Origin of the sequence: Colwellia ponticola (assembly GCF_005885605.1) — a bacterium.
GTDB lineage: Bacteria > Pseudomonadota > Gammaproteobacteria > Enterobacterales > Alteromonadaceae > Colwellia > Colwellia ponticola.
Window position 1 is genome coordinate 1 of sequence record NZ_SZVP01000005.1, and the last position, 57671, is coordinate 57671.

47 protein-coding genes and 1 pseudogene (1 of these 48 running past the window's edge) are annotated in these 57671 nt (G+C 37.6%); 16 read left to right on the forward strand and 32 right to left on the reverse strand.

The features are described 5' to 3' along the window. The first annotated feature begins 560 nt into the window (after positions 1-560). Together FCS21_RS07210 and trmA are read left to right on the forward strand one after the other, a co-directional pair. Positions 561-1052 (forward strand): RNA recognition motif domain-containing protein, encoded by a 492-nt coding sequence (locus FCS21_RS07210; protein ID WP_118056086.1) that lies wholly within the window; start codon positions 561-563, stop codon positions 1050-1052. A gap of 336 nt (positions 1053-1388) precedes the next feature. Beyond that, a complete protein-coding gene (gene trmA, locus FCS21_RS07215; RefSeq protein ID WP_138621906.1) occupies positions 1389-2483 on the forward strand; it encodes a tRNA (uridine(54)-C5)-methyltransferase TrmA in 1095 nt (364 codons plus the stop codon). A 1-nt stretch (position 2484) separates the two neighbouring features. Here trmA and fabR read toward each other — a convergent pair whose 3' ends face one another. Further along, positions 2485-3117, reverse strand: coding sequence for an HTH-type transcriptional repressor FabR (gene fabR / locus FCS21_RS07220; protein WP_138621908.1), 633 nt, complete (start codon positions 3115-3117; stop codon positions 2485-2487). 132 nt (positions 3118-3249) lie between these two features. Here fabR and sthA point away from each other — a divergent pair, with 132 nt between their 5' ends. After that, positions 3250-4677, forward strand: a complete 1428-nt coding sequence (gene sthA / locus FCS21_RS07225; RefSeq protein ID WP_138621910.1) for a Si-specific NAD(P)(+) transhydrogenase — start codon at positions 3250-3252, stop codon at positions 4675-4677. Between the two features lie 192 nt (positions 4678-4869). Here the strand turns inward: sthA and FCS21_RS07230 are convergent, their stop codons facing one another. From FCS21_RS07230 to FCS21_RS07280, 11 genes are all read right to left on the reverse strand, one after another. Continuing rightward, complete coding sequence (locus FCS21_RS07230) at positions 4870-6165, reverse strand: adenylosuccinate synthase (RefSeq protein WP_138621912.1); 1296 nt, start codon at positions 6163-6165, stop codon at positions 4870-4872. A gap of 138 nt (positions 6166-6303) precedes the next feature. Beyond that, the gene (locus tag FCS21_RS07235; protein ID WP_138621914.1) at positions 6304-6942 is read right to left on the reverse strand and encodes a hypothetical protein; all 639 of its coding nucleotides are present in this window, start codon (positions 6940-6942) and stop codon (positions 6304-6306) included. Positions 6943-7098: 156 nt separating this feature from the next. Beyond that, complete coding sequence (hflC, locus tag FCS21_RS07240) at positions 7099-7986, reverse strand: protease modulator HflC (protein ID WP_138621916.1); 888 nt, start codon at positions 7984-7986, stop codon at positions 7099-7101. Between the two features lie 3 nt (positions 7987-7989). After that, positions 7990-9141 (reverse strand): FtsH protease activity modulator HflK, encoded by a 1152-nt coding sequence (gene hflK, locus FCS21_RS07245; RefSeq protein ID WP_138621918.1) that lies wholly within the window; start codon positions 9139-9141, stop codon positions 7990-7992. An 84-nt stretch (positions 9142-9225) separates the two neighbouring features. After that, positions 9226-10527: a ribosome rescue GTPase HflX gene (hflX, locus tag FCS21_RS07250; RefSeq protein WP_138621920.1), complete on the reverse strand. Its 1302-nt coding sequence runs from the start codon at positions 10525-10527 to the stop codon at positions 9226-9228. Between the two features lie 53 nt (positions 10528-10580). After that, positions 10581-10832 carry an RNA chaperone Hfq gene (hfq, locus tag FCS21_RS07255; RefSeq protein WP_138621921.1) on the reverse strand — a complete coding sequence of 84 codons (252 nt, stop codon included), beginning with the start codon at positions 10830-10832 and terminating at the stop codon, positions 10581-10583. A 189-nt stretch (positions 10833-11021) separates the two neighbouring features. After that, on the reverse strand, positions 11022-11957 hold the full coding sequence (gene miaA / locus FCS21_RS07260; RefSeq protein WP_371287222.1) for a tRNA (adenosine(37)-N6)-dimethylallyltransferase MiaA: 936 nt from the start codon (positions 11955-11957) through the stop codon (positions 11022-11024). Between the two features lie 47 nt (positions 11958-12004). Continuing rightward, positions 12005-13993 (reverse strand): DNA mismatch repair endonuclease MutL, encoded by a 1989-nt coding sequence (gene mutL / locus FCS21_RS07265; protein ID WP_138621924.1) that lies wholly within the window; start codon positions 13991-13993, stop codon positions 12005-12007. Positions 13994-14002: 9 nt separating this feature from the next. After that, complete coding sequence (locus FCS21_RS07270; RefSeq protein ID WP_138621926.1) at positions 14003-15337, reverse strand: N-acetylmuramoyl-L-alanine amidase; 1335 nt, start codon at positions 15335-15337, stop codon at positions 14003-14005. 15 nt (positions 15338-15352) lie between these two features. Further along, positions 15353-15841, reverse strand: a complete 489-nt coding sequence (gene tsaE / locus FCS21_RS07275; protein ID WP_138621928.1) for a tRNA (adenosine(37)-N6)-threonylcarbamoyltransferase complex ATPase subunit type 1 TsaE — start codon at positions 15839-15841, stop codon at positions 15353-15355. A 115-nt stretch (positions 15842-15956) separates the two neighbouring features. Further along, entirely contained in the window at positions 15957-17528 is a 1572-nt protein-coding gene (locus FCS21_RS07280; RefSeq protein ID WP_138621930.1) for an NAD(P)H-hydrate dehydratase, read from the reverse strand. Between the two features lie 228 nt (positions 17529-17756). Here FCS21_RS07280 and queG point away from each other — a divergent pair, with 228 nt between their 5' ends. Further along, positions 17757-18953, forward strand: a complete 1197-nt coding sequence (gene queG, locus FCS21_RS07285; protein WP_138621932.1) for a tRNA epoxyqueuosine(34) reductase QueG — start codon at positions 17757-17759, stop codon at positions 18951-18953. Here the strand turns inward: queG and FCS21_RS07290 are convergent. From FCS21_RS07290 to FCS21_RS07310, 5 genes are all read right to left on the reverse strand, one after another. After that, positions 18950-19156: a DUF1289 domain-containing protein gene (locus FCS21_RS07290; protein ID WP_138621934.1), complete on the reverse strand. Its 207-nt coding sequence runs from the start codon at positions 19154-19156 to the stop codon at positions 18950-18952. The two genes, queG and FCS21_RS07290, sit on opposite strands and share 4 nt — an antisense overlap. Before the next feature lie 53 nt (positions 19157-19209). Further along, positions 19210-22137, reverse strand: a complete 2928-nt coding sequence (locus FCS21_RS07295; protein ID WP_138621936.1) for a hypothetical protein — start codon at positions 22135-22137, stop codon at positions 19210-19212. A 72-nt stretch (positions 22138-22209) separates the two neighbouring features. Continuing rightward, positions 22210-22707, reverse strand: coding sequence for a DUF4442 domain-containing protein (locus FCS21_RS07300; protein WP_138621938.1), 498 nt, complete (start codon positions 22705-22707; stop codon positions 22210-22212). A gap of 51 nt (positions 22708-22758) precedes the next feature. Next, the gene (locus FCS21_RS07305; protein WP_222927957.1) at positions 22759-23232 is read right to left on the reverse strand and encodes a 2-thiouracil desulfurase family protein; all 474 of its coding nucleotides are present in this window, start codon (positions 23230-23232) and stop codon (positions 22759-22761) included. Between the two features lie 13 nt (positions 23233-23245). Continuing rightward, complete coding sequence (locus FCS21_RS07310) at positions 23246-23563, reverse strand: DUF3630 family protein (protein ID WP_138621941.1); 318 nt, start codon at positions 23561-23563, stop codon at positions 23246-23248. Between the two features lie 221 nt (positions 23564-23784). On the opposite strand from FCS21_RS07310, the gene FCS21_RS07315 reads away from it, so the two are divergent. Then, entirely contained in the window at positions 23785-24087 is a 303-nt protein-coding gene (locus tag FCS21_RS07315) for a c-type cytochrome (RefSeq protein ID WP_138621943.1), read from the forward strand. Positions 24088-24308: 221 nt separating this feature from the next. Here FCS21_RS07315 and FCS21_RS07320 read toward each other — a convergent pair whose 3' ends face one another. The 10 genes from FCS21_RS07320 to ubiK form a co-directional block, all read right to left on the reverse strand. Continuing rightward, the gene (locus FCS21_RS07320; RefSeq protein ID WP_171035654.1) at positions 24309-25085 is read right to left on the reverse strand and encodes a PEP-CTERM sorting domain-containing protein; all 777 of its coding nucleotides are present in this window, start codon (positions 25083-25085) and stop codon (positions 24309-24311) included. A gap of 221 nt (positions 25086-25306) precedes the next feature. Then, positions 25307-27967, reverse strand: coding sequence for an XrtA/PEP-CTERM system TPR-repeat protein PrsT (prsT, locus tag FCS21_RS07325; RefSeq protein ID WP_171035655.1), 2661 nt, complete (start codon positions 27965-27967; stop codon positions 25307-25309). Positions 27968-28078: 111 nt separating this feature from the next. Continuing rightward, the gene (gene prsT, locus FCS21_RS07330; protein WP_138621949.1) at positions 28079-30823 is read right to left on the reverse strand and encodes an XrtA/PEP-CTERM system TPR-repeat protein PrsT; all 2745 of its coding nucleotides are present in this window, start codon (positions 30821-30823) and stop codon (positions 28079-28081) included. Between the two features lie 109 nt (positions 30824-30932). Then, positions 30933-33212: a non-hydrolyzing UDP-N-acetylglucosamine 2-epimerase gene (gene wecB / locus FCS21_RS07335; RefSeq protein WP_138621951.1), complete on the reverse strand. Its 2280-nt coding sequence runs from the start codon at positions 33210-33212 to the stop codon at positions 30933-30935. A 104-nt stretch (positions 33213-33316) separates the two neighbouring features. Continuing rightward, positions 33317-34198: a hydrolase 1, exosortase A system-associated gene (locus FCS21_RS07340; RefSeq protein ID WP_171035656.1), complete on the reverse strand. Its 882-nt coding sequence runs from the start codon at positions 34196-34198 to the stop codon at positions 33317-33319. Then, positions 34198-35058 (reverse strand): hydrolase 2, exosortase A system-associated, encoded by an 861-nt coding sequence (locus FCS21_RS07345; protein ID WP_171035657.1) that lies wholly within the window; start codon positions 35056-35058, stop codon positions 34198-34200. Before FCS21_RS07345 ends, FCS21_RS07340 begins: the two co-directional genes overlap by 1 nt. Positions 35059-35063: 5 nt before the next feature. Next, positions 35064-35327: an acyl carrier protein gene (locus FCS21_RS07350; RefSeq protein ID WP_138621957.1), complete on the reverse strand. Its 264-nt coding sequence runs from the start codon at positions 35325-35327 to the stop codon at positions 35064-35066. A 24-nt stretch (positions 35328-35351) separates the two neighbouring features. Continuing rightward, positions 35352-36599, reverse strand: a complete 1248-nt coding sequence (locus FCS21_RS07355; protein ID WP_138621959.1) for a GNAT family N-acetyltransferase — start codon at positions 36597-36599, stop codon at positions 35352-35354. A gap of 123 nt (positions 36600-36722) precedes the next feature. Then, on the reverse strand, positions 36723-38165 hold the full coding sequence (locus FCS21_RS07360; RefSeq protein WP_138621961.1) for a phosphohexomutase domain-containing protein: 1443 nt from the start codon (positions 38163-38165) through the stop codon (positions 36723-36725). 76 nt (positions 38166-38241) lie between these two features. Beyond that, positions 38242-38496 carry a ubiquinone biosynthesis accessory factor UbiK gene (gene ubiK, locus FCS21_RS07365; RefSeq protein WP_138621963.1) on the reverse strand — a complete coding sequence of 85 codons (255 nt, stop codon included), beginning with the start codon at positions 38494-38496 and terminating at the stop codon, positions 38242-38244. 122 nt (positions 38497-38618) lie between these two features. Between ubiK and rep the strand changes: the two genes are divergently transcribed. Beyond that, positions 38619-40652, forward strand: coding sequence for a DNA helicase Rep (gene rep, locus FCS21_RS07370; protein WP_138621965.1), 2034 nt, complete (start codon positions 38619-38621; stop codon positions 40650-40652). 42 nt (positions 40653-40694) lie between these two features. On the opposite strand, the gene ubiB is transcribed toward rep, so the two are convergent. The 3 genes from ubiB to ubiE form a co-directional block, all read right to left on the reverse strand. Next, complete coding sequence (ubiB, locus tag FCS21_RS07375; protein WP_138621967.1) at positions 40695-42263, reverse strand: ubiquinone biosynthesis regulatory protein kinase UbiB; 1569 nt, start codon at positions 42261-42263, stop codon at positions 40695-40697. A gap of 70 nt (positions 42264-42333) precedes the next feature. Beyond that, positions 42334-43050, reverse strand: coding sequence for a ubiquinone biosynthesis accessory factor UbiJ (locus FCS21_RS07380; RefSeq protein ID WP_138621969.1), 717 nt, complete (start codon positions 43048-43050; stop codon positions 42334-42336). 2 nt (positions 43051-43052) lie between these two features. Continuing rightward, positions 43053-43868, reverse strand: coding sequence for a bifunctional demethylmenaquinone methyltransferase/2-methoxy-6-polyprenyl-1,4-benzoquinol methylase UbiE (ubiE, locus tag FCS21_RS07385; protein WP_138621971.1), 816 nt, complete (start codon positions 43866-43868; stop codon positions 43053-43055). A gap of 524 nt (positions 43869-44392) precedes the next feature. Between ubiE and FCS21_RS07390 the strand changes: the two genes are divergently transcribed. From FCS21_RS07390 to FCS21_RS07400, 3 genes are all read left to right on the forward strand, one after another. Next, positions 44393-46372, forward strand: a complete 1980-nt coding sequence (locus FCS21_RS07390) for a methyl-accepting chemotaxis protein (RefSeq protein WP_138621973.1) — start codon at positions 44393-44395, stop codon at positions 46370-46372. Between the two features lie 129 nt (positions 46373-46501). Further along, entirely contained in the window at positions 46502-46888 is a 387-nt protein-coding gene (locus tag FCS21_RS07395) for a DUF2750 domain-containing protein (protein ID WP_138621975.1), read from the forward strand. A gap of 85 nt (positions 46889-46973) precedes the next feature. After that, positions 46974-47651, forward strand: coding sequence for a flagellar brake domain-containing protein (locus tag FCS21_RS07400; protein ID WP_138621977.1), 678 nt, complete (start codon positions 46974-46976; stop codon positions 47649-47651). Between the two features lie 50 nt (positions 47652-47701). On the opposite strand, the gene FCS21_RS07405 is transcribed toward FCS21_RS07400, so the two are convergent. After that, positions 47702-48817, reverse strand: a complete 1116-nt coding sequence (locus tag FCS21_RS07405) for an HDOD domain-containing protein (RefSeq protein WP_138621979.1) — start codon at positions 48815-48817, stop codon at positions 47702-47704. A 139-nt stretch (positions 48818-48956) separates the two neighbouring features. On the opposite strand from FCS21_RS07405, the gene FCS21_RS07410 reads away from it, so the two are divergent. Both FCS21_RS07410 and FCS21_RS07415 read left to right on the forward strand, forming a co-directional pair. Further along, a complete protein-coding gene (locus tag FCS21_RS07410; RefSeq protein WP_138621981.1) occupies positions 48957-49703 on the forward strand; it encodes an MBL fold metallo-hydrolase in 747 nt (248 codons plus the stop codon). Positions 49704-50270: 567 nt separating this feature from the next. After that, positions 50271-52088 carry an ABC transporter ATP-binding protein/permease gene (locus FCS21_RS07415; RefSeq protein ID WP_138621983.1) on the forward strand — a complete coding sequence of 606 codons (1818 nt, stop codon included), beginning with the start codon at positions 50271-50273 and terminating at the stop codon, positions 52086-52088. Between the two features lie 159 nt (positions 52089-52247). Here FCS21_RS07415 and yihA read toward each other — a convergent pair whose 3' ends face one another. Further along, on the reverse strand, positions 52248-52922 hold the full coding sequence (gene yihA, locus FCS21_RS07420) for a ribosome biogenesis GTP-binding protein YihA/YsxC (protein ID WP_138621985.1): 675 nt from the start codon (positions 52920-52922) through the stop codon (positions 52248-52250). Positions 52923-53177: 255 nt separating this feature from the next. On the opposite strand from yihA, the pseudogene FCS21_RS17580 reads away from it, so the two are divergent. The 5 genes and pseudogenes from FCS21_RS17580 to FCS21_RS07440 form a co-directional block, all read left to right on the forward strand. Further along, positions 53178-53459 (forward strand): annotated as a pseudogene (locus FCS21_RS17580) (c-type cytochrome); the annotation flags it as partial. A gap of 96 nt (positions 53460-53555) precedes the next feature. Continuing rightward, positions 53556-54125 carry a c-type cytochrome gene (locus FCS21_RS17585; RefSeq protein ID WP_503328494.1) on the forward strand — a complete coding sequence of 190 codons (570 nt, stop codon included), beginning with the start codon at positions 53556-53558 and terminating at the stop codon, positions 54123-54125. A gap of 108 nt (positions 54126-54233) precedes the next feature. Then, positions 54234-54863, forward strand: coding sequence for a paraquat-inducible protein A (locus FCS21_RS07430; RefSeq protein WP_171035658.1), 630 nt, complete (start codon positions 54234-54236; stop codon positions 54861-54863). A gap of 8 nt (positions 54864-54871) precedes the next feature. Then, positions 54872-55489 carry a paraquat-inducible protein A gene (locus tag FCS21_RS07435; RefSeq protein ID WP_138621991.1) on the forward strand — a complete coding sequence of 206 codons (618 nt, stop codon included), beginning with the start codon at positions 54872-54874 and terminating at the stop codon, positions 55487-55489. A gap of 37 nt (positions 55490-55526) precedes the next feature. Then, on the forward strand, positions 55527-57671 hold the 5' portion of the coding sequence (locus FCS21_RS07440; RefSeq protein ID WP_138621993.1) for a PqiB family protein. 990 nt of this gene lie beyond the right edge of the window; 2145 of the gene's 3135 nt are visible here — the first part of the coding sequence; it begins with the start codon at positions 55527-55529; the stop codon falls past the right edge of the window.

Sequence of the window (57671 nt, forward strand, 5' to 3'; positions counted from 1 at the left end):
TGTGAGTGTTCACACAAATTGCATGATAACTAATTGTTAAAGAATCTTACTATTAAGTAGTAAGGAGCAACTAATCACATTCGTTAGTTGCTTGGCTTCGTTGCTGTTGCTCCGAAGCAGGATGCGTATCATACGCTTCCGAGTTTTGATGTCAACGTTTATTTTAAAGTATTTTAAAAACATTTTAAAAGTTAACGTTAAGTTAACGGATTTACCTTAAAAGGTAAGAGATAACCTATCAAAACAGTTCGTTGATGGTTCATTTTGCGTGAACCCCTTGGAACTGGAGCGCATTATAGAGAGCTTTGAATTCTGGTCAAGTGTTTATAGTAATAAATCATACTTTATTTAATCGTTTGCTTATTTAAGTGACAACACGCTTATTTAAACACCTACATTAAAGAATAAATAGTAAAGTTTCTTTGTAATTACTGATTAATCGCATAAAATTTGCTCTTGATAGTTGCACATTATAAAAAGCTGCGTAACATAGAAATGCTGTCAGCATATATTCAAGCAGTTAAAATTAGTTTATTAAAATAATAATTAGGTATCTTTATATGAAGTCTCCAACGTTACAAACAGTCGTCATCGCTATTGTTTTTACCATTATCGCTTATATTGTCACTTTTGTCGTAGCCGTTAACTCTGTCACTATTGCCAGCTTAGTATTTATTAGTGCATTTCTTGCACCTTTATTTACAGGTAATGCATCAGTTAACACTCTTTCATCAACTTCTACATCTTCTGCTAGTAAAGCTACTGCTTCAGATGAAGAAGTAAGAACTCTCTATGTAGGTAACTTACCTTATAGAGCTAATGAAACCTCAGTAAGAGAACTTTTTGCTGAATATGGTTCTGTTCATTCTGTGCGTTTAATGAAAGATAAACATACAGGTAAACGCAGAGGCTTTGGCTTTGTCGAAATGGCAGCTACTGATTTAGATAAAGCTATTGTTGCATTAAACGACACTGAGTTTCAGCAACGTACGCTAAAAGTAAGAGAAGCCAAAGAGCGCCCAGAACGCCCTGAAGAAAGCACTCAAGACTAATCACTATAATGAATAAAAAGGCCGCTAAGCGGCCTTTTTATTGCGTGTAATTAAATAGGGTCACTTACTGAACGCTATTTAGCACAATACTCTTGCTAGTATTTCAATAGTTGGCTGTTTTTTACAGCTTAAAAAACGTATCAAAATATAATATTAACGTTAATTAATTGTCTTAGTTAATAAATATATAATGAAATAGTGAGTTTTTAAATCGATAGAACTAAGCAAGATAATTACTGATATGTGTATAAAACGAATAAAGGCTAGACAAACGCTAAGTCGATAGTAAAATTCGGGCTGTTATTCTTATCTCATTTATTTATACAAGGCATTTTTATGTTTAGTCACATTCATCCCGATAATTACGTTGCTCAATTATCAGAAAAACAACAAAGTATGGCTAAGCTATTTAGTGATTTCAATTTACCTACTGCTGACTTATATCAATCGACACCATTAAACTATCGCCAAAGAGCTGAGTTTAGAGTTTGGCATGAAGGTGATGATCTTTATTACATCATGTTTGATAGTAAGACAAAGCAAAAATTTAGAGTAGATGATTTTCCTGTTGCCAGTGAATTAATTAACAGCGCTATGAAAGGTTTAATTACAGCAATTAGACATAACGCAACGTTACGATTCAAACTTTTTCAAGTTGATTTTTTATCAACGTTAAGTGGTCAGTTATTAATTAGTATGCTGTACCACAAACCTTTAGAAGATAACTGGCAACTTGAGGCTGAAAAGTTAAAAGCGCAATTATCGACAATAGCGCCTGTAGATATTATTGGTAGAGCAAAAAAACAGAAAGTCATTGTTGATAAAGACTATGTAATGGAGTCTTTGCAAGTAGGAAATAAGAAATATATTTATCAGCAAGTTGAAAATAGTTTCACCCAACCGAACGCTGGTGTTAATGAACAAATGCTATTGTGGGCTCAACAAGCAACACAAAATGCAGGTGGTGATCTTATTGAACTTTACTGTGGTAACGGTAATTTCAGTATTGCACTTGCTGAAAATTTTACACGAGTACTCGGTACTGAGATATCTAAAACATCTGTTCGCTCTGCACAAATTAATATTAATGAAAATGGTATTAAGAATATTGATATTGTGCGTATGTCGAGTGAAGAGTTTAGCCAGGCGATGAATGGTGAGCGTAAATTTAGACGTTTAGAGGATTTTGACTTAACGACGTATAACTACGATACCGTACTCGTTGATCCACCTCGCGCAGGATTAGACCTAGATAGTGTTGAGCTAGTAAGGCGCTTTAATAAAATTATTTATATTTCGTGTAACCCCGAAACATTAAAAGAAAACTTAGCGCTATTAGTAGCAACACATAACATTGATAAGTTTGCTTTGTTTGACCAATTTCCTTATACCGATCATATTGAAACAGGGGTAATCCTAACAAGAAAGTAAACTAGCTAGACTTTTTAGATACTTTACGACGGTTACTTAACTCAAGCGCCCCTCGTGCAATAAAACGTAATTGTTGGATGGTTTGTTGCGCTAATTGATCTCGCTCTATTTGATCTTCGATATCCAGCGCATCAGAGCCGGCACTAAAAACAATAGTAACGGCTGCATTTGCCTGCATATAAGCAATGTCACTTTCAAGTTGGTTCGCTTTTTGAAGGTAATCACAAAGCTCCATAGTAAAATAACGTATTTCTCGAATAACTGCGGCACGAAACGCCGCTGAAGTCCCTGAGCGCTCACGTAGCAATAACCTAAAAACATTAGCATTACTTTCAATTAATTCCATAAAGGTTTGAACCGATATTTGAATAACGGATCCCCCTTTAGCGATACGCTGCCTTGCTTGGCGCATTAACTGTCTTAATGTTAAGCCTGCTTCATCAACAAGCGTTAACCCTAATTCATCCATATCAGAAAAATGGCGATAAAAAGAGGTGGGTGCTAAGCCCGCCTCTTTGGCCACTTCACGTAAGCTTAAGTTCGAAAAGCTGCGCTCTGCGCTAAGTTGATTTAACGCGGCATTAATGATTTGACGACGGGTCTTTTCTTTCTGTTGTGCTCTTACACCACTCATCTAAAAGGCTCTTTGTGATAGTAAATTCGTTATTATCATTATAATACTGAATTAGCATAATATTGTCAGTTTTAGTTCTGCTAATATAGTAAACGCTATTATACTTTAGAGAAATAAAACGAGGGTTTACTGTTGACTAAATTAAAGATAAATCAAGCGGTAAAAAAGGATTTTGATTATGATGTACTCATTATAGGCACAGGTCCAGGCGGCGAAGGGGCAGCAATGAACCTCGCTAAACATCATAAAAAAGTTGCTATTATTGAACGTTATCATCAAGTCGGTGGTGGTTGTACCCATTGGGGGACTATTCCATCAAAAGCCTTACGCCAATCAGTAAGGCGTTTAATTGAATTCAATTTAAATCCGTTATTTAATCAAAATAATCAAGTAAAGCAACTGACCTTTCAAGATATATTAAGTCACGCTTCGGACGTTATTAATAAACAAGTAAATTTGCGTGCTGGATTTTATAAACGTAATGGGGTTGAGCAGATACTTGGTGAAGCCTCTTTCATTGATGCTAACACTTTACATGTTTTACACTCAGATGGCTCAGTAGAAGAGCTTAGTGCTAAACAAATAGTGATTGCGACCGGCTCTAGACCTTATCAACCAGATATTATTGATTTTAATCATCCCCGTATTTATGATTCCGACAGTATTTTAAGTCTTAAACATGCACCTAGACATGTCATTATTTATGGTGCCGGCGTTATTGGTTGTGAATACGCGTCTATTTTTAGGGGGCTTGGAGTAAAAGTTGACTTAATTAATACGCGTGAGCGCTTATTATCTTTCTTAGATACGGAAATATCAGATTCGCTTAGTTATCACTTATGGAATAATGGTGTTGTTATACGACATGGTGAAGAGATAGATCGTGTAGAAGCCAATGACGATAATGTTATTGTTTACTTAAAATCAGGTAAAAAGATGCGTGCTGACTGTTTACTCTTTGCTAATGGTCGAACAGGTAATACTGCAGATTTAAATCTTAGTGCTGCCGGTTTACCTGCAGATAGCCGTGGTCAGCTAAAAGTGAACAGGCATTATCAAACTGAAATAGATAATATTTTTGCGGTTGGTGATGTTATTGGTTATCCAAGTTTGGCTAGTGCCGCCTTTGATCAAGGGAGAATTTCCGCTTTAGCAATGGTTGATAGTAGCAGTGAAGCTAAGTTAATTGTGGATATACCTACCGGTATCTATACTATTCCTGAAATTAGTTCCGTAGGAAAAACTGAACAAGAGCTAACGCAAGCAAAAGTACCTTATGAAGTCGGTCGCGCGCAATTTAAGCACCTTGCTAGAGCACAAATATCTAATAATTTAGTAGGATCTTTAAAGATACTCTTTCATCGCGAAACGAAAGAAATTTTAGGTATTCATTGTTTTGGTGAAAATGCAGCGGAAATCATTCATATTGGTCAGGCAATTATGCAACAAAAAAATGGCGGTAATACTATAGAATACTTTGTTGAAACAACATTCAATTACCCTACCATGGCAGAAGCATTTCGAGTAGCAGCTTTAAACGGACTTAATCGTTTATTTTAATCAGTGATTGGGTTTGTATAGCTAAATCATAATGATGGTACCATTAATTTTTTCATAAATAATCAAGGCTTTATTACAACCCTTTGCACAATACTATTGAAAAATTTTCAAAAAAAATCCAGCGATAGCTGGATTTTTTATTAAGAAATTAACTCGCCTTACCTGGTAAAGATTAAAGGCTAAAGTCACCCTTTACATAAAAGGATTAACTTTAATAATCGTTTCAACACGATCTGGACCCGTAGAAATAATATCTACTGGGATACCCGTAATTTCTTCAATGCGCTTAATATAAGCAAGTGCATTTTCAGGTAAAGCATCAATAGTGGTTGCACCAACAGTGCTTTCACTCCAGCCTGGCATTTCTTCATACACTGGTGTTATTTTATCGTAACCCTCAGCTGCCGTTGGTGGTACTGTAATGATGTCACCCGCTTCAGTTTTGTAACCAGTACAAATTTTTAACGTTTCTAAGCCATCTAATACATCAAGTTTAGTTAGACAGAAGCCTGTAACACTATTAACTTGAATAGCACGGTGCATTGCAACGGCATCAAACCAACCACAACGACGCTCGCGTCCTGTCGTTGCGCCAAATTCATGACCAACTGTACCTAAGTGATTACCTATTTCATCATCTAACTCTGTAGGGAATGGACCTGAGCCAACACGGGTAGTGTAAGCTTTAGTTATACCTAAGATATAATCTAAATGACGAGGGCCAACACCACAACCTGTAGCAACGCCACCAGCGGTTGTGTTTGAAGAAGTTACGTAAGGGTACGTACCATGGTCGATATCAAGTAACGTACCTTGAGCACCTTCAAACATGATTGACTCGCCTTTTTTACGAGCTTGGTCTAATATTTCAGAAATATCAGCAGTCATGTTTTTAATAGTATCAGCTACAGCTAACGCATCAGCTAAAACTTCTTCATAATTTACTGGTTCAACTTTATAGTAGTTAACCAATGAAAAGTTATGATACTCAACAATTTCTTTTAATTTAGTCGCAAAGGTTTCTGCACAGAACAAATCACCAACGCGTAAACCACGTCGTGCAACTTTATCTTCATATGCAGGACCAATACCACGACCTGTAGTACCAATAGCTTTATTACCACGCGCAACTTCGCGTGCCGCATCTAAGGCGTTATGATAAGGAAGTATTAGAGGACATGCGTCACTAATAAGTAGGCGTTCACGTACTGGAACCCCTTTAGCTTCTAACATGGTAATTTCTGTCATTAAAGCTTTAGGACATAACACTACACCATTACCAATAAGACATTTTACGTTATCACGTAATACGCCAGATGGAATAAGATGTAATACGGTTTTTTCACCGTTAATCACTAAAGTATGGCCAGCATTGTGACCGCCTTGATAACGAACTACATATTTAGCTCTATCAGTGAGTAAGTCTACGATCTTACCTTTACCTTCGTCACCCCATTGAGTGCCGAGAACAACTACATTTTTGCCCATTTTGTTACTATTTCATAAGAGAATTAGGCGGGAATTTTATCAAGAAAGATCAGTGTAGTACAAGTTAAAAGAAATATATTTATGATGATTTTAACTTGGAATTAAAATAGTTAATTAAGTTAACAAGTTAGCTAGTTTTTATTTGTATCCCCAAGGAGTAATAGGGGTATTAATAGGCTTTGTTAAATCAAAGTCGACTCTAAATTCGCGTCCCTGGCGGATCAAACGGTAGCTAAATTTTTTAGGATAAATATACATTTGCCATATATTATCAATAGATTGTGGTATGCCTTGGTTAATAAACAACTCTTTAGAATATTGATCACTAGGAAAAGATTGTACTTCTGCCCAACCTGCATCTAGGGTATGACCACCGTACATAGTGGATGTATCATGGCTACCATCTTTTTGTCGATGATCATGCTTTAATGATAAGCCTGATCCTGTTTTAGTAATAATCCAGGTACGTGAAGCATCATTGCCAACATGAAAAGGTATTTGTAATTGATTGTCAGTACATTTACGTACATGCATGATTAATGTTTTATTATCAAAGCTGCTGCCTACCGCATTATCAACAGTAACCTTACCTTGATAAGCTTTACCGCAGTGTTTAGCTATATTATTAAAGAAATCATCATGAGTTTTTATTGAGGCTAAAGGCGCTTCTGCTACAGTTACTGTACCCGCCACTGCTAATGATGTTGCTGTTGCTAGGCTTAGTGAAATTTTTATGAGCAATGCTAATGTTGCCTGTACAGACTTACTTATTGCCATGCTTTACCTGTTAATTGATGCATTAAATTTTAACTCTTATATTACACTGTATTAAGCCCTAACTGTTACATTTCATGATGAGATAACTTGGTAAAAAAAAAGCCAGCATAATAGCTGGCTTTTATATAAGTAACACAAGATCAATATTAATGTTGGCTATTTTTTAGCGTTACTACCATCTTTTAAAAAACGGAAGAATTCACTATCTGGTTTCACTACCATGATATCGTTTTTACTATTAAAGCTATTTTCGTAAGCCTCAAGGCTACGGTAAAAACCATAAAAGTCGGCATCTTTGGCATAAGCATCTGCATATACTTTTGCTGCCAATGCATCACCCTCACCACGGATAGTAAAAGAGTTCTTTTGTGCTTCAGCTAACATAATAGTTACTTTAGCATCAATAGTTGCACGAATGATTTCTGCTTGCTCTTGTCCTTTAGAGCGATGTTCTTTAGCAACCGCAGTTCGCTCAGCACGCATACGATCATAAATAGACTGACTTATCTCTGTTGGCAAGTTAATCGCTTTAATACGTACATCAACCACTTCAATACCTAAGTCTTCACGGCTACTTTTTGCACTTGCTAATGCTTGCGCCATAATAGTGTCGCGATCGCCAGAAACAATTTCTTTAATAGTGCGATTACCAAACTCTGTTCGTAAACCGTTGTTTATTTTTTGCTTTAATAATGCACGCGCATTTTCAACAGAACCAGAAGTACGTAAATAATAAGTAGAAAAATCAACAATGCGCCATTTTGCAAAAGAATCAACGATAAGATCTTTTTTCTCTGAAGTAACAAAACGGTCTGCTACTTCATCTAATGTCTGAATTCGTGCGTCTAATTTTTTTACTGTTTCAATAAATGGAATTTTGAAGTGTAAACCAGGTTCAAACACCATCATTTCATTAGTAGCACTATCACGTTTAATTTTTGAAAATTGAAATACGATGCCGCGTTGACCTTCGTAAATAACAAAAACTGACGAGACAACAAAAATAAATAGTAGTGCTATTATAGCAATGAAAAAATTCTTCATTTATTAATTACTCCCATTACTAAATCTATCAGAGCGATCTGATGATGAGGTAGGTGATGTATTTACACTCGGCTCATTTGCTGGTGTATAGGTAGCTTTATTGTTACGAGGGCTGGTATTTTGTTGTTGAATAATTTTATCCAAAGGTAAGTACATCATATTATTACCTCCTTCAACATCAATCATTACTTTACTGGTATTGCTGTAAACTTTTTCCATCGTCGCAATATATAAACGTTCGCGTGTTACTTTTGGAGCAGCTTGATACTCAGGTAAAATTTTCTCAAAACGTGCTACTTCACCTTGTGCATCTAAGACAATCTCACTTTTATAAGCAAGCGCTTCTTGTTCCATACGTTTAACACGACCACGGGCACGCGGCTCAATGCCTCGAGCATAAGCTTCAGCTTCTCGTAAAAAACGCACTTCATCTTCTTGTGCTGAGATAGCATCATCAAAGGCATCTTTAACTTCATTAGGTGGACGCGCATCTTTAAAGTTAACGTCAACAATGATCAAACCTAAGTTGTAAGGTTCAATTATTCCCTCTAACTCTTGCCAAACCGCTTGACGGATAGTTTCGCGACCACTAGTTAAAATATCATCCATTTTAGCGTGACCAACCACATAACGCAGCGCGCTATCTAGTGATTGATTTAAACTATCATCAGCATTAGTAACACTAAAGATGTAGTTACGCGCATCTACAACACGATATTGTATTTGCATTTCAACGTTCACAACGTTTTCATCTTGTGTCAGCATAAAGCCTGAAGACGGCATTTCACGGGTACTTTGCATATCGACTGGAATAATGCGATCAATAAAGGTCCATTTCCAGTTAATGCCGGGTTCAACAGTACCTGAATATTCTCCAAATCTTAATACAATACCTTGCTCAGCTTCTTTAATGGTATAAAAACCACTAAATGCATAAACCACAGTAGCAACGATAAGCAGTAGAGATATACCTATACTGGAAAAATTCTTACCTGATCCTGAGCTACCTTTAGTGGTTTTACCACCAAAAATACCGGTAACTTTTTTACCAAGATCATTAAGTAGTTCATCTAAATCTGGTGGACCTTGATTCTTGCCACCTTTATTTTTCCAGGGGTCTTTATCATTATTATTCCCCGGTTCGTTCCAAGCCATTTTGTTCTCCACTAAAATCGGCGACAATAAAATTATCGCACTTACAATTAAAATTTATTTAACTTATGTTTATGCTCGAGTTAATTAATTTATTAAACTATCAGATATAATATAATCAATTAACTCACTATATTTATTAGTAATCAATCTTTCCCATTCTCGTGATGGCATGCTCACTTCAAGTTGACAATAACCTTGCTCATCAAAAGTCTCGCTCGTCACACAATGTAACTTGTATAATTCTCCACGTAATTTGCCAGCACTAGGTGGAATATTCAAATAGTGACTTACTACTTTGATATCTAAGCGCTCAGCTAGCGCAGTAAATAACAAGTCGGTACCGATATTAGCTTGTGCCGATAACCACACACGAATTGGAACCCCTTCATCGTCTCTGTCTATTCGCGGCTCAATATCATCTAAGTTATCAATTTTATTACAAATAATTAACTGAGGTACGTCGTTGGCCTCTATTTCCTTGAGCACATATTCAACTTGTTCAATATTTTCGCTACGCCTATCATCTGAAATATCAACAACATGCAATAACAACTCAGCTTCACGGGTTTCGGTTAATGTCGCTTTAAACGCTGCCACTAAGTCGTGCGGTAGGTGTCGGATAAAACCTACGGTGTCTGCTAAAATAACACGACCAACACCAACTAAATCAATTTTTCTTAAGGTAGGGTCTAGCGTAGCAAAAAGCTGATCCGCAGCATATACCTCTGCTTGTGTTAACGTGTTAAACAGCGTCGATTTACCGGCATTAGTGTAACCAACGAGTGATAATGTAGGTAATTCTGCTCGAGCTCTTGCTCTACGACCTTGTTGTCTTTGTACTTCAACTTTGCCTAGTCGCTTGCGAATATTCACCATACGCTCACTTAATAAACGCCTGTCAGTTTCAAGCTGTGTTTCACCAGGACCTCTCAGTCCTATACCACCTTTTTGTCTTTCTAAATGAGTCCAACCACGGATTAAGCGGCTACTCATATGACGTAGCTGTGCTAGCTCAACCTGCAATTTACCTTCGTGAGTTCTAGCTCGTTGAGCAAATATATCAAGAATTAAGGTCGTGCGATCAATAACGCGACATTCACATAATACTTCAATGTTTTTTTCTTGTGACGGCGTTAAACTATGATTAAACAGGATAACATTAGCGCCAACGAGGTGAACAGCATCACGAATTTCTTCAGCTTTACCTGAGCCAACAAATAGACGTGGATGAGGCGTATTACGCTTTCCCGTTACGACAGTTAACGCTTCCACGCCAGCTGAAGACACTAACATTTTAAATTCGTTAAGGTCTTCTTTACTGCTTTCATCAGGAAAGTCTACGTGAACAAGTACTGCTTGCTCACCCGCTTGATAACGTTCAAACAATAGTGTTAAACCCCAGTAACATCATTAATTGTACTCATTAAGAATAAAAAGCATTAAGTATCCGAAGATTGATCATCCGAGCTAGGTGTTGATGCTGTATTAACTGCGCGAGAAGGTACAACAGTAGATATTGCGTGCTTATATACCATTTGGCTGACTGTATTTTTAAGCAGAATAACAAATTGATCAAATGATTCAACTTGCCCTTGTAATTTAATACCGTTAACTAAATATATTGCAACTGGAATGCGATCACGACGTAACGCATTTAAAAATGGGTCTTGTAAAGACTGCCCTTTTGCCATTATATGGTCCTTTTTCTTATTATTGAGCGTTATTATTAAACGTTACTGCTAAACTAAAACATGCTGTAACAAAGTATCTATTAAGAATAGAACAGTACTATGAAAACGTCACAACAACACGTTATATAAAATAGTTAGCGAATTAATTATACATCAATTGCCAACTATTGCTTTATATTTGCTTACCCATTACTTATCTGTGTCAAGTAATGATAAAACCTGTGCCAAATTAGTAGCATCATCAGTTATAAGCCAGTGTAAATTAGGCCAATTTCTTAACCAAGTTAATTGCCTTTTCGCTAACTGTCTAGTTGCACAAATACCACGAAAAATCATTTCATCATAGTCATACTCACCGTCAAGGTATTGCCACATTTGCCTGTAGCCTACGCAACGGATAGAAGGTAAATCAGTGTGTAAATCGCCACGTGACTTTAACTTCATTACTTCTTGTTCAAAACCCAAGGCAATCATTTGCTCGTAACGTTGTGCTATACGATCATGTAGCGTGCTTCGCTCTTTAGGCGTTATCGCTAACTGCAAAATATTACCTTCGAGCCTAGCACCTTTTATTTGAGTCAATTGTGTCAAAGTGTTATTGGTTAACCGATAAACTTCTAGAGCACGAGTTAAACGTTGTGGATCGTTAGGATGTATACGCTCGGCTGACACAGGATCTATCTCAGCAAGTTGATCATGCATTGCTTGCCAACCTTTCACTAAAGCTTCGCTTTCAATAGCTTTACGTATGTCAGCATTAGCGGTAGGTAAAGGAGAGATCCCTTCAATTAAACTTTTAAAATACATCATAGTACCGCCAACCAATAACGGAATGCGGTTTTTACTACGTATTTCAGCAATTTGAGCTAATGCATCATGACAAAAATCTGCTGCCGAATAACTTTCACTCGCGTCGCGTAAGTTAATAAGTTTGTGTGGATAGTTAACTAACTCGGCCGCTGTAGGCTTTGCTGTGCCAATATCCATATCTCGGTAGATAAGCGCAGAGTCCACACTCACTATATCGCAAGGTAATGCGTCTTGCAGTGCCATAGCCAAAGCGGTTTTACCCGATGCGGTTGGTCCCATTAAACAAATAACGGGTGGCTGATTTGATGCTGTGATGCTTTGGTCTGACACGAATACTTAACTCTTATTTAGGTTATCTTAATCTAGGTTAACGAATGTAACTTGTTAACATGTGATGTAAGGTCGAGAGGAATAGAATTCAAGGTTAATTGTTGACTAAGTTGTTCATTAAACAATTTTTTTGATAATTTTAATAAAATATCAGCTTGGCTTTCGTCGTACTCGGTTAACACCATGGCTAAAGCAATACTATGATAAATATCTGCCCGGTTAAGGGCTTCCCCCTCTTTAAGCGCTAACGTGTTGATTAGCGAATCAAGTATAGTGATGATTGCTTGATTGACATCTTGCTCACGTAACAACGCTGGAAACTCTCTAATTTGTATTCTATTTTTACTCTGTTCAACGAAAATAATACCTGCTGTAGTTAGTAATTTTTGTTCTGTTAAAGCAATATTTAACTGCTGCGCAGAAAGATTTAACATCACTGGTAATAACAGCGGTTGACTCACGAGTCCTTCTATTGAGCTCTCTACTTGAGCCTGTTGGTCCTTTTGACTGTGCCAGCTTTGTTCCACGAGCTTAGCGTAAGTCCGCTTAGCTAAGTTAAACAGTGATAATACTCTAACACCACTACCCGTTTGATAGAGTGCATAACCGGGTTGCTGTATACTTAACAATGCATCTACGTTACTTGAGCCTCCTCCCCCTTCTCGCTTACTAAAGTGAGGTGATTGAGCAATATTAACATTAGTTGCCTCAGTAGCAGTTAGCCTCGTTTTTTCAATATCAAGCAATGGTGTCATCAATGACTGATAATTGGCTGCTGCGCCCGATCTGTCATGAATATTTTGTTGCTGAGTACTGCCATTGTAGGCATAACTCGATTGGCGAGCACTAACATCATTTACATGTTGCAGTGGCGTAATATAATCAGCACGCGGATAGCTTAGTGCTGACTGAGTAGCATTTGATGTATGCTGTGTTGCTGTCTCATGACTACGGTTAGCATAAGACTGCTCAGGTACTAGCGCTATTTCACTATTCTCAGTTATCAGTAACTCTTCACCAGATAACGCTGAAGTTAACGCTTTATGACACACAGAATAAATAAAATCATGTACATAACGACTTTGATGGAAACGCACTTCATGTTTTGATGGGTGCACATTCACATCAACTTCTCTATGGTCAAGCTGTAAAAAAAGTACAAAGGCAGGGTAAGTATCTGCTGGTAGTAAGTCGGCATAGGCTTGACGAATAGCATGATTAATGAGCTTATCACGCATCATTCGACCATTGACATAGCTATAACACAGGTCATTTTGACTCCGTGAAAAGCTTGGTTTTGCTAGCCACCCCGATAGTGTCATATTATCGTGTGGGCAATCTACTTCAACGGCATGCTCAATAAATTTTGCCCCACAAATCATAGCAACACGTTTTGCACATTGTGCTTGCGTATTTGCCCTACGGTATTGTCTAACCGTATTGCCATTGTGAGTGAGTGTAAAACTAACGTCAAAATGAGCAAGCGCTATCCTGCGTACTACTTCATCAATATGATTAAATTCGGTTTTCTCGGTGCGTAAAAACTTTCGTCTAGCGGGCGTATTAAAAAATAAATCGAGTACTTCAATACTGGTGCCGTCGGGGTGAGCAGCGGGTTTTATATTAACCGACATATCACGCCCTTCTGCTATAGCTTGCCATGCTGTTGCTTGCTCTTTTGGCTTAGAAGTTAACGTTAACCGAGCAACCGAACTAATACTTGCTAATGCTTCACCACGAAAACCTAAACTGTTAATCGCCTCTAAATCACTTAAGTTTTTAATCTTACTGGTTGCATGACGACTTAACGCTAAGGTTAATTCGTCTTTAATGATGCCATGGCCATTATCAGTAATTTTTATCTTTTTGATGCCACCTTTATCAACATCAATATGAATTGCTGTTGCACCAGCATCTACGCTGTTTTCAATCAGTTCTTTAATAACTGATGCAGGGCGCTCAACCACTTCACCAGCAGCAATTTGGTTAGCTAAGCGAGCAGGAAGTATAGCAATAGTCATAGTAGGTTTTTATCCAGTACGAGGGATTTTTAAGGTTTGACCAATGCGTAAAGCGTTAGACTTTAATTGATTAACAGACTTAAGCTTACTCATTGATATATTGTAACGTTTAGCGAGTACTGAAAGTGACTCGCCACTGCGTACTTTATGACTTTTATAGCCAATAGAGGCAAAATAAGATCCCGTTAATGGATGCGATAAAAAGTGATTTTTAATCCCTTGATGAATAGCGTTAGCTAAACGTTGCTGATGTGTAGACCAGGTTAAGTTTTTTTCTTCATCATGGTTAGAAATAAAACCTGTTTCTACCAGAATTGACGGTATATCGGATGATTTAAGTACCGCAAAATTACCATTTTGTGGTGTTCTTTTATGCATTTTAGTGATTTTTTTTAGTTCTTTTATGACGTTATTGGCAACACCAAAACTGACACCTAGCGAGTGCTCTTTACTCATATCTGCCAGCGCTAACGCTAAATGGCTGTCTGCTGTATTTTTAATAACACCACCACCGCCACCGAGTAATTCTGATTTTTTCTCTCTATTGACTAACCATCGCGATAATTCAGACTCTGCTCGACTTTTAGTAACCACCCATACTGAAGCACCATTTGGTCCAGGCGTATGAAAAGCATCCGCGTGTATTGAGACCAAAAAATCGACATGATTGTCTCTAGCTAAACTAGTACGTCTATTCAAATCTACGTAATAATCTCCACTGCGGATCATGACCGCTTTCATACCTTTTTCTTGGTTAATGACTCTTTGCAGCTTTTTGGCAATCGCTAAGGTCACTTTTTTTTCATAGGTACCTTTACCACCAATTGAGCCAGGATCTTCTCCACCATGCCCAGCATCAATACCAATAATAATATCGCCTGCACTCTGTTTAGGCTTAGCAATTATTTGTTTACTACGATTCTCATCATAAAGATCAATAACTAAACGATGCCCGTATTGCCCAGCTGGTGCCAAAGGAAATACCGTTAGTTGATACGATTTAGCTAGTTCTAATACTAAACGGGTTTTACCTTGACTCATACTTGCACGAAAAAGCTTTACTCGTGGATCATTTACCGCAAGGTTTCTTAACGAAACAGTATTTTTAGTATCGCTAAAGTCAATCACCAATCTATTAGGTTTACTGAGGGTAAAAAACTTATAATCAGGCTGTTCTTTAACATCAAAAACAATACGAGTATTTTCTGGTGCTGGCCAGAGACGAATGCCGTCAATAGTGTTTGCAGCAAACGTACTCACAGAAAAGACACTTGATAAAGCAATAGCAAATAGCACACTAAATACAGGTAACCTTGCTATGACTAGAACAATTCTCTGATACATCTAACTACCCCTGTTTTATAACGCTATAATCTGTGCAAGTGCTGTTATTATCTGTTCACCATAAAGAGATTCTGCTTGCAGCGTGATGATTCTTTGTTCATCTTGGTAAGCCATATCAATGATTAAATCTGCTTTAGCCAATAGACCAACGCCTTTTTCAGGCCATTCAATAAAGCAACAACAATCATGATTAAAATAATCTCGAATGCCCATATACTCTAACTCTTCGGCATCTGCTAGGCGGTATAAGTCAAAATGAAATATACGCCATTTAGCTAGTTCATACGGTTCAACCAAGGTATAAGTCGGGCTTTTTACATTGCCTATATGTCCCATACCCCTAACAAAGCCTCGAGTGAGTGTGGTTTTACCTGCTCCTAAATCACCGTTTAAGTAAACAACTAATGCTTGCTGAATGGTTGCCTTTTTAACAACATCCGCTAGACCTGAGCCGATAGCAACTGTAGCGGCTTCATCGGGTAAAAAATATTGTAATTGCTTCATTTGACTATTCTATGTTTGTTACGGTTATTATTAGGATTTTAATGGCGACGACTATAAAACAATGCTCAGGCATTACCTTAACGCCAACATCACTCGCGCCTGTTCAGCAATTGTTTTATTTAGGCGTCAAGCCGTTAAGTAATTGCTGTAACGGTATAAATAAATCACTCGCTAATAAGCCACGTTGACCATTATTATTGGCTATAATATCAGCTGAAGCGCCATGAATATACGCTGCCAAGCATGTTGCGTAAAAAATATTATCACTTTGCATCATTAGAGCAGTAATTATACCACTTAAGACATCACCCATACCGCCCGATGCCATACCAGCATTACCTGAGTTATTGATAAAAACCCGCTCACCATCAGAAATTAAGGTGCCGGCTCCTTTAAGTAAACAAATACCACCGTATTGGTTTGAAATAGCTCGAACAGCAGCAAAACGGTTCGCTTCAATACTGGCAACCTCGCAACCGAGTAAAGCTGCTGCTTCTTTGGGGTGTGGTGTTAGTACCCAATGTTGATTATATTTTTCCGTCTGACTTAACAGTATCAAAGCATCAGCATCAAGTGTCATTCTTTTATGTTGTGCTTGACTAGATTCACAAAGCAATTCAAAAAGTTGCTTTGCTTCATTGCCCAGCCCTAAACCGGGGCCAATAAGATAAGTTTTTGCGTTATGTAATTGCGTTGAATTTACTAATAAGTCACTTGTTGTCGGTGCTAACATCAGCTCAGGTCGACCATTAACCATAAATCCTTGATTATTTTTATGACAACTTACTGCAACTAAGCCCGCACCACAGCGTAATGCTGCTTCACTAGCCAAGCGAATTGCCCCTGGCATACCTTCACCGCCACCGACAGCCAATAATAAACCGCTGTTGCCTTTATGACTAGCAGGTAATCGCTTAGCTAAGGTCAAGGGCACTGTATATTGACTATAGTAATAATGGCTTTGCACTTGTTCAGTAAAAATGAAGTTAATCGCCAAAGGGGCTAATAATAACTTACCCACAAAGTTAGCCGCTTGACCCGTCAATAAGCCTTGTTTATAAACGATAAAAGTTACCGTGATATCGGCGATAACTGCTTGTATTTCTGTCTCCGCCCCTTGTACTTGTCCTGTGGTAGCACAAAGTCCTGAAGGCACATCAATACTGATAACATTAGCTGGGTGACTGTTAATACTCAACACCAGTGCTTGTAGAGATGAGCTAAGCTTACCGCTAAAACCAATACCAAATAAAGCATCAACAATCACCTCACCGGTAAAGTTTTTCATTACCGTTAAGCCATCAAGATTATTTTTTTCAGCATTGTCGACGATTAACGATACCCCAACTGACATCATCGCCTGATAAGCAAGTAATGCATCCCCTGTTAACTGACTAATTTGACAGGTAAGTATTACGCTCACTTTTATGTTTGCTTGTTGTGCTAATTTAGCAACAACAAAGCCATCGCCACCATTATTACCTTTACCACACACTATTATAATGTGCTTTGTATTCGGCCAACTTTTTAGTAATTCTGCAAACACAGCACCACCGGCACTTTGCATAAGGTCAAACAATGCGACCCCTTGATTTTTAGCGATGCTCGCTTCATTTTCTAATACTTGCTTAGCGCTATACGCTAATGCGAAGGGTGGTTTTTGTGATAAACTTAACGATAATTTCATGGTTATAATATTAATACCAATCTCATTAAATATCTGATCATTTCTACAGGTTAAAACAACCAACTACTGCGTTATTTATTTAATAACTAGAACAACTAGTTATAAAAATAAATGCCTTGTATTTGTTCGTTTTTTCTACGTATAAAATAGATCACATAATTAACGAAACTGGTATAACCTCAATTAATGGTTCAACAAACGAGCTAAAATGGCTTTATTGGTATAACAATGTCCCTTATTAACTATCAAGAATTATTAGAAAAAATCAAGTTTTGGGGTAAAGAACTCGGTTTTTCTGATGTAGGTATCAGTGATATAGACTTATCCGCTCATGAAAGTGTATTAGAGCGTTGGTTGGCTAATAACTACCACGGCAATATGGATTATATGGCGCGTCATGGCTTAATGCGCGCTAGACCTGCCGAATTAGTGCCTGGCACCATTAGAGTAATTAGCGTACGTTTAGATTACCTCCCCCATAATGCTCAATTTGCCAGTATTTTAAAAGACAAAAACAAAGCTTATATTAGCCGATATGCGCTTGGACGCGATTATCATAAGTTAATGCGTAAACGCTTACAGCAATTAGGACAAAAAATAGCAGAGCACTGTAGCGACTTTAATTATCGCCCATTTGTTGACTCAGCGCCGGTAATGGAAAGGCCGTTAGCAGAAAAAGCAGGATTGGGATGGGCTGGTAAACATACTTTACTAATTAATAAAAAAGCAGGATCGTGGTTTTTCTTAGGTGAGCTATTTGTTGATATTCCTCTGCCCCTTACTGACAATGAGTACAGTAAGAAGGCGATTGAAAATACCACCACAGAAAGTAAAACTAATGACTGTGGTACTTGTGTTGCCTGCATTAAAATTTGCCCTACTAAGGCGATAGTAGAGCCTTATACGGTTGATGCACGACGTTGTATTTCTTATTTCACTATTGAATCGCCTGATGCTATCCCTGAAGAGTTAAGACCTTTAATGGGGAATCGCATTTATGGCTGTGATGATTGCCAATTAATTTGCCCCTGGAATAAGTACGCGCAACTGAGTTTAGTTGATGACTTTCAGGCAAGAAATAATCTTGATGATAGTAGCCTACTAACATTATTTGCTTGGTCAGAAGAGTACTTCCTTAATACTTTACAAGGCTCCCCTATCCGACGTATTGGCTTTCAAAGTTGGCTACGTAATATTGCCGTGGCCTTAGGTAACGCCCCTTACAGTGATATTATTGTCACGGCATTAACCGAAAAACTCACTGAGGTGAATGAATTTTTAGCCGAGCATATCAACTGGGCGCTAGCACAGCAAGATCATAAAAAAATGCTCTCTGAACAAGCCGGCGCAGAACAAGAAAAAAACCATCGTTTAACCTTACGTTTAATCCGCTCTGTTGAAAAAGGCCTAACGCGAGATGCTTAAATAGTTTTGTTGTAATCGTGCTTTATTTGTCTTTGGCAGCACAAGGCAATAATTCGTTGTTTTTCTTGATCAGAATAACCGCGCCAAGCGACTATTTCATCAATATGACGAAAACAACCAAGACAAATATCGTCATTATCTAAGCAACAATTACTGACACATGGGCTGTCGGTTAACCTTTTTTTATGTTTACTATTACTCACAATAGTCCTTATCAATTCATTTTAATATTGCCAACGCTTAGCACAACAGTTAACTAAACAATATCATCAGCATATTTATTAATATCTGCTACTGCTTTTTTAGTTTTCTTTAATAAACTTATTTGTACTTTATTATGCTTATCTAGCACCTTATTCGTTAGTAACTTTTGCCAATGCTGACATAAATGTACTAAATAATCGGCCGCAAGTATTTTGCTATTCACTAATAATGATTGTGCCGCCACCGCAACTTTTATAGCGTCATCGTTAATAAAGGCTTGGCTTAATTGCTTTACTAAAACAGTATTTTCAGCGGTATATTCAGCAAGCATAAAAATTGCTAATTCTGCAGAGCCTTGATGGTGAATATAACGCTCAATATTAAAACTCACCGAACGTTCTCTTGCTAATGAAGTTCGCTGAATAACCGGTGTTTCAGTATTATTTTTAGTGTTAGCGACTGAAACTTTTTCAAGGGCTTCACCAGCTTTTTTTTGTAATGTTAACCAAGGGCGCATTGCCGCGATTATTTCATTTTCAGTACTATCCGCTGTGACTTCACCAATAACCCAATGTTCATAAGCTGAAGGAGGTTTTCTACTATCGGTACGTTTGATTAAATCAAACACCCCTCTGACAAGGGTATCTTTAGCTGAAGGTTTAGCGTCTGTATCAGTGATAAAGCGAATAAAAGGTTGGCACGCTATTTCTGTCATTAATAAGGTAAACCGACCACTTTGCCAGTTTTTCTCTAGCATTACTTCATCGGTCACAAAGGTCACTTGTAAACCGATGCTGTGTAATAGTTGTTGTAAACGTTGGTATTGAATTGGTTGCTTTGCCGCAATTAATACTTCTATAGGCATAGCCAAGTACTTTGCGCTTAATTCAAGACAAGTATTCTCAATATCAGCTAAATAGCTGGGTAATAATAATGTCGGGTAATATTGTGTTTGCTGATTATTAATTATACCTAGCGTGAAGGTAAAGCCTAATTGATAGCCCTGCTCGGTTATCGTCACATTCACATTATTACCCTGTAGGAATCGTAGCAGAGTATTAAAGTAAGCAGTATGCTCATTATGCTCGATACTTTCATCAGAAAAAACCTGTAGTATCTGTGGTAGTGTCGCTGCATTACCCTTACCTTCGATCTCAGCACTAAAAAATATTTTTTGTTGGTCACTGTTGTTATCGACTAAAAGTAAATTGAATGATAACTTTTTATCGGTTTGTCCAGTCAATAGCAGCTTAATAAAAGTATTTATTAATTCAGAAAACAACGCTTTATCTAAGTTCACTTCATGGTGTATTTTTTCATCCATACTTACCGATAAACTATTATTACAACGCAAGAGTTCACCGTGTAAATTCAGTGTAATAGCTTGTATTTGGTTAGCGAGATTTACCTGAGCTAGTCGTAACACAGCTTCACTACTTTGCAAGTATCGATAGCAACTCGCTTGTCGTAAGGTGCAGACCAAGTCTTGAGCTTGAAGATGCGCCTGACATAAGTAATGATTAATTACCTTGCTGTGATTAGTGTTCTTGGTTAAAGTCAGCGCACTTTTACCTAATAACATTAATTGTTTTAGCCCCGATACATACAGCGCTGTACTGCGCTTTTGCTCTAATAAAAGTGTTGCTTTAGTACGGGTAGACATAGCGAGTTCAAGCGATGCTAAGTCACGCTGTAATTGCTCTTGTGTTGATTTATCTTGCAGCATTTGTGTTTCAAGTACTTGGTTCCTCTCTTTAAGTACAGCAAAGTCATCTTCCCTATCATGATCACACGGTATCTGTTGTATCTTATTGACTAACTGCTCTGCTTCAGCGCTATAAAAATATGGGTTAGTAGTGGTTAATATTTTTTTATCACGCGCGAACGAGTGTTCAATACGAGTAAAATTTTCTTTACTCATAAGTTTGATACGTGCTTTGATTAACCACAATAATGCTAAAACACTAAAGAGTGCTGCCGTCAGTGCAACCATAATCCATTGTGGTAGCTTACTTGCGTTGAGAGTATCTTTATTTGCCTTAATATAACCACTTGATTGAGTATCAATACCGTAGTCATCTTTTGATAATTGATACAAAATACTTTGTAATTGCTGCTGTTGTTCGACAAGCTGTTGTTGATAATCTTTCATCAACCGTAACTGTTCATGCCATTTATCTAAAACACCCCGTTTTAATATAAGATTTTCAAAGCGAATTAGATCCCTAAAAATATCAGCCATTGCCTGATTGTCTCGTTGTGACTCAATAAGCTGTTTTGGATAATCAACAACAAAAAGTGCATTGATTTGATTACGCAACTGCTCAAATTTGCTCAAGGGCATATGCAAAGTCAACTTGTCTAACATTATAAATGCAGTATGCAATTGCTTTTCAACGGCAGACAACTGCTCTATTTGTGCAGCGGTTTTCTGTTGCTTATCAAGTGGCGCTACTACGGAATTATTATCTAAAAACGTTATTTGAATTTTTAGCGCATCAAGCAGTGTCTTGAGTTGTATTAATGCTTTGTGCTTTAATGCTTCATTACTGGTATCACTTGATTCAATTCGAGTGACAATACGGCTGGCAAGTGTATTACGAGAAAACCATTGTTGATAATCTCGCTGATACTCAGACTTTAATAATAGAAGCTTCTTACTTTGTAATAAGAGTTGCTGCTGTAAAATAAGCAACTCATGCGCATTGCTATTTTGTAAGGTGTTATCAATGAGTTTGTCGGTATTAATCAGGTAAGTTTGTTGTAGCAGTTGTGTTTGTAGTGGTATAAGTTGCTCGGCTATTAGCGTTTTAGCCTGCTTAGCTTGCTGAAATAAAAAGACGCCTGTTAAAGAGAGCGTCATAGCAACAATTAAGAAAGTAGCAATAATATGCCCGGTAAAAAATCGATGAAATGGCTTCGCGCTACTCTCTATGTTGACAGCTTGCTTACCCTGTATATTAGTTGTATTTTCATCCATTTAATTACTACTTATTGCTCATCAATTCAGAACCATTACACAATATTTTATATTATATAGTTTAACAAGGCATTACTGATTATTGGTTCTTTTTTTGCTAACCCATGCCCACTCCATTTGACATTCTATCGGCGCTTGCCCAGATTCGTCTGTTATAACCACTGGTATATAAATACTGCCCTTTTCATCTTGCTTAATAAGAGTTATTTGCTCATCGGTTAATCGAGCGACTGCACTCAAATCACCTTGCATACGTCGTTGATAATTAACCTGCATAGATTTAAGTAATGGTAATTTTGAATCGGGAACATTCATGCCAAAAACTATCCCAGTAGCAGATTCTGCTAACACAGCGGCAGCAATAGCATGAATACCGCCAATATGGTTTTGTACTGCTTTTTTATTTGCTAGTAATAACTGGGTTTTATGGGCGGTTACTTGCTTAATAACAATACCGGTTGTGCCGGCAAACTTTACTTTGCTAGCAAAGAGCTTAGTTAATAGAAATGAACGTATCGATAGTGGTGTTTTATTTACTTTTGTAATGATAGTGCTGAATTTGTTAGCCATTAAATTACCTTGCTTATATATTTACTTAAAACGTGTAATTTATTATGCAACTTAACTGGTCTGATCACTAGAATTTATTCGCTTAGCTAATAACTCAATAGTCACTTCGCTATAGACTTCAATGTTATTTTTACGTAAAAGTTGCGTAGTGACACCTTCTCCCTTGATTTTTTGCTGACTAAATGTACCGTCATATAGGCTACTACTGCCGCAAGAAGGGCTAGATTCCTTTAACAAGGCAAAGCTAATATTATGCCGCTGACATAAAAGCAATGCCTTTTGTGCTCCTTCATTAAACTGTTCGGTAACATCAACAGAGTCTATCGTCATCACTTGTTTTGTGGTTTGATTTATTTCTGCAGGCGGCCTTGGCACAGGCAAACCAGATATGACTTCCGGGCATATAGAAATTAAGCGCCCTTGTTGTTGCCATTGCAGTAAGAGCTTATCTTCAAGTGTTTTGACTATTCCGTTATATCGAACACGATCACCTAAAAAACACGCACTCACTAATATTTTATTAATCGTTTGTTGATTTCTATTCATGATTTTTTATTACACTACAAAGGACCTTTAACTGTGCTGTACTTGTATCATCTTGCCCTTCAATCCAGCATGATTGACTATAACAATCGAAACTTAAAACAAAAGCGTAGTTTTCCCAACTAAAACGAATATTTTCTCGATCAGCACCGATAATTTTTTCTTGTATGCTAATGACGTTAATGTTGTGAAAAAGCAACGTTGTTAACACCGAAATATCTTCTTGGCACCATTCATTTTTAAAAATAACGCTTAAATAGCTTACTTCATACGTTAGCGACTTAACATACTGTAAAGGTATTGAAGACTTCATAATCACCTATTTTAATTTCTTATCTACTATAATTAATTATACGGCTAAAGCTTAATATTAATCAGAGGTTTTAAGAAAAAATCAACGACAAGTTAGCTTATTTTTCATATACTCGGCAGAGAAAATATATTTTTGTAGCCTACTTATTATGCTTGCATTTTATCTTGTTATGCTTACATTTTATCTTGGTACAAAATTTTTAACCCAAAGAGAGTGAAATTATGAAAAAACTTATACTCGCTGTTGCAACAGCAACGGTTATGATGGCATCTCCTGTATTTGCGGGCGATGCAGCCGCTGGTAAAGTAAAGTCAGCGACTTGTGCTGCTTGTCATGGTGCTGCTGGTATTTCTGCTATTCCTATGTACCCTAACTTAGCTGGCCAAAAAGAAGCTTACATTGCTAAGCAGCTTAAAGATTTTATCTCTGGTCAACGTAAAGATCCTGTCATGTCAGCTATGGCTGCAGGACTTACTGATGCTGACATCGCTAACTTAGCAGCATACTACTCTAGCATAAAATAATGTTCGCTTTCTTAAGCGTTTAAAAAGCCTCAGCTTAACTCGATTAAGCTGAGGCTTTTTTTATGCCAAGCCGCTAAAATAAAAAATAAGCAGTACTTTTTAATGGTTTCTAGCCGATTAACAGCTGTTATTTTAGGTATAAAAAAACCTCCTATGGGAGGTTTTTATTAATTAACTAATAACGGATAGTTAAAGCAACTTTTATTAAACCGTAAGCAGAATTATGCTTTACGACGAGCCGCACCTGCTAGGCCTAAAAGACCTAAGCCGAAGATAGCTAAAGTAGTAGGTTCAGGGATAGAGTTACCTGAAGCAGTACCGCTACCTGTACCATATTGATTACCTTGGAAATCAACAAAAGCAACAAAACCAAGATCTGAACCCATAAATTCTGAGTTGCTATCGAAGTTACCTGCAGCAGTACCACCAGTAACATTCCAAGATGAAGCTAGACTACCGCTATCTGGTGTAAAACCTTGACCTTCTTTTAAGCTCTCAAAACCAAAAGATAAAAATAATGAACCATCAGCACTAGCGTCGATATCAGCTTGGCTATTGATGTTACCTGGATCAAAATCTGCCGTGTTATCAAAATAAATATTGAAGTAACCTGAAGTTTTTGAAGCGGCTAGATTAAATAAAGAGCCATCATTAGACATGTCTCCATCAAATACAAGGCCACCAAAAGTAAAGGTAAGTTCACAGGTTGCACAAACAAAATCAGTTGAGCCATTGAAGCGACCAATCTCACCAGCACCTTGCAGCATAGAACCGACAGTACCAGGAAGTACCGCGTTAATATCTGGAGCACCTGAAGCACTTACACCACTAGTAGAAAACCATTGAGTAAAATCAGCTCTACCAATAAAATCTTTGGCTGATATAGTTTGGTAATCTGGATCCCAAGTAACACCACCGACAGTAATATCTGATGCTGATGCGGCAATACTAGCGAAAGCGAAAGTACCTGCGGTTAATATTTTAGTAAATTTATTCATTATGTATCCTATCCTTATTATAAAAGCTATTTTCATCAACATGAAACGAAATACGTTAACAAAAAAATAAAATCCGTTAACAACTCATAATATATAATGCACCTATCATGCCAACTAAAAAAAACCTTATTTATCAATATTAAATAATAATAATAAATACTAACTAATAAAGATGTAAAAAAAACTGACAGTTTTATTAGTTAACTACGGCTTTTTTTATTTTATTTATTATGTAAAGCTTTAGCCTTAGTTAAACTTTCCTGGGCAATTGGGTCAGTCGAACCAGATACTATCGCTTGCTCTAGGATAGTGATCCCTTGATCTAACTTGTTATTCGCGATGAGGATCACACCATAAGATTCTTGAATAGCTAAGTTGTCAGGTTGTAATTGATATGCTTTTTCTATATTAATAAGTGCTTGAGCCGTTTGCTTTAATTTAAACTGATTCCACGCTAGATTATTCAATACAATCGCATTATTAGGCATTGTTATGGATAAAGCTTGGTATTGAACCACTTTCTTTTTTCTATCCGCTGGGCTGTACAACTCAGCAAGCAAAAAGCGGATTTTGCTATTATTAGTATGCTTATCAAGGTATGACTCTAACAAACGCTCCGCTTGTTTATTTTGTTTATCAAATTTCAAGACACGTGCCAAATTAAGTAGGTTAAGTTCAGTTGGCTCTTCTTCATAAGCTGCGGAAAAATGCTCAATCGCTTGAGGGTAATCCTTTTCTTCTTGATAAACTTCACCCGCAATAACGTCAAGTAACTTATTATTATTTTTTTGACCTTTAATTTTTTCTAATAAACGCTTGGCTTCTTTATAGTTTTTATTCTTCGCCTCAAAATAAATGAGTGACGTAGTAATATCTATATTACTGTCATAATACTGATGTAGCTTTCTTGTTTGTTGTAACGCGCCCTTATAATCACCTAAAAATTCTAATACGCTAATGTATTTAACGTTTAGAAAATAATTTTTAGGCTCAAGAGCTAGACCCTCTATAAACACAGTATTAGCTTCTGCGTACTTTTCTAACGCTACATAACTATCACCTAACAATAAGAAGTAGTTTGCTGTTAACTGAACCGACTTTTCAATGCCCACTAAGGTTGTGATCGCTTGCGTAACTTGCTTGTCCATCGTTAATGCCTGTGCCAGGGCAATGGTGCTATAAAGATTATTGTTTTGTTGATTTTTAGTCAGAAGAGAAATAGTTTCTTCGCGTAATTCTTTCTTATTCGCTAACGAAACTAAAGCTTTTAATGCACCTTTATGTTCAGAAGATATACGTAAAACCTGATCAAAATAACTAAGCGCTTTTGAATGTTGTTCCGCTCGTTGATGTAATAAACCTAAATTATAAAGACTAGCTATGTTTTTAGGATTTAATGATAACGATTTTTCAAAGCTACTTTTTGCTTCAACACTCTGTTTGTTATTAAGATAAATAAAACCTTGTAATACATAACCAAAATCCGCTTTATCAATATTATCTTTATATCTATCAGCAATTTCTTGTGCCTTAGCAGTCTCTCCTGAATTTAAATAAGCAATAGCCAACGCGACTTGAGCATAAGTTAATGACGGATCTAGCTCAACAGCACGCTCTATGTAAGTGATACCGCTAGCGTCACTTTGAGAAAGTAACATCAAGCCTTTTCGTGCTGCTATTTGGGCATCATTAGGTAAAATCTTTTCTGCTTTATCAATTAACAGTAAAGCACTATCGACATGACCAATGCCCATAAGGTTTTCACTTGAGCTTTTTAAAAACTGTATATCTTTTGCAGTGAAGTCCTGTAACGATTCAAAATCGTCTACTGCATCGGCGTAATACCCTAACTCAAATTTTGTTACAGCCAGTATCTTAGTCACCAAAGGGTTATTAGGCACTCTATCAACAACCGCTGTTAACTGGGTATAAGCTTGTTCAATCTCACCTAAAAAGTATGAACTAACCCCTGAGATAATTTTTGCTACCAGTAAGTCCTCTCTATTTAGTAATGCCTTATTGGCATAATCTCTTGCTAAACTGTAGTTTTTCTTTTGATATAAAAGCTGTGCTTTAAACTGTAACGCTAAGGGAGAGTCTTTAAATGCCTTTAATAAGCTATCGTTGAGTACATTAGCTTGTTCAAACTTTTCTGCTTTAATAAGACTATTTACTTCAAAAAAACGGACACTATGATCTTGTGAATGATAGTTAAGGTAACGTGCAAAAGATTCACTCGCATAATCAAACTCTTTTAGTGCGTAGTATAAATGCCCTTGTATTAACAATGCTTCAGACGCGTCAGCGTTATCTTTAAATAAATTATTGATAACCACTAAACCTTGAGAAAACTCTTCGTGTGAATAGTGTAGATAAGCTTGTGCAATTTGACTATAAACAGCCTTTGGATCAATCGCTATCGCTTGTGTCAAATAATCTTGCCCTTGCACAATTTTTTGTTGCTTTAAGGCCATAATACCAGCATAGGTTAATAACTGAATATTCTCATCGTCCGCCAAATCATGACTACGTTCAACTAGTTGGTAAACTTCATCTGCTTTATTTAAATGTGTTTTTATTCTTGCTGTGAGTACTGCGATACGGGAAAAATCGATACCTAACTCTAATGCACGTGCAAGTTCCTTTTCAGCATTGAGGTAATTACCTTGTTCTATATAAGCACTAGCAAGCAAAAATCGAGCTTGAGCATTTTCAGGCTCGAGGCTTACCGCATTTTTAAATTCAATAACAGCACTAGAAAAATCGCTCATCTGCACAAAATTATTGCCGCTGCTAATCAATTGTTGTGCTGTTTTTGTTTCACCACAGGCACCTAAAGATAGCGCTAGTACTATCACTGAAGTTTTTATATACGTTCTCACATTAATTCCCTTTTTTATTACATTTACTTTAAACTGCTAACACTGATAGTATCAGTACCTTAAAGTATCAAAAACAGCTTATACTGCCACTTTTTAATACTAACTTCGGTCTTATAACCTACTCAATAATTGAGTCTTTTTATCACTTTGCTCTGTTGTATTAGTCACTATTTTTTTGATTGTAACTTTAGCCTCGTCAAAGTGACTATTCGCTATTAATACTTCGACATAGTTTAACGCTATATCACTATCCTTACCTTGCGTTAAATCAAATGCTTTACTGGCATACTTTAGTGCTTCCTTATTATCACCGGCTTGTAATAAAACTTGCCCATAAGTGTCGGCAATATTAGGGATCTCTGGTGCTAAACTGAAGGCTTCTTTAGCGTGTAGTAACGCTTTATCTATTTTATTTTGTTTTAAATACAACCAAGCTAAATTATTATGAGCAATAACATTTTTAGGTTGCTTACTGACAACATCATCATAAACAGTAATAGCTTTACTGGTGTCATCTTGTAAATAAAGGCCAGCAAGCATTGTTTTAATGCGATTTTCATTAGGATCAATCAATAAATATCCCTCTAGTACTTTAATCGCTTCAGCTTCTTCTTTGTTACCTAGATAGGCACCCGCTAAATAACCTGCATTCTGGCTACTTGGATAAGTTTGATAGAGCAAGGTAAGCTTAGGTATTGCTGGCGTAAATTTTTCTTCTAATAATAAAATTCTACCAAGAAACCCAGCTTTCAAGGCCTCATTGATATTGACAGTCGCTAATGTTTCATACAAAGCTTTAGCGTCTATAATTTTTTTACTATTGAGCAATAATTGCATGTTAACTAACTGCAACATAACATTATCTTGATGGTATTCTAATCCACGCTTTACTACTGTTAATGCTCGCTCATTATTCCCCGTACTGGCATGTAAATCTGCAAGCAGTATCACGGGATCTAGATGATATGGACTTGCTTTTAACCATTTTTCTAAAACGCTCTGAATGTTGCGACCATCATTTAGTTTTTTCAAATTGTATATCATTAATTGCCAATAACGTTTTGGCAAGTTAGGGCTTTCAGCTAGGCTTGCTAGCAAGCCTTCTGCTTCTTTATATTGGCTTAAACTGATCATGGCTTCAGCAACTAACACGGCTTTATTAATATCGGCTTTATCTGCTTGATACGCTGTTTGCAATGTCGCTAATGCCATTTCATTTTGATAAACACCAAAGTAACTCCTTAAGACTTTATTATTACTTGGTGCTAATTTTACTAGATAATCGGCCCTTTTTTTACTCAGTGTTTCGTTATTTTGTTGGCGCGCTAACCTCAGTTGTTCCATGAGTGCGAATAAGTTGTCAGGCTCTAACACTAAGCTCTGCTTTAATGCGGCTTCAGCTGCTTCATATTTTTGTTCTTTAATAGCAATGCTTGCTAGTAAACTATAACCACCGGCTTTATCAGGATATTTTTCTTGCCACTTGACGGCAATTTCTCGGGCTTGGTCAATATCATTACTTTGTAATGCTGCATAAGCTAAGGCCAGTTCAGCTTCAATAAATTCAGGGTCTAACGCAATAGCTTCTTGTAAATCTTCAATACCTGAAGGGTCATTCATCATTAACTTTAATATGCCTTGTCTGGCATTATCACTGGCGCTTTTTGCTGTTACACTTTCTGTTTGTTCGAGTAGTTTTTTAGCTTCGTCTGTGGCACCAAGTGCTAATAATTTATAACTTAGCGCAGATAAGAATTGTGCTTCTCCTGCTTGGCTTCCTTCAAAGTCACCAATAGTTGCACTTATTTCATCAACTAGACCAAGCTCTAGTTGAGTAACCGCTAACATACGTCTGGCTTGATGATCTTTAGGTAAGTACTTAACTACACTAGACAAGTGACGATGGCTTTGCTGCCAGTTTTTTATATAAAAGGCACTTGCCCCGGCTACTAATTTTAAATTAAATTGATTAAAATTAGCTGACAAAGCGGTTTCAGCATGCTCACTGGCTTTAGTAAAGTTTTTAGCATTAAACGCCACCATCGCCTTAATATAGTGTGCAAAAGGTTGGTTAGCTACTTTGGCTAAGATAGCGTCAGCATGCTTTTCAGCTTCTTTATCTTGTCCTGATTTAAGTAAAGAATCTGCCAACAATATTTGTACAATGCCAGAGCGTGGTTGTAATGCTAAATATTCTTTAAAACTATTCGCTGCTTGTTGGTAATCTTTAGTCACCATTGATACTTGACCTTGCAGCATCAGTGCATCAACTTGCTTAGCATCTATCACTAAAATACGAGAAATAAGGCTGCTAACTTCATCATAGTTATTTTCTGACAGTGCCAGATAGGCCGACGCTAACATGCTATATAAATTTTCTTGTCCTAAAGATTGCGCTAACGTAGCACTCTCTTTAGCTTGCTCTGGTTGCTCACTACGCAACGCTGCGAGGGTTTGATAAGCTAAATAGCGACTGTGCTCCTCATTGGCCAATTTACTGGCCTCACCACTGAGCTCAAGTACATCAATATCACTATCGGTTAAGATATAGGCACGAGCCAATAAGGGTAAAACTTTATTCGCTGCATAATTAAATTGCTTGGCGTGTTCAAGCTCTTTTACCGCCGCAGCACCATCTCCTAAATTTAAATAAACTTGCCCTAACAAGAATCGGGCTTCCGCATTTTGACTATCACCGCTAATAGCATTTTTTAATTCAATAATGCTTTCATTAACTTTATTTTCATTGAGATAAATTTTGGCATTTTTTAAGTGGGATTCAACAGAGACTTGTTCACTGCAAGCAGTTAGTGCCAGAGCAACACTTAAATAGAGAGAGGCTTTTACAAATTTCATGTTAGATTTCCTTTGCTGTTATGAGTGAGCGAATATAATGAGGTATCGCATTTGCAAACGATCTTGATAAAAAGCAAAGCCCATTAACGACGTTAATGGGCTTATCATGTTAGGCTCGCGTATTAAGCAAACGACTTGTGACGTTTAAATTATTATAACATTCATGGTCAGTGACTAGAATAAGCACATCTGCCCAATGATCAATATCAGCTATAGTCGCTTGGCGATCACAATGCCAACTTGGTACAAAAGGATCATGGTAATTAACCTCTACGCCCGCTCGCTTAAAGTGTTCAAAAATAGCGTCAGCTGGCGACTCACGACAATCATCTACATTGGCTTTATACGCCACACCTAATATACCTATTTTTTTACCTATTAAGCTTGCGCTAGTATCGCCAAGTAATGCTAAGGCTTGCGCTGCAACAATACCAGGGCGCTTATCATTAATATCGCGAGCTAAACGAACCAACTCACCGGCTTTAGTATTTTCAACTAAAAACCACGGATCAATTGGGATACAGTGGCCGCCTACGCCAGGACCTGGTGTTAATACATTAACTCTTGGGTGGCGATTTGCTAAACGAATAACTTCATAGACATCAACCTCAAGTTCTGTACATATTTGCGATAATTCGTTAGCAAAGGCAATACCCACATCACGGGAAGTGTTTTCAACTAATTTAATGCATTCAGCCGTCGTTAGATCGGTTAGGAATATTTCACCTTTAACAAAGCTTTGGTAAACCGTTTTCGCTTTTTGCTGCGCTTTAGCATTGGCTGCACCAATGATGCGATCATTATAAACAAGCTCGTGTAGCGTTTGCCCTGGAATGGCACGCTCAGGACAATGAACAACATCAATCGTTAAGCCAGCATCGGCAAACCTTTGCGCAGCCGCAAGACTAGTTTGTGGTGATATTGTCGATTCTATAATAACGGTTTGACCATTTTTAGCGATTTTAGCAATAGCATCAACAGCACTAAAAACATAACTACGATCACAACGGCTGTCTATATGTGGCGTTGGCACTGCTACTAAATATGTTTCACTGGAAGGAATATCTGTACTGGCCTTTAAAAATCCTTGTGATACCACTTTATTAATAAGCTCAGGTAAACCCGCTTCATCAAAAGGACATTGCGCCGCATTAATGGCTGCAACTTTATCGCTATTTAAATCAACACCGGTTACCTGATAACCAGCCTCAGCTAATAGGCTAGCAATAGGTAACCCCATATAGCCCATACCGATAACACTTAGGGTTTCATTTTTAGCTATAATTTTTTGGTCGAGGGTACTAGGCACTGTATTAGTAATAATATCTAAAATAAGTTCCGCAACATGGCCATCACCAAAAGGATTATCCCAGCTGTGATTATTACCTCCAGCCAGCCAGTTATCTGCTGCTGCTAAGGCTTTATCAGCATCACGGCCAACGAGAACACTAGCGCCTACTTCAACCGCTTCAGGGCGCTCAGTATTTTCACGTAAGGTTATACAAGGAACGCCAAGTAAACAGGCTTCTTCTTGAATACCGCCCGAGTCGGTTAAAATTAATTTGGCATGCTTTTGTAATTGAATAAAATCTAAATAGCCAATAGGGGGAATAAGCTTTAAGTACTTAGGCAGCTCTATCGAAAACTCTTTTAGTTTGGCTTGAGTTCTTGGATGAATTGGCCAAATAATGGTTTCAGTATATTTTGCATGTAATTTATCAAATAATGCTAATAATTCTAATAGGTTAGCAGGAATATCAACATTAGAAGCGCGATGCGCTGTTACTAAGAAGAAGCCTTTTGATACAACATCTAAATCCGCGAGTATAGTACTGGTATTAGCTGAAATATCTAAATGTTGAAATAACGAATCAGAGACGGTATTACCGACAGTAAAAATTTTATCGCTGTCAATACCCTCTTTAGCTAAAATAGCATGTTGATTAGGACCAACAGCAAATAAATACTCACTCATATGGTCAGTTAAGATACGGTTGGTTTCTTCTGGCATGGTGCGATCATAGCTACGTAAACCCGCTTCGATGTGACCAATTTTAATACCTAGTTTAGATGCCGCTAACGCACCGGCTAAGACGGTATTAGTATCACCTTGTACTAAGACAACATCGGGCTTTTCTTGTAATAAAATAGGCTCCATTTCAATTAAAATATTGCCGGTTTGATTACTGTGTAAGCCAGAACCAACACCTAGATTATAATCAGGTGCAGGTAGTTGTAATTCTTTGAAAAAAATACTATCCATTTCTTCTGAGTAATGTTGATTTGAATGGATAATAAAATAGGCAATACCACGTTTTTTACATTCGCGAATAACGGGTGCCATCTTGATTATTTCTGGGCGAGTGCCAATGATAATCCCTATTTTCATGTTATTTCCTTTAAGTGATTAAATGTGAACAGTAAAAACTCTATGCATGATTGTACAATCATAAAGCATTTTATTAACGTTAGTAACAAGGGTTAAGTGAATTCTTAACTATTTACTTGCTTTTTTCTTTGTAAAATATCACAGACTAAATAAATTAACTGACTCTTTAAATGTTGTTGCGAAAAAGTATGGTCGGCATTCTTGATTGTTTCTACCTTGATGGTCTGACTAGCCATGACTTTACGCCACTGTTGATTAGTGTTAATTAATAATTTAAATTCATCTGCCGTTAAATCATTACTACTAAGTACAAAGGTACATTCGCCTGAGAACTGGCTTACCCCTTGTAGCATGTGTGTAACAAAGCTGTCATTAGTATCTATATCACTGGTTTTACTTTGTTGATGAAAGTCTTGAATGTCAGTCAGTGCTGACTTGGCTTTTATTTGTCCAGCTAACAATTTTTGCCAAAAGCTTTTACTCAAAAGTCGCTTAACATAATAAGAACGAAGATAAGCTTTTGCTTCTGTTTGTGCTTGCCTAACCCAGGGATTGACCAAAAACAGATGTTTTATCTTTGCTTGTGCCGAACTTTGCGAGCGTTGAGAATACTGATTAACATAAAGTAAAATCGCTGATGCCGCATCACATAAGCCCCACAAACTTAGCTCGATAATGTCAGGGTGGCGTTGCTCAAAGGTGTTAATAGCAGCATCAATATCAGCTTGAATATCAGTAAACGCACTGACCTTACCTTCACTATCACCGGCACCACTATAATCAAAACGAAACACTACGACGCCCTGTTTGGCTAATGCTCTAGCTAATTGAACAAACAACCGGTGACTACCTACACGTGTTTGTGGACCGCCAACAACAATAATCACACCTTTTTTGTTGACTCCTTCTGTCGTTGATAAAGGCAAATGCTCAATGGCAATTAATTGCTGACCATTACTGTTAAAAATAACGCCTTGCTCTTTCACTATTGTTTCTCACACTTCACGACTTCTGGCGCTGAAAAGCTTAGCGACGCTGAGGCTAATTTAGCAAAAACTTGTTGCTCTTTTGTTAAAAACGATTGCGCAAGCTGTAATTCTGTTGCTTGCCAAAACTTAACATCGTCAACTTGCTCAATCACCAAGTGGTTACTTTTATTCACTGCGGCCTGTTGTTGTTTTGTTCTAGCTAAGCTTAGCTCTTCTTGCTGGTGTTGCCATTCAAACCAATAACAATCAACAGTAATTTTAGCTAACTTCGCTAGACTCTGCCCTGAGATTTCAGATAACAAACTAGGTGTTATTACGTATCCGGCAATCTCAATAGTTTGTTGTTCAGTGCGTTGAGTACGTATAGAGCTACCTTCTTCAATCTTACTATTTTTAGTCAGTTGAGCCACAACGGCTAAACGCTGAAATTGCTGCACAAAACGCTTACCATTAAAGTCTGGTTGCAAAAGTATTACTCCATCAGCCAAACTTAATAGTTCATCAGATAACAATAGCACTGCTGATAAAGGTAATGAAAAATAAATAGCTTGAGAAGACTTTGCCTTGATGGCGTTAACTTGCTGTACAATATCTTGTTGCCATAACACCATGCTAGCATCAATCAAATCACCGGCACTATCACCAGTACCATAGTGATCAAAGACAATGCTCTGTAAGCCAAACTGGTAAGCATTCATCGCTGAACGCGTAGCATGATGACGAGTTTTATTGGCCTGTTCAAACAAGGGCGCAATAAATAATAAGTGGCCAAGCACCTTTGCTGGCGTTCTAATTATTCTAAATAATGGGCCTTTAATGCCCTGATAAAATTCAACATGCGTTGATACGGTAGTCAAAATAGCTAGTGACTGGCAAGTACAAGTTCAGTTAAGCTCTTAACCGAAGCAAAGTTGTCTGCATTAATATCATCTTCATCTAACGTGATATCAAAATACTCTTCTATTTCACCAATTAAAGTAACCAATGCCATAGAATCAAATTCAGCAATAGCACCAAATAACTCGGTATCTGCATGCCAAAAGTTTTCATCATAATTTGGAATAATAGCGACGAGTAACTTAATTAATTGCTCACTAGTTTGTTGAGTCATTTGTGCTGAAGTCATTATGTACTTACATTCCTTGTGCTTTTATTTGTAGATGCTTTTTATGAGCAGTAAAGTATTCGTTATTCGAGTCATTACAAAGGTAATTACACTCGGTATTATCATATGACGAATAATGGCTAACTTACCATAAATACTCTGTGGATTAAAAACCTGATAGCTTTGTCGTACTCGGGTGTCACTTAACCAATCTTTTTTATAAGGCTCAGCACCCATACCAAATTCGATAGTGGTAACTTTATCTTCACTAATAACATGCTCAGAGAGCACTAAAGATAATATAGAACCCACTGAATATTGTTGATATTTAGGCGAATATGCTAGTTTGAAAATAGAAGCCGTTTTTTGATAGCCTTCTTTTTGAGAATAGACGCTACCACTGTCATTAACATCAGCTACGAGCTTAGGCCCCGTGTTTTGTAAAAACCACAACTGCGCCGCGGCAGGTTCATCATCAACAAACAACAATCCTAACCGTAACTTATTTTCGGTAAGTGCCGCCAAACAAACTTGTTCAATAAAATCGAAGCTGTACTCTTCTCCTTTCCAGCTTTGTTGATAAATGCTTTTATAAGCGTTAAATGCCTCAGGAAACCTTGCTATATCGGTGATGATGTCAGTGTGATATTGATGCGCCTTAGCGAGTTTTTTTTCACGCCTTTTTATCGTATTACGTAATTGACTAGGCCTTTGCTGATAGTAACTAGCGTAATCAGTTAAGGCTTCTTGATAGACATTAACCGTTTGCGAATAGAGTCGCTGATAAGGAAAATACTCACGTAACGCTTGCGTAACAACCCCTGTTTCAAAAGCACCAAGCTGCATACTTGACCATGGGTGATGCCGTGTTATGTCAGCCAACAGTTGGCGCATGGCTTTTTTATTAGGCGAGTTTACAAAGATAGGTTCACTAACCGCAGCGTAAAAGCTAGTTAGCGAACTTATCTTTTGCTTTGACCATTGATGCTTATTGTCATGGTTTTTATTGCTGTGGTTTGTACTGTGTACTAAAGGCCAAGCAATAATTAATACTCGTTCTTGACTACTATCCTTGTGCTCAAAGGCCTGTTGATAGAGGCAATGGACAATAACTTCGCTATGCTCAGGGAGCATAAACTGTTTAGTTGCTGCGAGCCAAGGTAAGGTTAATTCAAATAACCTTACCTTGACCATATTGCTTTCATATAAGGCTTTATATTGCTCAGTAAACTCAGTAAATGACAGTGTGTCATAACTTGAGTGTAACTCTGAAAATGGTTCGCGCTTAGCCATTAAAGCCTCAGGTTTAAAAATATCAGCGATTAAGCTATCTGCAATAAAACAAGACTACTGTATTAAGGTATTAGTTAAGGTATTAGTTAAAATATTGAGTAAGCTATTTATTAATTCAGTCAGTTACTCAGCAAGTAATAACGCTAATACTTGCTCGGTTTTTCGCTGCATTAATTGCACATCACCTTTAGATTCAACATTTAACCTTACTACTGGCTCAGTGTTGCTACTGCGTAAGTTAAAGCGCCATTGGCCAAACTCCATACTAATACCATCGGTTTTATCAATAACTTGTGCTTGCTCTTGATAAAAATCAAAAACACGCTGAATAGCTGCTTTAGGATCTGCAATAGTGTTATTAATTTCACCCGACGAAGGATAAGCACTGATGCGCTCTTTAACCAAATGAGACAAAGGTTGTTTACGTAAACACACCAACTCAGCAATAAGTAACCAAGGGATCATGCCACTATCGCAGTAGAAAAAATCACGAAAATAATGATGAGCACTCATTTCACCGCCGTAAATAGCATCCTCACTACGCATACGTTCTTTAATAAAAGCGTGCCCTGTTTTACTTTGAATAGCTTGGCCACCAGATTTTTCAACAATATCGATAGTATTCCACGTTAAGCGTGGATCATGGATAATCTTTGCTTTGGCTGCTGCTTTTACTTTATCAGCGGCATTAGCTTTATCACGGGCAATTTTATTTAAAAAGTTCTCTGCCAATAAACCAACAATATAATAGCCTTCGATAAACTCCCCGTGTTCATCAAACAAGAAACAACGATCAAAATCACCGTCCCAAGCAATCCCCATATCAGCACCATGCTTGATTACCGCATCACGCGTTGCTCCGCGGTTTTCTACTAATAAAGGATTAGGAATACCATTAGGGAAGTTACCATCAGGCTGGTGATGCACTTTAATAAATTCAACAGGAACATTGAGTACTTTAAAAGCGCTTTCAATGGCATCAAGTGCAGGACCTGCTGTACCATTACCGGCGTTAACCACCAGCTTTAATGGTGTAATATTTTTATTATCGATGTAGGTTAATAAGTGCTCTGTATAAGGTTGAGTGATATCAACCGTAGTTAATGTGCCTGGCACACTAACCTCAACAAAATCATTCTGCTCAGCTAATGCTTGAATATCAAACAGTCCCGTATCACCACTAATAGGCTTTGAGTTTTCCCGCACTAGCTTCATACCATTATAATTAATAGGGTTATGACTTGCGGTAACCACAATACCGCCATCACATTTTAAGTGACTGGTAGCAAAGTAAATGTGCTCTGTACCCGCTAAACCTAAATCAATAACATCAGTACCACCGGCCAGTAAACCTTGTGCTAACGCTTCTTTTAACTCAGCACTGGTTAAGCGAATATCACCACCGACAACCACGGTTTTTGCTTTAGTGTGTTGAGCAAAAGCACGACCAACACGATAAGCAACATCGGTATTTAGTTGGTCGCCCAATTTCCCGCGAATATCATATGCTTTAAAACAAGTAATTGCCGATGGGCCTGTCGTTAAAGCGACGTTAGATGAAGACATAAAATAGTTCGTCCTTGCTGTTGTGTTTTGTTGAGTTATATTGTGCTGTAATGGCTTTATTAGGCTTACACTTCACTTATTCACTAGCGGTTAACTTTGCTTCTAATTCACCTAATTTAGCTTCAAGTTCAGTAATTTTAGCTCGTGTTTTTAGTAATACCTGCGTTTGTACGTCAAATTCTTCCCGAGTTACCACATCAAGCTGTGATAATTTACTTTGCAGGACAGACTTAGCTTTATCTTCAAAGTCATGAGCGATATTTTTTAAGCTAGGTGGGATAGATTCTGTGACTTGCTTAGCGATTTCTTCAATTTTTTTAGCATTGATCATAATAATGTCTCATCGATTTTCACTGTTTTTCACTTAGCTGCATTGTAACTGTTTTGTCGGTGACTAAAAACAGGTAAAATCTAGCACACGAAAATTTATTTGAACAAAACAACGATAAAGTCATGAAACTCAATCCCGGACAAAATGAAGCAGTAAAATTTGTAAGTGGCCCTTGCTTAGTACTCGCTGGCGCTGGCTCAGGTAAAACTGGGGTGATTTGTCAAAAAATTGCTTATCTTATTCAAAAGTGTGATTACAAGGCTCGTAATATTGCCGCTGTAACTTTTACTAATAAAGCTGCCCGCGAAATGAAAGAGCGTATTCAAAAAATGCTCGGTCGTGAACTTACCCGTGGTTTAACCGTGTCTACTTTTCACTCTCTTGGGCTCGACATTGTTCGCCGCGAAATTAAAACCCTCGGTTATAAACCCGGTTTTACTTTATTTGATGACCAAGACACTCTCGCCTTACTCAAAGAGCTAACGCTTGACGAGCTTGATGGTGACAAAGATTTGCTCAGTAAATTACAAAGTAAAATATCGAATTGGAAAAATGATTTATTCTTACCTGATGATGCGTTAAAAGCGGCGAATGATGCAGATAGCAGTGAATATGCCGAATATTATCAACGCTATCATAAGCATATGAAAGCTTATAATGCCTTAGACTTTGATGATCTTATTCTGATTCCGACACTGCTACTCAAAAATTACCCTGAGGTACGTGCGCGTTGGCAAAATAAAATTCGTTATTTATTAGTAGATGAGTATCAAGATACTAACGCTAGCCAATATGAATTAGTAAAAAATATTGCCGGCGATCGTGGTCGCTTAACGGTTGTTGGTGATGATGACCAATCTATTTATTCATGGCGTGGTGCTAAGCCAGAAAATTTAATCTTACTCGGTAAAGACTTTCCCGATCTCAAATTAATTAAGTTAGAGCAAAACTATCGTTCGAGCGGTCGTATATTAAAATGTGCCAACGTACTTATTGCTAACAACCCTCATGTTTATGATAAGGCATTATTTAGTGAACTTGCTTACGGCGTTGAATTAAGAGTAATACAAGCGACAAATGAAGAGAATGAAATTGAGCGTGTTATTGGCGAGTTAATTGGTCATCGTTTTATGAATCGCAGTCAATACAAAGATTACGCGGTACTTTATCGTGGTAATCACCAATCTCGCTTACTTGAAAAAGCGTTAATGCAAAACCGTATCCCGTATAAAATAAGTGGCGGTACTTCTTTTTTCTCCCGCTCTGAAATCAAAGACATCATGGCTTATTTACGGGTATTGGTTAACCCTGATGATGACAATGCCTTTTTACGTATTGTTAACGTACCTAAACGCGAGTTAGGTCCCGCGACGTTAGAAAAACTGGGTACTTACGCCAACATGCGGCAAATTAGTATGTTTGCCGCCAGTTTTGAACTTGGCTTAGAGCAAACCTTAACCGGTCGCAGCTTAATGAAAATGCAAGCGTTCACTCAATGGCTAGTCGATATTGGCGACCAAGCAGAGCGAGGCGATACCGCGGCAGTATTACGCTCAATGATACGGCAAATTAATTACGAAGATTATCTTTACGATACCTCACCTAGTGCTAAAGCTGCTGAAATGCGCATGAAAAATGTCACCGAGCTTTTCAGTTGGGTAACCCAAATGCTAGAAGGCAGTGATGACGAAGAGCCGATGACCTTGCCGCAAATTGTTACGCGTTTAACCTTGCGTGACATGATGGAGCGTAATGAAGAAGAAGACAGTAACGATCAAGTTCAGTTAATGACTTTACATGCCTCAAAAGGGCTAGAGTTCCCTTATGTCTTTTTAATTGGCATGGAAGAAGGTTTATTACCGCATCAAACGAGTATTGATGAAGGCAGCGTTGAAGAAGAGCGTCGTCTTGCTTATGTAGGTATTACTCGGGCGCAACGAGAGTTAATCTTTACTTATGCCAGAGAGCGCAGACAGTTTGGTGAAGTGTCACGTACTGAAGCCAGTCGCTTTTTACATGAATTACCCCAAGATGATTTAAATTGGGAATTAGGTGCCGCTAAAAAGAAAACTGTAGAGCATATTGAGCAATCCAATAAACAAGGGATGGCCGGATTACGTGCCCAACTTGCTAAAGCTAAGGTAGCTAAAAAGTAGCCTTAGCTTAATTTTAAGAGTAGTGATTAATAGCAACACAACTTAGTGACTCAAAATCACCGCGCCAGCGATAATAACAGCCGCAGCAATAATGCTATAAATAACACGTTGATTATTCTGCTGCTGTTTGGTCAATAACGTTTGTAATAATGTGGTTTGTTGATGTTGGTTTTCGCGGCTTGTTTTTAAATAGTCGTAAATTAAATCGGGGATTTCAGGGAGTTTTTCATTCCAAAAAGGTAAGTTGGCTTTAATTTTACTAAACACCGCTTTAACGCCCATTTGCTCTTTAACCCAGTTTTCTAAAAAGGGCTTTGCGGTTTGCCATAAGTCTAACTGCGGATAAAGTTGACGGCCTAAGCCCTCAATATAAAGTAAAGTTTTTTGTAATAAGACTAACTGCGGTTGCACTTCCATATTAAAGCGACGTGCGGTATTAAATAAATTAACTAACACTTGGCCGAAAGATATTTCAGACAACGGTTTATTAAAAATAGGTTCGCAAACTGTGCGAATAGCAAATTCAAACTCATCAACACTGGTACTAGCCGGCACCCAGCCTGAATCGACGTGCAATTGTGCTACTTTTCGATAATCACGATTGAAAAAAGCGACAAAATTTTCCGCTAAATAGCGTTTATCTTCACGGTTTAGCGTGCCAACAATACCGCAATCAATAGCAATCCAAGTAGGGTCTGCTGGATTCGTCGCATCAACAAACACATTGCCAGGGTGCATATCCGCATGAAAGAAGCTATCGCGAAAAACTTGAGTGAAAAAAACTTCGACACCACGTTCAGCCAGTAACTGCATATCAACGCCAAGCTCGTTAAGGGTATCTACCTCACCAACGCCAATGCCATAAATACGCTCCATAACCATAACGTTTTTAAAGCTATATTCACTATAAATTTCAGGGACGTAAAGTGCTTTATCATAGTCACGCCCTTGTTCAAAATTACGCTTTAGTTGAATAGCATTAGCGGCTTCACGGTTAAGGTCTAACTCATCTAAAATAGTTTTTCGGTACTCTTCTACTACTTCTTTGGGGCGTAAACGTTTGCCATCGGGTAACCAACGCGCGACGATGCCAGCAAACAGTGACATAACGTTAATATCAGCCAAAATAGTTTGACTGATATTAGGGCGTAATACTTTAATAACAATATCTTTTTCACTACCATTATGCAGCAAGGTTGCGGTATGTACTTGGGCAATAGAAGCCGATGCTAACGGGGTAACATCAAAATTAATAAAGTATTGCTCAAAAACCTCTATGCCCATCGCGGCAATAATAATACTTTTAGCTTGCTCACCCTCAAACGGGGTCACTTTATCTTGCAATAAAGCGAGTTCGTCGGCCAACTCAGGTGGTAATAAATCACGCCTTGTTGATAACATTTGACCAAACTTAATAAAAACAGGACCTAACGTTTCTATCGCCAATCGAAAACGCTGCTCTGGCGTTTTATCTTGATGCTTGTTTTTCAACCAAAACAAACTATATCTGCCAACTTTTGCATACCAAGGCAACATACCTGCTGGTATCATTTTGTCTAAACCGAAATTTAAAAAAGTTTTAACTATTTGATAAAGACGTTGGCTACTCACGGCGGTTATTATTTCCTATGTTTTATTAAGGCTATTAATTGAAACGATTAACTGAGAATATGTATTCGTACTATTTATTAGTTATTTTTGCTAATTCGGCAATCAGCTTATCAATACGTGTTGATAAAGCATCTACCTGGCTGACAAGGTCTTTAGTGTTTTGATTAAAAGCATTTATTTGGCTACTGGTAACTACTAAGCGCTTTTCATGTACAACATATTCAGCCAAATCAGCTTCAAATTGTTTACCTGTCGCGACAATCGATTTTGTTACTTTATTACCAAAATGTAATAATTTATGTGCAGGAATATCACCCAAGTGTTTAGCTAACTCAGTTTTCCAGTCAATATCAAGTGACTGGGCAATAGTAGCAAACTGCTGCGCTATTTTGATATCACCAATAACATCAAGCTCGTCTTGTTTTATTAATTGTGTCAGTGATTGAGCGGCTTTTAATTTATTAAGCGTGTTAATGCTGGTATTAATAGTGCAGTCATTAAATTCACACTCAGATCTAACAATAACCACCGTTTTATTAGCGCTAGTATTGACAGTAAAACATAAAGTAAATGGTAATTCTGTCAACACCAGCATTAAGGTTTTTTGCTCGAGCGTAGTAAATGAAATGGCGTTATTGTTATTTAAAGCCAAGACTTTATTAATCATTAACTCTAACGTTGCTGTAGTAACTTGTGGCAACAATAAATCAGCACTTAGCTGAGCTCTCTTTTGAGTTGCTTTTTGAGTGTTTACTTTAGCTAATGCTAGGTTATTAATATTTTGCATGACTAAAACTTATAACCTTTGTGTAAAGCCACAACACCGCCAGTTAAGTTTTTAAAACTAGTTTGTTCAAAACCAGCATTTTCCATCATATCTTTCAATGTTTCTTGATCAGGGTGCATACGAATTGATTCCGCTAAGTATTGATAACTTTCACCATCTTTTGCTACTAGTTCACCCATTTTCGGTAAAATATTAAATGAATAAAAATCATAGGCTTTAGTTAATAGTTCATTCTCAGGCTTAGAGAACTCTAGCACCAGTAAGCGACCACCGGGCTTTAATACCGAGTAAATTGAGCGTAAGGCTTTATCTTTATCGGTAACATTACGTAGGCCAAAAGCGATAGTCACAATATCAAAGGTATTTTCTTCAAAAGGTAAATATTCAGCATTAGCTTGGACATAGTCTATATTTTGCACTAAGCCTTTATCACGTAACTTATCACGACCAACATTTAGCATTGAACTGTTAATGTCAGCTAAAACAACCTTACCATCTCGCCCAACCAGCTGAGAAAACTTAGCGGTTAAATCACCGGTACCACCAGCAAGATCTAATACTTTATTACCCGGACGTACGCCACTTGCATCAATAGTAAAACGTTTCCACAAGCGATGAATACCAAACGACATTAAATCATTCATTACATCGTATTGTTTAGCTACCGAGTGGAAAACACCAGCAACCATAGAGATTTTATCTTCTTTTTCGATGGTTTTATAACCAAAATGCGTAGTGCTATTAGTATCTCCATTGGTAGGTGTCTGTGGTGTTGCTGGTAAATCACTGGTTTGAGGACTTTGATCGGTAGATGACATGATATTTTCACTTCAAGCAATGTTAAAACTATAATTACCGTTAGTTTACTGTATGCATGCTAAATCACCAAATACCCTATCGTTTTTTATTGTGCTAACTCGGTATTAAGCCAACCTTAGTCGATAGTTTAGTCGGTATTTAACAAATCAGAATGTAATAAAAAAACGAGTATGAAATAAAATTACAAGAAAGTTTGCTTACATAGAGCATATACTCTATAATTATTTTCGTTCCCTTTTATGAACGCTTTTTGTAAAAATTGAATATTCTAGCTTTCCTGATAGCTACTCACCGATAGCCTTTGCTATCGGTTTTTTTTGTCTAAAACCCCTGCTGACCATAAAATTACTCACCTAATATTAATTAAGCTCACCCATTTAGTCACTGAATGAACATGATTCATACCACTGTGCTTTTAATAGTCTATGCTAGACTAATATGATGATTTTTTAGCGATAATAAACTCATCTATCTATATGACTCAACTATCAATTACCCTTGAAAAATGGAGCTTGGTATCATCATGAATTTTGCCGACTTGTCCTTTAGAAAAAAAATATTATTACTGCTTGCCTTACCTGTCATGGGTTTTTTATGGTTGAGTATTAATTCAATATTTCACAGCATTAAAACAACTCAAGAAATTTCAACTATCACTCGCCTCACTGAATTGTCAGTGGTTTACAGTGAACTAGTCCATGAATTACAAAAAGAACGTGGCGCAACTGCCGGTTTTATAGGCTCGAAAGGTAATAAATTTACTACCCAGTTATTAACTCAACGCAATAATACCGATGAAAAAATACAAAATAAAATTAGCTATCTAGCAGAGCAAAACTTTGTTTTAACTGAAATTAGCCAATTAAATACTAATATTACTGCAATGCTACAGAAGCTACCTAACATACGTAAACAAGTCGATAGGTTAGCAATACCAGCAAATGACGCTTTACGTTTTTATACAACCTTAAATGCACAATTGTTAAGTGTGGCAACGCTGAATGCTGATATCAGTACCGATGCAGCAATCACAAAAGAGACGATTGCCTATTATAATTTTTTACAAGGTAAGGAGCGAGCAGGTGTAGAACGAGCTGTACTTAGTAATACCTTTTCACAAGGTAGCTTTATTGAGGGCATGTTTATTAAGTTTATTTCATTAACAACGCAACAAAGTACTTATTTTGATAATTTTAATCAATTTACCTCTCCGCAAAACAAGACTTTTTTTACCAACACATTAAATCATTCATCCATCAAAGAAGTAGATAAACTAAGGGAGATAGCTGAAAATAATAGTGCTAACTTCTCGGTTGATGCTGAATATTGGTTTGAACAATCCACGCAAAGAATTGGTCAGTTAAAGAAAATTGAAGACAAATTAAGCCAATCTTTATTAGCGTTAGCACAAGCCAAACAAAGCGATGCTTCTAACTCCATGATTATTAATAGTTTAATCATGGGTGTATTAATCATAGTCTCGGCAATAATTAGCCATTTTACCATCAAAGAACTCATCGAAAGAGTAACTGACCTTACCACCGTAATGGCAAGGGTTAGAGATCATAATGATTTAACGGTGCAAGCGACGCTACAAGGTAAAAGTGAGCTTGGCGTAATAGCGACGACTTTAAACTTAACTCTACAAAAGTTCTCTGGAGCCATGCGTGAAATATCTAACTCTAGTATTACACTGGCTTCTGCCGCTGAAGAAACCTCACAAACCTGTCAACACAACTCACAATCTATGCTTGAGCAGCAAGGTGATATCAACTTAATCGCTACCGCAATTGAAGAGCTATCCGCAACGGTTAAAGAAGTTGCTGGCAATACGCAAAACACTGCGAGTGCCGCTAGAGAAGCAGACGAACAAGCGCAAGGTGGTTTAAACATTGTTAAGGCATCGTATAATTCTATTGAAACACTCGCTAGTGATATTGATGGCTTAGCACTACAAATTAATAGTTTGCACGATAGTTCTCAAAATATTACCAATGTAGTTGACGTGATTAAATCTGTTGCTGAACAAACCAACTTACTAGCACTTAATGCTGCTATTGAAGCTGCTCGTGCAGGAGAACAAGGTCGTGGTTTTGCCGTGGTTGCTGATGAAGTAAGAACCTTAGCGCAAAGAACGCAAGACTCAACCTCTGAGATAGAAAGCTTTATTACCTCATTGCAAAATGATGCCAATGCCGCCTTTAACGTCATCGAAAGTAGTCAGAAAAAAGCGCAAGATGCAGTAAACAGTTCAAAGAAAGTTGAAGACTTACTACAAGAAATATCGGCTTCAGTCAGTACAATTTTTGCAATGACAGAACAAATAGCGACCGCAATAGAAGAGCAAGCAGTGGTCACCCAAGATGTTGCACAAAACGTTGTTAATGTTGAGCAAAGGTCGGTAGAGTCGACAACGGATGCCGCTCAAATTGCTGATACCGCACAAGAACAAGCGCGCTTAGCAACAACATTACAAGACATTGCCAACAGTTTTAAAGTATAGCAGAGGAATAGACAAGCTATGCTGTGGCTTGTCTGACTTTTAATCCCTATAAGCAAAGCGTAATCATATTGTTTGCGCGCGCTTAACGCGGTAAAATATTTTTACTTTATAAAAACTTCTTAGGTAATTATGTCACTCAGCAGTGAACAACTTAACACAATAGAAAAATACGACGATGAACAGCGCTTAAGCTACTTATTACAACAAGTGGTGAGCAATCAAGAAATTTGGATATTAGCGGATGAGCATGGTTGTGTCATGCTTAACACTGAAGATGAAGATTGTGTTCCTGTGTGGCCAAACCAAGAGTTTGCCCAGCGCTGGGCTACCGATGAATGGCAACATTGCCAACCAGAAGCTATCTCATTAAACAAATGGTACAGCCGCTGGAGTACAGGGTTAGCCGATGATGAATTAGCATTAGTTACTTTTCCAAATCAAGACAATCAAGGTTTGGTACTCTTTCCTGAAGAATTTGAAACGGCATTACATCAACAAGAAAAAAAGCAAAAATAAATTACCTGCTAATCAAGCGTTGTGCATTTAAAGTACTTTGTTTATATTATCTTTCTGTAATAAATGGGCAGAAGTACAAAAAACAATGTCAGACATAAGTAATGAACAACGTATGCAACTCTTTGAACTTCAGCCTGGAAGAAGTTTAGATTTGCAAATTAATCACCCTGTACCGTTACGTCTAAAGCTGTCATTAATTGGTTATGAGCTAGGTAAATACATTATATTAAAATACCCCAAAGGCGCTAGTACTGCAGAATACAATGATGTATTAATTGAGGGGAATGTACTGATTGTTAGATATTTAATGGAAGGTAATAAAGGTGAATGCTTTGCTTTTCGATCGACTATTAAAACAATGACCCAATATCCTGAGAAACTACTCTTTATTGATTATCCTAAACAAATTGAAAGTCGCCAATTACGTTTACAACAAAGAACAAACATTCACCTGCCCGCAATCATCAGACTAGAAGATCAGACAGGGAATAAGTCTACGCAAATTAATGGCATTATTGGTGATATATCAGCGAAAGGTTGTGGCTTTACCTTTAAAACTAAAAGTACTAGTGCAAAAGTCAATAAACGTGATGTTTTTGTATGCTTGCAAAGCCCCATTGATGGTGAAGTAAAAATATCTGCTCGGGTATGCAATAGCCGCAATGATAATGGTACGGTTAGTGTGGGCATCCAATTTATTGATCAAGACAATGTGGTGCCCAAGTTACTCAGCTTACTTTTTATTGATAATCAATTAGATTAGTTTATTGTCCTGCTTAGTACACAAGTAATGAGTTTTTAATAAATAAAAACTTAAGAAATAATGGCAGTAGTGGTTACCCTATTTGCCAATAGCCGCTCAACATATTGTTTTGCTTCATCACTGTACAGTAATGTGGCTACAGTCTCCCTTACTTGCTCTTCATATTGCTCATTATGCTCAACCATCATCATTAACTCGCTGATAATATTACCTTCATAAACAAAACAAGCAATAGGCCACTTAGCAAAAGCGCTAGCTAACATAGTTGAATGAGTAAATTTAACTTGTAAGGCCAGTGCATCTAAAATTGATTGAGGAAATTGCCAATGCTTAGCAATATGATAAGTTAATGGTTTTGATTTTTGCTGCATTAATACTTTAAATGCGTAGGAATTAGGTTGACTATCAGGATGAACAAACGAAAAAGCTTCCATCAACAACTGATAAATAATCATATCCCCTAGGTTACAAATAAGACCAATAAGATAACCTTGAGCCGCTTCTCCTTTGTAAGAAGACCCTTGCATTAATGCTTTAGCATTAATGCCCGTTGCTAAACTATGTTGCCAAATTTTATTACCATACTGCTTAAAATAAATAGGTGAATGTGGCGCTAGTTTACTAACAAAACCATTAATCACTCCTTCCATCAGGCCATTACTACCTAATAACATGAACGCTGCTTTTAAGTCAGTGACTTCTTTATGGCTTCGGTTATAAAAAGATGAGTTAGCTAATTCAACCACTTTGGCGGCAATTGCTGGCTCTTGCTGAATCAAAGCCAGTAGCTCTTCGGTATTAAAGTTATTATTACTTAGCTGCTCAATAACCTTAGTAAGTGACGCTGGCAATACCGGCATCGCCTCTATGATGTTATTAGGTTTTCGTAACACTGCCTCAATTTTTTCGGTAATATAGAGTGATAATTCATCATGCTCTATAGTCGCTGGAGATTGTCCAAATAAAAAATCATAAAACGCTTGGCTATGCGTTTCTTCAGCACTGAGCAAACACAATGGCTTTAACGCCTTAGAACTTGGCGCCTTTTCAATCATTTTTTGCTGTGGTACTTCTTCTGTCTCACTGTCTTTCTCAAAATATAAATAATTGGGTTTTGCTTTACCTTTAATACTAGGAAAAAGGTGTTTCAAAATAGCTTTAAACATATCAATATTTATCCCGGTATATTTTTCTGCGTTAAAAATTGTTTAAAGGTAAAAATCATTAAAAATAGTGCAGTAGTAAGCGTTTTATTCTACTGTATAAAACGCTTAAATGATCACTAAACTGAACTGTCTTATTATAATGAAATTACATCATATAGAAGGTCATATACAAACAATTTTGTTAGCCGAGTACGCTGAAAAATTATTACTACTCGATGGTTGCTGTCGCTCTGATATTGTTATATTACAACATTTTATTAGCCAAAACCTACAAAGAAAACTCAGTGACTTAACCTTAGTTGTAGTAACCCATATGCATCCTGATCATGCCGGTGCTGCCAACAAGCTACGCCAATTAACCGGCTGTAAAATTGCCACCGCTAATGTTAGTGGTCAATGGTACTCAGGCATAGACGGCCGACTAATGCACCTTACCGATATATTATTAGCTAAGTGGGTAGCAAAGCGCATGAAAAAGCCCTTAGTTAATATTTGGTATTCAAGCCAACTCATTGCAGATTATAAATTGGACGATGGTGAGTGTTTACCTGGATTTTCAGACTGGGTTGCTTTATCAACTCAAGGACATACTGATAGAGATTTATCATTACACCATTTACCTAGTAATAAAATTTATGTCGCTGATTTAATGGTTAAAGTGAAAAATAGATATATTCCACCCTTCCCTATTTTTTATCCTAACCGTTATCGTGCTTCACTGCATAAAATAATCACATTACAACCACGTAGCCTTATTCTTGCGCACGGCGGTGAAGTAATATTAAGCGTTCATGATTACCAACATTTATTACAGCTTGCCCCTCAGATCCCAACAACACATTGGCGTACTATTAAATTAGCCTTTTGGAAGAAGCTGGGTAAATAAAGGCACTCCGCCAACACACTGGCGATAGCAATGACATGGTATTTATTTCTTGAACCATCTCATTATTAGTATAAAAAACCGACAAAAAAATAATCTAAATAAAAAAGAGTAACTGCTCTATAAATCACTTTACTTAGATAGAGTAGTTGCTCTATAATAGCATTGTTCTTAGCGAACACTGTTGTAATAATTTATTTATAGCTTCCCCATAGCTATTATGCCGATGTTATTTTTCACTACTTAGTAGTATGAGAATGTCATCGGTTTTTTTTTGCTCCTAAATTAATCAAATCAGCATCAAGCTATTCTAACACCACTAATACTCTACGTAACTCTGTTTAGCCTACACTTAAAATAGCACCTTACTGCATGTCACTTTACCAAGTTTGGTCTTTACTATGTTATTTCTTATATAAAAAACACTATTATATTATTAAAAAAGCATAGTATTTATATAATGTTTGCTAGTTCCATTCTAATGAACAACGTAAACTATCCATAATAATGTATCTGCTAGTTAAGTTTTTACTGGCAATAAACGCTTTTTTTAATCGGAATAAGGAGCTTATGTCAGAACAATCACCCACCAAGCCAATGAATAGAGCTAGTTCAAACCAAAATAAACCAAAGACAAAACAATTAAAAAAAGTAACCATATTGTTTGAGCTCGTGCAGTTTATTCGCCCTTATCAAGGGCATGTGCTAACCGCTTTTGCCGCCTTGATTTTTACTGCGGCGGTCATGTTGTCGGTTGGCCAAGGGGTGAGAATGCTCATTGACGAAGGCTTTGCCCAGCAATCCATTGCACAATTACAACAGGCGGTATTATTTATACTGGCTATTACCGTATTAATTGCTGGAGGTACATTCTCACGTTTTTATCTGGTGTCTTGGTTGGGTGAACGGGTAAGTGCTGATATTCGCTTAGCTGTTTTTAATCATGTGATAACCTTGCATCCGAGCTACTTTGAAACCAATGGTAGTGGCGACATTATGTCGCGGATCACCACAGATACAACACTGTTACAAAGTATTATTGGCTCTTCTTTTTCTATGGCTATTCGCAGTGCATTAATGCTAATTGGTGCGTTGGTAATGCTATTTGCGACCAATATTAAATTAACCCTTATTGTCTTAATTTCAGTGCCTTTTATTTTGGTACCCATATTATTTTATGGCCGTAAAGTGAGACAGTTATCACGTAAAAGCCAAGATTCAATGGCTGATGTTGGTAGCTATGCTGGTGAGGCCATTGAGCATATCACCACAGTACAAAGTTATACTCACGAAGAGCATGAAAAGCGCTCTTTCGCTAAAGAAGTTGAAAAGTCCTTTGTTATTGGCCGTCACCGTATAAAACAACGCGCTACTTTAATTGCTGGCGTTATTATTATTGTTTTTGGTGCAATTACGGGTATGTTATGGGTTGGTGGTACTGATGTTATTAACGGTAATATGAGCGGCGGTGATTTAGGCGCCTTTGTCTTTTATGCTATTTTAGTTGCCTCTTCATTAGCCACTATTTCTGAAGTGTTAGGCGAGTTACAGCGTGCTGCGGGTGCGACCGAAAGACTTATTGAAATATTACAAATACAAAGTAACATTCTTCCACCTGCTAACAATACTGTTACTGCTAACACGCTAAACGCAGAAGTTACTTTTGAAGCGGTCAGTTTTCATTACCCTTCAAGGCCCGATCAAGCCGCGACAAAAAACCTCAATTTAGTTGCCCAACAAGGCAAAGTGTTAGCCTTAGTAGGACCCTCTGGTGCTGGTAAAACAACATTATTTGAGTTACTACAACGTTTTTATGATCCCCAAGCAGGTCGTATTACTCTAGGTGGCACTGATATTCGTCAACTTGATCCAAAAGATTTACGTCAACAAATGGCGTTAGTACCACAGCAGCCGGCATTATTTAGTAGTGATGTGTTTCATAATATACGTTATGGCAAACCAGAAGCGAGTGATGAAGAAGTCATTTGTGCCGCTAAAAAAGCCCATGCTCATGAGTTTATAAGTCAACTACCTGAAGGTTATGATAGCTTTTTAGGTGAGCGTGGTGTACGTCTTTCGGGTGGTCAACGACAGCGCATAGCGATTGCCAGAGCCATATTAAAAGACCCACATATTTTGTTATTAGATGAAGCAACGAGTGCGCTTGATAGCGAAAGTGAGCATTATGTGCAGCAAGCATTAAAAGAATTAATGCGCGGTCGTACCACCATTATTATTGCACACCGGCTATCAACTATACAACACGCTGATCAAATAGCGGTATTAGATCAAGGTAGTATCACCGACATAGGTGATCATCAATCATTGTTACAACACTGTGAGCTGTACCAGCGTTTGGTGGAGCTACAGTTTAAAAAGCTGGCTTAGGCTTTAGCCAACACTCCCGAAAGGGCACAAAAAAAGGAGAAGAGCGTAACGCCTTCTCCTTTTTATTGCTTTACGTCCATGATGCTTTAACTCATCATTACGCTTTCATATTGCTTAACCGTTATAGAGGCATACTAGCAATCAACAATAGTAATAAGATTAATCTTGTTCAGTAAATTCTTCTGAATTATCAAGTTCATCTTCATCAGGTAAATCATACTCTGGTGCGTCTTGCTCAAGCCAAGCACAAATAATGGCATCCGCTTGTTCCGCGCCGGTGTATTTAAGTGATGAGAATGCTTGTACTGTAATATCGGCATTGAGTGGCGCTAACGCTTTTTTAACAGCCAATACTTCAGCGCTGCGTTTACCTTGTGATAATTTATCACACTTAGTTAATAGCGCTAAAATCGGTAAGTCGCTGTCTACCGCCCAGTGAATTAGGTCCATGTCTAAATCTTTTAACGGATGACGTATATCCATTAAAATAACGATACCCTTTAAACAACGACGTTTTTCTAAATATTCACCTAGTGCTTTTTGCCATTTTTTCTTCATTTCTAAAGGAACTTTGGCAAAACCATAACCAGGTAAATCAATAAGGCGACGATTCTCTGCGACTTCAAACACATTAATAAGCTGCGTTCGACCAGGCGTTTTACTAATACGAGCTAAACCTCGTTGATTAGTTAATGTATTTAAAGCGCTTGATTTACCTGCATTAGAGCGACCCGCGAAGGCGACTTCAATACCAGAATCTACCGGTAAACGGCGAATATCAGGTGCGCTAAGGGTAAAAGCGGCTTTGCTTAAATGTATCTTTGTAGAGGACAATGGCTTCACTCGTTGAAAATTTTCGCTATTATAACGCTTTTCTTTCGCTTTTATTATTAAATAAACACACAAAAGTGTGAAATTATCGCTTTTTTGATCGATTTTTCCTTCTGCACTATTACAAGGTGATCATATTCGTGTAAAATGACGCCACATCAATCATACTTTTTTATCATTTTTTAATTAACTGGCTATTATATTGTTTTTATATTAGACAAACAGCGAGCTAATTAATGACAAGCAGAGAGCAACTCAATGAAAAAAATTATCTTCTCGCTATTCGTAGCTTTAAGTTCAATAAGTGTTGTACAAGCGGCAGATGCCGACGCAGGCAAAGCAAAGTCAGGTACTTGTAGTGCCTGTCACGGTGTTAACGGTGTTAGTGCAAGTCCTATGTTTCCTAACCTTGCTGGTCAAAATGATGTTTATATCATCAAGCAATTAAAAGACTTCAAATCAGGTGCTCGTATCAATGCCACTATGGCACCAATGGCTGCTAACTTATCTGAAACAGACATGGCAGATTTAGCCGCTTATTTCTCTAGCTTACCAAGTGCTATTGAGCAAGCGGCAGCATCGAATAGTGCTGGCACAAGCTCAAGTGCTGTACCAGCAGCAGCTGGTAATGTAGACATTGTTACTTCTACTCCTGCAGCAGCACTTTATGCTGGTAATGTAGCAGCAGGTCAAACAAAAGCAGCTGCTTGTGCTGCATGTCACGGTGAAGATGGCAACAGCTTAATACCTATGTATCCTAGCCTTGCAGGCCAAAGCGCTAACTATATTGCTAAACAATTGGCTGATTTTAAATCAGGTAACCGCAATAACGGCATAATGGCTGGTATGGTTGCAGGATTAACACAAGAAGACATGAATGATTTAGCCGCTTACTTTGCAGTACAAAGTACTAAAGTAGGTACTGGCGAAACAAATGAAGTTGGTCATAAATTATACTTAGGTGGTGATTCAGCTAAAGGCATTACGGCTTGTGTAGCTTGTCACGGTGTAACAGGTAAAGGTATGAAGCAAGCTGCTTTTCCAAGCCTTACAGGCCAAAGCCAAGAGTACTTAACCACTCAACTTAACTCTTTCCGCGAAGGCAGCCGCGGTAATGATAACAACGGTATTATGCGTAATATCGCTATTAAATTATCAGATGCCGACATTAAAGCGGTGACTCAATACATCACGTCGTTAAAATAATAATGGCTTGGTTACTTAGTTAATAAGTTTTTAAAAGCAGCGTTTATCGCTGCTTTTTTTGTTGTACTTTTTAGTCGGTAAATGGGTAAGTGGGTAAATATTAACGACATGAACAATAAAATTAATACCTCATTATTTATCGCCTGCCAGCAATGCGATGCCCTCTATGACAAGCCCAAATTAAAACAAGGGCAGCTTGCCAAATGTAATCGCTGCGGTAGTACTTTAATAGAACGAAAAGTAGATCCTGTTAACCGTAGTTTTAACTGGTCACTCGCTGGATTAATACTAATGTTACCGGCTATTTTATTACCCATTATGGGCGTGACTTTAGCCGGCCAATTTCATCAAGCCTCCTTATTTGACTGTATTTTAGTACTTATTGACCGTGGCTTCTTTATGATTGCTTCTTTGGTTTTTCTATTCGCTATTGCCGTCCCTATTGTGCGTTTAGCCGGCGCACTTTATATTTCTTATAGTTTTAAATTCAACAAGCTGAACCCTTCATTGCTACAGTTTTTTCGCGCATACCATCACCTTGACCATTGGGCCATGCTTAACGTTTTTATGCTCGGCATTGTCGTTTCTATGTATAAATTAATTGATGATACTGAGCTTTCAGTTAACTTTGGTTTATTATCCTTTGTTTTTTGGTTAATTTGTTCCACTATGTCTGCAGCAGCACTTGACCAAGACTATATTTGGGATAAATTAGAAAAAGCGTTTACAAAAAAGTGAGTCGTTAGATGAAAACAGCGAAACAAGCTGGCTTAGCCCTATGTCCTAAATGCCATAAGCTGAATAATGTAACCTCAGAGCCAATACAATGTAGTCGCTGCAATGGTCTGTTCTATCAGCGTAATCACCATAGTTTGCAATATACCCTCGCTTGGTGTGTTGCTGCCTTGCTGGCTTTTATTCCAGCAAATCTATACCCGATAATGATTGTCTATCAATTAGGTATTGGTGAAGAAGCAACTATTTTGTCCGGTATTGGCGAATTTATTAATCATGGTCTCTACCCAATAGCCATTATTATTTTTACCGCCAGTATCATAGTACCTTTGCTAAAAATTATTGGTTTATTTGTTTTGGTTTATAAAGTACACACTGGCGTACGCTTAAAACCCAATAAACACAGTAAGTTTTACCACGTGCTTGAGCTATTAGGACCTTGGTCAATGCTTGATGTATTCGTTGTTGCCTTAATGGTAACCGTAGTAGAACTTGGTTTTGTTACCTCGGTAGCCGCAGGTCCAGCAATAAATTACTTTACCATTACCGTACTTTTTACTATGTTTGCTGCCAACAGTTTTGATCCTCGTTTGTTGTGGGACAAAAAAAGTGCCATACAAACACAGTAATAATGGCCAAACACCTTGTCATAAAGAAAGGATATAAATGACTAATAAAAAAGCGATTGCTGACTCCGAACACAATAAAGCAAACCATAACAACACAGTGGAGCATAACAAAGCTGAAATAGTGCCGCGGCAAGGTATTTCTATTATTTGGTTTGTGCCCTTTATTGCCTTGCTTTTTGGTTTGTGGCTCACCGTAAAAGTCGTATCTGAACAAGGCACGTTTATTACCATAGAGTTTGATAATGGCTCTGGCATTGTGCCCAATAAAACCGAAGTACGCTACAAAGGCTTAGTGACCGGTTTAGTAAAAAAGGTGGTACCATCAAAAGATTTACAACGCGTTATTGCGGAAGTAGAAATTTCTCAAGATTTTACTGATTATCTCACCACCAATACTCGTTTTTGGTTAGTCAGTGCTGATATTTCTCTGCAAGGAGTTTCTGGACTAGATACGCTTATTTCGGGTAGTTACATTACTATGGTGCCTGATACCGATAAAAAGACTAACAGTCAAAGCCACTTTATTGCCCTCACTGAAGCGCCAATCTTAGATATGTCGACGCCTGGCTTACATCTCACCTTATATAGCGATGTGTTAGGTTCTATTAGTGAAAATTCTCCCATCAGTTTCAAGCAAATACCTATTGGACATGTCACGGGCTATCACTATGTAGAAAGTAACAAGAAAATTGCTATTATCATTTATATCAAACCAGAATATGCTCACTTAGTGAAAGAAAATTCTCTCTTTTATAATAGTAGTGGTGTACAAGTGACTGCTTCACTATCTGCTGGGTTGAAGGTTAACACAGATTCACTGGCGTCTATGATGGCAGGCGGGATATCAGTTGATACGTTAAGCTATCAAACAGAGTTGCCACCAGCTAAAAATGGCCAAACCTTTCCCTTACACGCTGACTTTCAATCAGCTGAAATGGGTCACGAAATTGAACTAACGCTAGCGTGGAATTCAGGTATAGATCACAACGCCGCTATTTTATTTCAAGGCGTGACCATAGGCGCGATTGACTCATTTAGCAACATAGATCCCGAGAGTAGAAAAATAACCGCAACGGCAAAAGTTAACCCTCGCGTAATTCCCTATTTAACCGAACAATCACAGTTTTATATTGTTTCACCGCAAGTTAACTTAGCAGGTTTAAAAAATGCTAAAACCTTGTTGACCGGCAATTATATTAGTATCAGACCTTCATTAGAGGGCAAACCTAGTAACAAATTTAAGGTCTTTAACAACAAACCTCCTTATAAATACACTGAACCCGGTTTGCATTTAATGTTAACTAGTAACGATCGTAGCTCGCTACAGGTAGGTAATAATGTTTATTATAAGCAACAAGTTGTCGGGAACATACAAGCCATTGAAACAACCGCGCCAGAACGTCATTTAATTCATATTCATGTACAACCTGAGTTTAGTCACTATGTGAATCACAGTAGTCGTTTTTACAATAATTCAGGGCTCAATATATCAGCCAGTTTACTTGGCGTTGATATTCAAGCGCAGTCATTACAGACTATTTTAACCGGTGGCATAGCCTTTACTAATGATCTTCACAGCCATGAAGCACAGAAAAAATTAGTGAATAATGGCGATAGTTTTACTTTATATGCTAATAATAAAATTGCCGAACAAAAGGTGAAGTTCACCCTAAGTATTACCGCAAGCGAACCATTAAGTAGCAATACCCGTGTACTATATCGTGGCGTTGAAATTGGCGCTATTCATAGCATAACCACTCAAGGTGATTTACAACAATTACACCTAGGTTTATTACCTGAGTATCAACATATATTAACAGTAAATACTCAGTTTTATTTAGTTAAACCTAGCTTAAGTCTCTCTGGTGCTAGTGATACCCAGGCGTTATTTAAAGGGGCTTATATTACCTTTAACCAAGGCAAAGGCGAAACCAAAACGCATTTTAACTTATTTAGACAACCCCCTGAAAAACTTGCCAGCGCTGCAGGCTTGCAACTAACCCTAACGACTGACCATGCCAATGTGGCAACACCTGGTAGCGCTATTAGCTATCGTGGTATCACTATTGGTCAAGTCGACAATGTCCGTTTAGATAAAGCAGATGACAATATCAGCGTTAGCATTACTATTGATGAAGAACATCAAGATTTAGTTAAAAGTACTACTCGATTTTATAATGCC

What these genes read in the sequence shown, in the direction of transcription:
- FCS21_RS07210 (WP_118056086.1), top strand. Translation starts at nt 561, where the DNA reads ATGAAGTCTCCAACGTTACAAACAGTCGTCATCGCTATTGTTTTTACC.
- trmA (WP_138621906.1), top strand. Translation starts at nt 1,389, where the DNA reads ATGTTTAGTCACATTCATCCCGATAATTACGTTGCTCAATTATCAGAA.
- fabR (WP_138621908.1), bottom strand. Translation starts at nt 3,117, where the DNA reads ATGAGTGGTGTAAGAGCACAACAGAAAGAAAAGACCCGTCGTCAAATC.
- FCS21_RS07230 (WP_138621912.1), bottom strand. Translation starts at nt 6,165, where the DNA reads ATGGGCAAAAATGTAGTTGTTCTCGGCACTCAATGGGGTGACGAAGGT.
- FCS21_RS07235 (WP_138621914.1), bottom strand. Translation starts at nt 6,942, where the DNA reads ATGGCAATAAGTAAGTCTGTACAGGCAACATTAGCATTGCTCATAAAA.
- hflC (WP_138621916.1), bottom strand. Translation starts at nt 7,986, where the DNA reads ATGAAGAATTTTTTCATTGCTATAATAGCACTACTATTTATTTTTGTT.
- hflK (WP_138621918.1), bottom strand. Translation starts at nt 9,141, where the DNA reads ATGGCTTGGAACGAACCGGGGAATAATAATGATAAAGACCCCTGGAAA.
- hfq (WP_138621921.1), bottom strand. Translation starts at nt 10,832, where the DNA reads ATGGCAAAAGGGCAGTCTTTACAAGACCCATTTTTAAATGCGTTACGT.
- mutL (WP_138621924.1), bottom strand. Translation starts at nt 13,993, where the DNA reads ATGACTATTGCTATACTTCCTGCTCGCTTAGCTAACCAAATTGCTGCT.
- FCS21_RS07270 (WP_138621926.1), bottom strand. Translation starts at nt 15,337, where the DNA reads ATGTATCAGAGAATTGTTCTAGTCATAGCAAGGTTACCTGTATTTAGT.
- tsaE (WP_138621928.1), bottom strand. Translation starts at nt 15,841, where the DNA reads ATGAAGCAATTACAATATTTTTTACCCGATGAAGCCGCTACAGTTGCT.
- FCS21_RS07280 (WP_138621930.1), bottom strand. Translation starts at nt 17,528, where the DNA reads ATGAAATTATCGTTAAGTTTATCACAAAAACCACCCTTCGCATTAGCG.
- queG (WP_138621932.1), top strand. Translation starts at nt 17,757, where the DNA reads ATGTCCCTTATTAACTATCAAGAATTATTAGAAAAAATCAAGTTTTGG.
- FCS21_RS07295 (WP_138621936.1), bottom strand. Translation starts at nt 22,137, where the DNA reads ATGGATGAAAATACAACTAATATACAGGGTAAGCAAGCTGTCAACATA.
- FCS21_RS07300 (WP_138621938.1), bottom strand. Translation starts at nt 22,707, where the DNA reads ATGGCTAACAAATTCAGCACTATCATTACAAAAGTAAATAAAACACCA.
- FCS21_RS07310 (WP_138621941.1), bottom strand. Translation starts at nt 23,563, where the DNA reads ATGAAGTCTTCAATACCTTTACAGTATGTTAAGTCGCTAACGTATGAA.
- FCS21_RS07315 (WP_138621943.1), top strand. Translation starts at nt 23,785, where the DNA reads ATGAAAAAACTTATACTCGCTGTTGCAACAGCAACGGTTATGATGGCA.
- FCS21_RS07320 (WP_171035654.1), bottom strand. Translation starts at nt 25,085, where the DNA reads ATGAATAAATTTACTAAAATATTAACCGCAGGTACTTTCGCTTTCGCT.
- prsT (WP_138621949.1), bottom strand. Translation starts at nt 30,823, where the DNA reads ATGAAATTTGTAAAAGCCTCTCTCTATTTAAGTGTTGCTCTGGCACTA.
- wecB (WP_138621951.1), bottom strand. Translation starts at nt 33,212, where the DNA reads ATGAAAATAGGGATTATCATTGGCACTCGCCCAGAAATAATCAAGATG.
- FCS21_RS07350 (WP_138621957.1), bottom strand. Translation starts at nt 35,327, where the DNA reads ATGACTTCAGCACAAATGACTCAACAAACTAGTGAGCAATTAATTAAG.
- FCS21_RS07355 (WP_138621959.1), bottom strand. Translation starts at nt 36,599, where the DNA reads ATGGCTAAGCGCGAACCATTTTCAGAGTTACACTCAAGTTATGACACA.
- FCS21_RS07360 (WP_138621961.1), bottom strand. Translation starts at nt 38,165, where the DNA reads ATGTCTTCATCTAACGTCGCTTTAACGACAGGCCCATCGGCAATTACT.
- ubiK (WP_138621963.1), bottom strand. Translation starts at nt 38,496, where the DNA reads ATGATCAATGCTAAAAAAATTGAAGAAATCGCTAAGCAAGTCACAGAA.
- rep (WP_138621965.1), top strand. Translation starts at nt 38,619, where the DNA reads ATGAAACTCAATCCCGGACAAAATGAAGCAGTAAAATTTGTAAGTGGC.
- FCS21_RS07380 (WP_138621969.1), bottom strand. Translation starts at nt 43,050, where the DNA reads ATGCAAAATATTAATAACCTAGCATTAGCTAAAGTAAACACTCAAAAA.
- ubiE (WP_138621971.1), bottom strand. Translation starts at nt 43,868, where the DNA reads ATGTCATCTACCGATCAAAGTCCTCAAACCAGTGATTTACCAGCAACA.
- FCS21_RS07390 (WP_138621973.1), top strand. Translation starts at nt 44,393, where the DNA reads ATGAATTTTGCCGACTTGTCCTTTAGAAAAAAAATATTATTACTGCTT.
- FCS21_RS07395 (WP_138621975.1), top strand. Translation starts at nt 46,502, where the DNA reads ATGTCACTCAGCAGTGAACAACTTAACACAATAGAAAAATACGACGAT.
- FCS21_RS07400 (WP_138621977.1), top strand. Translation starts at nt 46,974, where the DNA reads ATGTCAGACATAAGTAATGAACAACGTATGCAACTCTTTGAACTTCAG.
- FCS21_RS07405 (WP_138621979.1), bottom strand. Translation starts at nt 48,817, where the DNA reads ATGTTTAAAGCTATTTTGAAACACCTTTTTCCTAGTATTAAAGGTAAA.
- FCS21_RS07410 (WP_138621981.1), top strand. Translation starts at nt 48,957, where the DNA reads ATGAAATTACATCATATAGAAGGTCATATACAAACAATTTTGTTAGCC.
- FCS21_RS07415 (WP_138621983.1), top strand. Translation starts at nt 50,271, where the DNA reads ATGTCAGAACAATCACCCACCAAGCCAATGAATAGAGCTAGTTCAAAC.
- FCS21_RS07430 (WP_171035658.1), top strand. Translation starts at nt 54,234, where the DNA reads ATGAACAATAAAATTAATACCTCATTATTTATCGCCTGCCAGCAATGC.
- FCS21_RS07435 (WP_138621991.1), top strand. Translation starts at nt 54,872, where the DNA reads ATGAAAACAGCGAAACAAGCTGGCTTAGCCCTATGTCCTAAATGCCAT.